Source organism: Dyadobacter sp. CECT 9275 (assembly GCF_907164905.1).
GTDB classification, from domain to species: domain Bacteria; phylum Bacteroidota; class Bacteroidia; order Cytophagales; family Spirosomataceae; genus Dyadobacter; species Dyadobacter helix.
Map to the genome: position 1 here is coordinate 3,547,501 of NZ_CAJRAF010000002.1, position 57,671 is coordinate 3,605,171.

The 57,671-nt window shown below is 45.3% G+C and carries 50 protein-coding genes (2 of these 50 only partly in view); 34 read left to right on the forward strand and 16 right to left on the reverse strand.

The features are described from left to right. Both KOE27_RS22425 and KOE27_RS22430 read left to right on the forward strand, forming a co-directional pair. Positions 1-1,612, forward strand: the 3' portion of a protein-coding gene (locus KOE27_RS22425; RefSeq protein WP_229252885.1) for an ATP-dependent helicase. Its footprint begins 683 nt before the window's first position; only the last 1,612 of its 2,295 coding nucleotides appear in the window; the start codon falls outside the window, past its left edge; its stop codon occupies positions 1,610-1,612. Between the two features lie 107 nt (positions 1,613-1,719). Then, positions 1,720-3,216: a DUF4301 family protein gene (locus KOE27_RS22430; protein ID WP_215241007.1), complete on the forward strand. Its 1,497-nt coding sequence runs from the start codon at positions 1,720-1,722 to the stop codon at positions 3,214-3,216. Positions 3,217-3,305: 89 nt separating this feature from the next. Here KOE27_RS22430 and KOE27_RS22435 read toward each other — a convergent pair whose 3' ends face one another. Together KOE27_RS22435 and fcl are read right to left on the reverse strand one after the other, a co-directional pair. After that, positions 3,306-3,779 (reverse strand): Lrp/AsnC family transcriptional regulator, encoded by a 474-nt coding sequence (locus KOE27_RS22435; protein WP_015813234.1) that lies wholly within the window; start codon positions 3,777-3,779, stop codon positions 3,306-3,308. 189 nt (positions 3,780-3,968) lie between these two features. Next, positions 3,969-4,910 (reverse strand): GDP-L-fucose synthase, encoded by a 942-nt coding sequence (gene fcl, locus KOE27_RS22440; RefSeq protein ID WP_215241008.1) that lies wholly within the window; start codon positions 4,908-4,910, stop codon positions 3,969-3,971. A 92-nt stretch (positions 4,911-5,002) separates the two neighbouring features. Here fcl and KOE27_RS22445 point away from each other — a divergent pair, with 92 nt between their 5' ends. Together KOE27_RS22445 and KOE27_RS22450 are read left to right on the forward strand one after the other, a co-directional pair. Beyond that, complete coding sequence (locus KOE27_RS22445; RefSeq protein WP_215241009.1) at positions 5,003-6,022, forward strand: toxin-antitoxin system YwqK family antitoxin; 1,020 nt, start codon at positions 5,003-5,005, stop codon at positions 6,020-6,022. A gap of 81 nt (positions 6,023-6,103) precedes the next feature. Beyond that, positions 6,104-7,807, forward strand: a complete 1,704-nt coding sequence (locus tag KOE27_RS22450; RefSeq protein WP_215241010.1) for a hypothetical protein — start codon at positions 6,104-6,106, stop codon at positions 7,805-7,807. Between the two features lie 9 nt (positions 7,808-7,816). On the opposite strand, the gene KOE27_RS22455 is transcribed toward KOE27_RS22450, so the two are convergent. Then, positions 7,817-9,091: a D-alanyl-D-alanine carboxypeptidase/D-alanyl-D-alanine-endopeptidase gene (locus KOE27_RS22455; protein WP_215241011.1), complete on the reverse strand. Its 1,275-nt coding sequence runs from the start codon at positions 9,089-9,091 to the stop codon at positions 7,817-7,819. Positions 9,092-9,128: 37 nt separating this feature from the next. Further along, positions 9,129-10,637, reverse strand: a complete 1,509-nt coding sequence (locus tag KOE27_RS22460) for an ArnT family glycosyltransferase (protein WP_215241012.1) — start codon at positions 10,635-10,637, stop codon at positions 9,129-9,131. Positions 10,638-10,809: 172 nt separating this feature from the next. Here KOE27_RS22460 and KOE27_RS22465 point away from each other — a divergent pair, with 172 nt between their 5' ends. Beyond that, complete coding sequence (locus KOE27_RS22465) at positions 10,810-12,720, forward strand: RecQ family ATP-dependent DNA helicase (RefSeq protein WP_215241013.1); 1,911 nt, start codon at positions 10,810-10,812, stop codon at positions 12,718-12,720. A 5-nt stretch (positions 12,721-12,725) separates the two neighbouring features. After that, positions 12,726-14,150: a DUF5723 family protein gene (locus KOE27_RS22470; RefSeq protein WP_229252886.1), complete on the forward strand. Its 1,425-nt coding sequence runs from the start codon at positions 12,726-12,728 to the stop codon at positions 14,148-14,150. Between the two features lie 24 nt (positions 14,151-14,174). On the opposite strand, the gene KOE27_RS22475 is transcribed toward KOE27_RS22470, so the two are convergent. From KOE27_RS22475 to KOE27_RS22505, 7 genes are all read right to left on the reverse strand, one after another. Further along, entirely contained in the window at positions 14,175-14,483 is a 309-nt protein-coding gene (locus tag KOE27_RS22475) for a DUF6787 family protein (RefSeq protein ID WP_215241014.1), read from the reverse strand. 7 nt (positions 14,484-14,490) lie between these two features. Next, positions 14,491-15,219, reverse strand: coding sequence for an RluA family pseudouridine synthase (locus KOE27_RS22480; protein ID WP_406566866.1), 729 nt, complete (start codon positions 15,217-15,219; stop codon positions 14,491-14,493). A 50-nt stretch (positions 15,220-15,269) separates the two neighbouring features. Next, entirely contained in the window at positions 15,270-16,088 is an 819-nt protein-coding gene (gene panB / locus KOE27_RS22485) for a 3-methyl-2-oxobutanoate hydroxymethyltransferase (RefSeq protein WP_215241015.1), read from the reverse strand. Positions 16,089-16,175: 87 nt separating this feature from the next. After that, the gene (locus tag KOE27_RS22490; protein WP_215241016.1) at positions 16,176-17,516 is read right to left on the reverse strand and encodes a murein hydrolase activator EnvC family protein; all 1,341 of its coding nucleotides are present in this window, start codon (positions 17,514-17,516) and stop codon (positions 16,176-16,178) included. Positions 17,517-17,611: 95 nt separating this feature from the next. After that, complete coding sequence (locus KOE27_RS22495) at positions 17,612-18,466, reverse strand: DUF4292 domain-containing protein (protein ID WP_215241017.1); 855 nt, start codon at positions 18,464-18,466, stop codon at positions 17,612-17,614. Then, a complete protein-coding gene (locus tag KOE27_RS22500; protein WP_215241018.1) occupies positions 18,456-20,207 on the reverse strand; it encodes a tetratricopeptide repeat protein in 1,752 nt (583 codons plus the stop codon). Before KOE27_RS22500 ends, KOE27_RS22495 begins: the two co-directional genes overlap by 11 nt. A gap of 136 nt (positions 20,208-20,343) precedes the next feature. Continuing rightward, complete coding sequence (locus tag KOE27_RS22505) at positions 20,344-22,767, reverse strand: TonB-dependent receptor (RefSeq protein WP_215241019.1); 2,424 nt, start codon at positions 22,765-22,767, stop codon at positions 20,344-20,346. A gap of 205 nt (positions 22,768-22,972) precedes the next feature. On the opposite strand from KOE27_RS22505, the gene KOE27_RS22510 reads away from it, so the two are divergent. The 5 genes from KOE27_RS22510 (at position 22,973) to KOE27_RS22530 (ending at position 27,054) form a co-directional block, all read left to right on the forward strand. After that, positions 22,973-24,085, forward strand: a complete 1,113-nt coding sequence (locus KOE27_RS22510) for a sensor histidine kinase (protein ID WP_215241020.1) — start codon at positions 22,973-22,975, stop codon at positions 24,083-24,085. Further along, positions 24,082-24,774, forward strand: a complete 693-nt coding sequence (locus KOE27_RS22515) for a LytR/AlgR family response regulator transcription factor (RefSeq protein ID WP_215241021.1) — start codon at positions 24,082-24,084, stop codon at positions 24,772-24,774. Before KOE27_RS22510 ends, KOE27_RS22515 begins: the two co-directional genes overlap by 4 nt. A 122-nt stretch (positions 24,775-24,896) precedes the next feature. Then, positions 24,897-25,634, forward strand: a complete 738-nt coding sequence (locus KOE27_RS22520) for a dioxygenase family protein (RefSeq protein ID WP_215241022.1) — start codon at positions 24,897-24,899, stop codon at positions 25,632-25,634. A gap of 153 nt (positions 25,635-25,787) precedes the next feature. After that, positions 25,788-26,342, forward strand: coding sequence for a hypothetical protein (locus KOE27_RS22525; protein ID WP_229252887.1), 555 nt, complete (start codon positions 25,788-25,790; stop codon positions 26,340-26,342). Between the two features lie 7 nt (positions 26,343-26,349). Further along, complete coding sequence (locus KOE27_RS22530) at positions 26,350-27,054, forward strand: pirin family protein (protein WP_215241023.1); 705 nt, start codon at positions 26,350-26,352, stop codon at positions 27,052-27,054. Here KOE27_RS22530 and KOE27_RS22535 read toward each other — a convergent pair. After that, positions 27,020-27,238 (reverse strand): hypothetical protein, encoded by a 219-nt coding sequence (locus tag KOE27_RS22535; RefSeq protein ID WP_215241024.1) that lies wholly within the window; start codon positions 27,236-27,238, stop codon positions 27,020-27,022. The genes KOE27_RS22530 and KOE27_RS22535 overlap by 35 nt on opposite strands. Positions 27,239-27,379: 141 nt before the next feature. Here KOE27_RS22535 and KOE27_RS22540 point away from each other — a divergent pair, with 141 nt between their 5' ends. The 4 genes from KOE27_RS22540 (at position 27,380) to KOE27_RS22555 (ending at position 30,886) form a co-directional block, all read left to right on the forward strand. Continuing rightward, positions 27,380-27,655 carry a hypothetical protein gene (locus KOE27_RS22540; protein WP_215241025.1) on the forward strand — a complete coding sequence of 92 codons (276 nt, stop codon included), beginning with the start codon at positions 27,380-27,382 and terminating at the stop codon, positions 27,653-27,655. 133 nt (positions 27,656-27,788) lie between these two features. Next, positions 27,789-29,126: a TIR domain-containing protein gene (locus KOE27_RS22545; RefSeq protein WP_215241026.1), complete on the forward strand. Its 1,338-nt coding sequence runs from the start codon at positions 27,789-27,791 to the stop codon at positions 29,124-29,126. Between the two features lie 17 nt (positions 29,127-29,143). Next, positions 29,144-30,580 carry an SIR2 family protein gene (locus tag KOE27_RS22550; protein WP_215241027.1) on the forward strand — a complete coding sequence of 479 codons (1,437 nt, stop codon included), beginning with the start codon at positions 29,144-29,146 and terminating at the stop codon, positions 30,578-30,580. 162 nt (positions 30,581-30,742) lie between these two features. After that, positions 30,743-30,886 carry a hypothetical protein gene (locus tag KOE27_RS22555; RefSeq protein WP_215241028.1) on the forward strand — a complete coding sequence of 48 codons (144 nt, stop codon included), beginning with the start codon at positions 30,743-30,745 and terminating at the stop codon, positions 30,884-30,886. 812 nt (positions 30,887-31,698) lie between these two features. Here the strand turns inward: KOE27_RS22555 and atpC are convergent. Beyond that, complete coding sequence (gene atpC, locus KOE27_RS22560) at positions 31,699-31,941, reverse strand: ATP synthase F1 subunit epsilon (RefSeq protein ID WP_215241029.1); 243 nt, start codon at positions 31,939-31,941, stop codon at positions 31,699-31,701. Positions 31,942-32,018: 77 nt separating this feature from the next. Further along, positions 32,019-33,542, reverse strand: coding sequence for a F0F1 ATP synthase subunit beta (gene atpD, locus KOE27_RS22565; RefSeq protein WP_215241030.1), 1,524 nt, complete (start codon positions 33,540-33,542; stop codon positions 32,019-32,021). 170 nt (positions 33,543-33,712) lie between these two features. Here atpD and KOE27_RS22570 point away from each other — a divergent pair, with 170 nt between their 5' ends. From KOE27_RS22570 to KOE27_RS22590, 5 genes are all read left to right on the forward strand, one after another. Then, positions 33,713-36,376, forward strand: coding sequence for a tetratricopeptide repeat protein (locus KOE27_RS22570; protein ID WP_215241031.1), 2,664 nt, complete (start codon positions 33,713-33,715; stop codon positions 36,374-36,376). 55 nt (positions 36,377-36,431) lie between these two features. Further along, a complete protein-coding gene (locus KOE27_RS22575; protein WP_215241032.1) occupies positions 36,432-36,884 on the forward strand; it encodes a hypothetical protein in 453 nt (150 codons plus the stop codon). Positions 36,885-36,931: 47 nt separating this feature from the next. Next, a complete protein-coding gene (locus tag KOE27_RS22580) occupies positions 36,932-37,642 on the forward strand; it encodes an ABC transporter ATP-binding protein (RefSeq protein ID WP_215241033.1) in 711 nt (236 codons plus the stop codon). A 158-nt stretch (positions 37,643-37,800) separates the two neighbouring features. Beyond that, a complete protein-coding gene (locus KOE27_RS22585; RefSeq protein WP_215241034.1) occupies positions 37,801-38,523 on the forward strand; it encodes an RluA family pseudouridine synthase in 723 nt (240 codons plus the stop codon). A 29-nt stretch (positions 38,524-38,552) separates the two neighbouring features. Then, entirely contained in the window at positions 38,553-39,305 is a 753-nt protein-coding gene (locus KOE27_RS22590) for a hypothetical protein (RefSeq protein ID WP_215241035.1), read from the forward strand. Between the two features lie 82 nt (positions 39,306-39,387). Here the strand turns inward: KOE27_RS22590 and KOE27_RS22595 are convergent, their stop codons facing one another. After that, positions 39,388-39,930, reverse strand: coding sequence for a hypothetical protein (locus tag KOE27_RS22595; RefSeq protein WP_215241036.1), 543 nt, complete (start codon positions 39,928-39,930; stop codon positions 39,388-39,390). A 141-nt stretch (positions 39,931-40,071) separates the two neighbouring features. Then, positions 40,072-40,659, reverse strand: coding sequence for a peptide-methionine (S)-S-oxide reductase MsrA (gene msrA, locus KOE27_RS22600; RefSeq protein WP_229252888.1), 588 nt, complete (start codon positions 40,657-40,659; stop codon positions 40,072-40,074). A 243-nt stretch (positions 40,660-40,902) separates the two neighbouring features. On the opposite strand from msrA, the gene KOE27_RS22605 reads away from it, so the two are divergent. The 14 genes from KOE27_RS22605 to KOE27_RS22670 all read left to right on the forward strand — a co-directional run. Continuing rightward, positions 40,903-41,454, forward strand: coding sequence for a CopD family protein (locus tag KOE27_RS22605; protein WP_215241038.1), 552 nt, complete (start codon positions 40,903-40,905; stop codon positions 41,452-41,454). Positions 41,455-41,873: 419 nt separating this feature from the next. Continuing rightward, positions 41,874-46,250, forward strand: a complete 4,377-nt coding sequence (locus KOE27_RS22610; RefSeq protein ID WP_215241039.1) for a PAS domain S-box protein — start codon at positions 41,874-41,876, stop codon at positions 46,248-46,250. Between the two features lie 363 nt (positions 46,251-46,613). Then, the gene (locus KOE27_RS22615) at positions 46,614-48,035 is read left to right on the forward strand and encodes an anthranilate synthase component I family protein (RefSeq protein ID WP_215241040.1); all 1,422 of its coding nucleotides are present in this window, start codon (positions 46,614-46,616) and stop codon (positions 48,033-48,035) included. A 44-nt stretch (positions 48,036-48,079) separates the two neighbouring features. Beyond that, complete coding sequence (locus KOE27_RS22620) at positions 48,080-48,469, forward strand: tautomerase family protein (protein WP_215241041.1); 390 nt, start codon at positions 48,080-48,082, stop codon at positions 48,467-48,469. Positions 48,470-48,565: 96 nt separating this feature from the next. Continuing rightward, entirely contained in the window at positions 48,566-49,132 is a 567-nt protein-coding gene (locus tag KOE27_RS22625) for an anthranilate synthase component II (protein WP_215241042.1), read from the forward strand. 68 nt (positions 49,133-49,200) lie between these two features. Then, positions 49,201-50,190 carry an anthranilate phosphoribosyltransferase gene (trpD, locus tag KOE27_RS22630; RefSeq protein WP_215241043.1) on the forward strand — a complete coding sequence of 330 codons (990 nt, stop codon included), beginning with the start codon at positions 49,201-49,203 and terminating at the stop codon, positions 50,188-50,190. Beyond that, positions 50,187-50,777 (forward strand): Uma2 family endonuclease, encoded by a 591-nt coding sequence (locus tag KOE27_RS22635; protein ID WP_215241044.1) that lies wholly within the window; start codon positions 50,187-50,189, stop codon positions 50,775-50,777. Before trpD ends, KOE27_RS22635 begins: the two co-directional genes overlap by 4 nt. Beyond that, the gene (trpC, locus tag KOE27_RS22640; RefSeq protein ID WP_215241045.1) at positions 50,778-51,596 is read left to right on the forward strand and encodes an indole-3-glycerol phosphate synthase TrpC; all 819 of its coding nucleotides are present in this window, start codon (positions 50,778-50,780) and stop codon (positions 51,594-51,596) included. Next, positions 51,593-52,243: a phosphoribosylanthranilate isomerase gene (locus KOE27_RS22645; protein ID WP_215241046.1), complete on the forward strand. Its 651-nt coding sequence runs from the start codon at positions 51,593-51,595 to the stop codon at positions 52,241-52,243. The genes trpC and KOE27_RS22645 overlap by 4 nt, the downstream gene beginning before the upstream one ends. 10 nt (positions 52,244-52,253) lie before the next feature. Then, complete coding sequence (trpB, locus tag KOE27_RS22650) at positions 52,254-53,453, forward strand: tryptophan synthase subunit beta (protein WP_215241047.1); 1,200 nt, start codon at positions 52,254-52,256, stop codon at positions 53,451-53,453. A 26-nt stretch (positions 53,454-53,479) separates the two neighbouring features. Further along, on the forward strand, positions 53,480-53,680 hold the full coding sequence (locus tag KOE27_RS22655) for a hypothetical protein (protein WP_215241048.1): 201 nt from the start codon (positions 53,480-53,482) through the stop codon (positions 53,678-53,680). A gap of 34 nt (positions 53,681-53,714) precedes the next feature. Next, positions 53,715-54,104, forward strand: a complete 390-nt coding sequence (locus tag KOE27_RS22660) for a Dabb family protein (RefSeq protein WP_215241049.1) — start codon at positions 53,715-53,717, stop codon at positions 54,102-54,104. After that, positions 54,101-54,904 carry a tryptophan synthase subunit alpha gene (trpA, locus tag KOE27_RS22665; protein WP_215241050.1) on the forward strand — a complete coding sequence of 268 codons (804 nt, stop codon included), beginning with the start codon at positions 54,101-54,103 and terminating at the stop codon, positions 54,902-54,904. The genes KOE27_RS22660 and trpA overlap by 4 nt, the downstream gene beginning before the upstream one ends. A gap of 259 nt (positions 54,905-55,163) precedes the next feature. Beyond that, a protein-coding gene (locus tag KOE27_RS22670; RefSeq protein WP_215241726.1) for a DUF4175 family protein crosses the window boundary here: on the forward strand, positions 55,164-57,671 show its 5' portion. Its footprint extends 813 nt past the window's final position; 2,508 of the gene's 3,321 nt are visible here — the first part of the coding sequence; its start codon is at positions 55,164-55,166; its stop codon lies beyond the right edge, outside the window.

Sequence of the window (57,671 nt, forward strand, 5' to 3'; positions counted from 1 at the left end):
CCAGCATGTGATGGTGGATGAGTTTCAGGATACCAACGTGTCACAATATCTGATTACCAGGAAGTTGTCGGCCGTGCACAGGAACATTTGTGTTGTGGGCGATGACGCGCAGAGCATTTATGCGTTCAGGGGCGCCAATATTGAGAACATCCTGAACTTCGAAAAAGATTTTCCGGATGTAAGGACGATCAAGCTGGAACAGAATTACCGGTCAACCGGTACGATTGTGAACGCGGCCAATTCGGTGATTGCCAGAAACAAATCCCAGCTAAAAAAAGAAACCTTCACCAAAAACGAAGAAGGAGTCCTGATTGACGTGATCAAGGCGGGTTCGGATAACGAGGAAGGCAGGCTGATTGCTACTGCGATTTTTGAGGAAAAAATGCAGAAGGCGCTTAGAAATGAGAATTTCGCGATCCTGTACCGGACCAACGCCCAGTCGCGTTCCTTTGAAGAGGCTTTAAGGAAGCTGGGTATCAAGTACCGGATCATTGGCGGGATGTCTTTTTATCAGCGGAAAGAAATAAAAGATCTGCTGGGATATCTGCGCTTTACCGTAAATCAACGGGATGAAGAAGCTTTCAAAAGGATCATTAATTTACCCAAAAGGGGTATCGGCGATGGTACTGTTGCCAAAATTGCGGTTACCGCCTCCGAACAGCAGATCGCAATCTGGGATGTGGTATCCAACTCCGGCTATTACATCGGCGGACGGCTGGCCGGTCCCATTGACCAGTTTGCAACGCTGATCAAATCCTTCAAACTACTGATAGAAGAAGGGAAAGATGCCTATGAAATTGCCGCGCATATCGCCAAAACATCCGGCATATTACGTGAATTATATGAAGACAAAACGGTGGAGGGCCTTTCGCGGTACGAAAACGTTCAGGAGCTTCTGAACGGGATCAAGGAATTTGTAGACAGCGATGCGAATGAAGATAAATCCCTGAGTGCATTCCTGCAGTCGGTATCATTACTCACCAATGCAGACGAGCCGGATGAAAACGAAGACCACGACCGCGTGACCATGATGACGATCCACTCCGCCAAAGGGCTGGAATTCAGGAATGTATTCGTGGTGGGCCTGGAAGAGGACCTGTTTCCAAGCCAGATGATGCTGGAGTCGCGGCAGGATCTGGAGGAGGAACGCCGTTTGTTTTACGTAGCCATTACCCGGGCTGAACAGAAATTATCCTTCAGCTACGCGGAGAGCCGCTACCAGTGGGGACGGTTGAAAATGTGTGAACCCAGCCGGTTTTTACTGGAAGTGGACCCCAAATTCCTGAATGTGACCAAAATGCTTCAGACCGGCCCGGAAAGGCCGGGTGCGGAAAGTTCCGGAACTTCTTTTGTGCGAAACCTCACACCCCGGAAACCGTCTGAACCAAGGAATATGGTAAGTGCAGCGGCCCACACACCTTCCTCTGATTTTTCCCCGAGTGATACCAGCAACCTGACAGAAGGGGATAAGGTGGAACATATGAAATTTGGCTTTGGAACCGTCATCAAAATGGATATTAACGGCACAGACAGAAAAGCAACCGTAAAATTTGATACCGTCGGAGACAAAACCTTGTTATTAAGTTTCGCTAAACTCAGAATTCTGAAGTAACAGAATTGTACAGTAAAGTGTGCACGCTGCTCCCTTTAGGTGTATGTATCCCGGAGAAAGAGAATCTTTCCAAAGAAGTCAACTTAGTTTTAAACAAAGATGTATATATGTTCAACGAAAACGATATTAAGCAGATCAGTGACCGGGGCAGCGATGCCGCAATTGTTCATGAACAGATAAAATATTTTATAGACGGGTTTCCCTTCCTTCAGTTGTCCAAAGCGGCTACTATCGGCGACGGTATCATAAGCCTTACCGCCGAACAGATTGAAGAAGTTGTGGCAGAATTTGATAAAAGCGCAAGCGACGGGGATATTGCCTTATTGAAATTTGTACCGGCCTCCGGGGCAGCAACGCGCATGTTCAAATCTCTTTTTAGTTTTTTGCAGGAAGGGAAACGCGACAAATCCGTTGATGAGTTTTTTGTCAAACTGAAAAATTTTGCCTTTTACGAAGATCTGAAAGCATCCTTATCTGCTGACGGGTACGATATTGAAACGGCGGAAGAAACGACTATCGTCTCTTATTTCCTCACCAATAAGGGTTTAGGATATGGAGAATTGCCAAAAGGCTTGCTGAAATTCCACAATTATCCCGACCGCTCACGTACACCCCTGGAAGAGCATCTTGTAGAAGGCGCCAAATACGCCAATGCGGGTAGTAATGTGCAAATTCACTTTACGGTGTCACCAGAGCACCGGGATAAATTTGAAAAGCTGGTGGTGGAGGTATTACCTGGCTATCAGAGCCAGTTTGGAGTCAAGTATTTCGTCTCTTTTTCGGAGCAAAAAGGTTCTACGGATACCATCGCTGTAAATCTGGATAATACCCCTTTCCGGGAAAAAGACGGCAGCCTGCTCTTCCGTCCCGCAGGCCACGGTGCATTACTGGAAAACCTGGGCCAGCTGGATGCAGATATCATTTTCATAAAAAATATTGATAACGTTGTTCCGGATAGTATTAAAGGAGACACGATTATCTACAAAAAGGCTTTGGCAGGTGTGGTACTGCAGTATCAGAAACGTATTTTTGACTATTTAAACCGCTTGTCCGTTTCGGCAGACGATTCGCTCATTCAGGAGATAGACTCCTTCTTCCGCAACGAACTTTGCGTCATACCACCTGCTGCCTTCGACACCTGGAACGCATCCGAAAAGAAGGAATATCTGCTTAAAAAACTGGATCGCCCGTTGAGAGCCTGTGGTATGGTCAAAAATCAGGGAGAACCGGGTGGAGGACCCTTCTGGGCCGAAAACTCTGACGGTTCGTTATCTCTTCAGGTGGTGGAATCGGCACAGGTGGATGTTGACAATCCTGATCAAAACGCCATATTTAAAAATTCGACTCACTTCAATCCTGTGGACCTGGTATGTGCCGTTAAGAATAAAACGGGGGAGTTATACGATTTAAAAAAATTCAGAGACCCCCTTACAGGGTTTATCACCGGGAAATCCAAGGACGGCAAGGAGCTGAAAGCACAGGAGTTACCCGGTTTGTGGAACGGCGCCATGGCCGACTGGAATACCCTTTTTGTGGAGGTACCGCTGATTACCTTCAACCCGGTAAAAACGGTAAATGATCTATTGAGAGAGCAACATCAGTAAATAATAGCTTATCAAACAAACAGGATACAAAAAAAGGATCGGAGCACGGGGCTCTGATCCTTTTTTTGTATCTGATATAATTTTCTGTATCAGGGTATTGGCAATACCTTACTTTCTTTGAAAGTCGACAGGATCACCATTGTCTGTGTACTCGCTACCTCTTCAATTTCATTGATTTTTTCAAGCATCAGTTTCTGATAGGTGCTGATGTCCTTAGAGATAACACGCAGCAGGAAATCTCCTGTACCTGTGATGTGATGACATTCGATCACTTCGGGAATTGCATGGATTTTTTCTACAAATGACTCCGTCACCGCTTTTCTGTGCCCTACCAGGGATATCTGCACAAAAGTACTTACGCCCAGGCCAACCTTTTCGGGTTCCAGCTGTGCATGATAACTTTTGATGATACCTGATTGTTCCAGTTTTTTAACGCGTTCCAGCGTAGGCGCCGGGGAAAGTCCTATTTCCTTTGATAACTGTGCGTTGGTGATTTTGGCATTGGTTTGAAGAATTTCCAGGACTTTTCTGTCGATCTGGTCTAACTTTATTATGGCAGACATTTTTCTATGACTATGGTTTTTGTATATGCCCTACTTCTTAAAGGCGCTGCAAAGCTATTAGTTTTCCCGAAGATTCTTGTAATTATATACTGGAAATTTGTTGAATGAAAGAATTTTCGTAGGCAAAATCGAAAAACGCTGTCAAAAAGTTAGGTTTGAGCGCATTATACATTCAAAAATACCGTTTGGTTATACCGCATATGTCTCAATTTTTTGCAGAAAATCCTGGTAGGTCATCCTGATTCCCTCTTCCAGCTCTATACTGTGTTTCCAGCCCAAAGCGTGAAGTTTGCTTACATCCATCAACTTCCGTGGGGTACCATCTGGCTTGTCAGTATTCCAGTGAATTGCACCCTCATAACCAACAATTTTTTGAATTAGCTCTGCCAGCTCCTTAATGGTCACATCACTTCCCACGCCGATGTTCAGAAAACCCGCCTCGCTATAATTCTGCATCAGAAAGTAACAGGCGGCAGCAAGGTCGTCGGCATGTAAAAACTCGCGCAGGGGAGAGCCCGTTCCCCACAGTTCCACCACTGGTTTGTTTTCTTCTTTTGCTTCATGAAACTTGCGGATCATTGCCGGCAGCACGTGTGACTTGTTGAGGTCATAGTTGTCGTTGGGGCCATAGAGGTTGGTAGGCATCACCGAAATAAAATCACAGCCATACTGACTGCGGTATGCTTCGCACATTTTTATCCCGGCAATTTTGGCAATGGCATAAGGCTCGTTGGTTGGTTCCAGCACACCGGTTAACAGGGAATCCTCATTGAGAGGCTGCGGAGCCAGTTTGGGATAAATACAGGACGAACCCAGGAACATCAGTTTTTTGACGCCGTTCCGGTACGCACTGTCTATGATGTTGTTTTGTATCTGCAGGTTGTCATAAAGAAATTCGGCCCGGTAAATATTATTGGCCATAATACCTCCCACCTTGGCTGCGGCCAGAAAAACAAACTCAGGCTTTTCAGCATCAAAAAATGTCCTCACAGATGCCTGATCCCGCAAGTCAAGTTCGGAAGACGTACGAACCACAAAATTGGTAAATCCCTCAGACTTCAGTTTTCTGAGAATTGCCGAACCAACCATTCCCCGGTGGCCGGCAATATAAATTTTAGCGTTTTTTTCCAATGTGTTAGTTAAATTTGTACTGAAAATCAATATAAAGGAGATCAAACCGTTACAAAGGTAACAATCTTCATTTGAAGAAAAATTCAATACACATGCAAAGAATATTAAGGATCGGGTGTTTGATCCTGGTTAGCTTCGCGGGCAAAAGTGTTGCTCAGACAGACAAATCCAAAACTTCCGACCCCTCCTGGTTACCTAAGGAAACCGTTAAAACAGATACTTCCAAAGGAAAGCACAGCAACGATCTGAAATCATTTATTTCAGGGCTGGATCCGGTTGTCAACGCCTCTGTACCAGGTGCGGGCAATAAGTCGTCGTCGTTATCCACCTTGCTGGGAGAAACCATTCCTGACCTGGGCCTGCGCGTAAAAGAATATAAGGGCCAGAAAGCAGACCGCAAACGGAAAAAAGAAAAGGCAAGGCTGGCCAAGGTACAGTACGAAGGTATCCCTATGCAGGCCATGTCCATAAAATACGGAAGCGGAGAGAAGGCAACCATCGAAATTTTTCATGTCCTGAAGGAATACAAGCCCATCAACCCCTACGTACTGGCCACGAACATCAGGTGGTATGATAAAAAATCCAGGCGTTTAAGCTCCTCCCTGATCAAGGACAAAGAACAGGCGCTTCCACTGCACGGCTCCTACAAGAAATTTTCCGGTGAAAATCTGATCGAAGAAGGATACTATTACATGGGTGTGAGACATGCGCGCTGGTTGAAATATGATGCCAAATATAACCTCATCGACAAATCCTACTGGGGGAAGGGCTTTCCTGCCGAGTCTCGCATCACTTACTATGACTCCACCCATACCCAGATCAAAGAAGTACTTCCTGTTAGTTACGGAAAAGTGGAGGGAGAATTCCTTCAGTTCTACAAGGAAGGACAGCTGATGGCCAGCGGGAAATATCAGAATGGTGAAAAAGTAGGCCGCTGGATCGAATATTACCAGTTCAGAAGGCAACGCAAAAAAGAGATTCAGTACCGCAAAACCTTCTGGGACGAGGGATTTGAACCCTTCATTTTAAGAGAATGGGATGAGAAGGGAAAACTCTTTTACGACTCTTCCAAAGATCCGCGGGCCTCTGTTGAAGAAGAGACGGAAAATTAATACTACCTGCGCCTCATGTAAATTGCCTGATGCATTGTTACTTCGCGTATTGTTTGCGTCATAGCACCTAATTTCTCGTTTATGCTCCGATCCCTCCAGGCTTCGGTCAGAAATAAAAACTGGCTGGCAGTGGTTCTTTGTTTTTTACCTGTTATTATTTACATACTGGTATTTCAATCCATAGCACTCAATGTTAATTACGTTGCCTTTGACGATATTCTGATCCTGGGCATTATCCCTGGCTTTGAAGATGCATCATGGCACGAGCGCTGGACCAGGCTCACCGAACTTTTCCCCGAGCACAGATTGGTTTTTTCACGTTCCGTCATCTTGCTGATCCACCGGCTGGCAGGCCGGGTTGACCTGGTATGGCTCATGTCAATTGCCAACATCTGCTGGATAGGCTGTATTTATATATTCTACCGGGCATTTAAAGGCTTACGCCTTTCTGTATGGTACTTTTTACCGGTGGTATGGCTTTGGTTTTCTATCCAATCCTACGAAAACATGTTTTGGGGGGTAAGTTCTCTCTGTAATTTTGGCGTGATCATGTTTGTTCTGGGGTCAATTTATGTAGCCATTTATCTCCCCGAAAAGCAGTATATCGCTTTATTACTCGCCGTTTTAGCAACATTTACTTATGGTAATGGTCTGATGGTTTTCCCGGTAATAGGTCTGGTTCAGCTTCTTACAGGCAAGAAAAGGGCCTTTGTCCTGAACATCATCATTGCTGGTGTGACAGCCGGTATTTATTTTATCAACTTCGTCCCGATCACGCAAAACCTCAACTTCAGCAACCCGGTACAAGTGAAGGAAGGCTTCCTGGGCCTTTTTGGATTCCTGGGTTCCATTGCCACCATAAAGGCCTACGGTATACCCCGGGAAATCCTGTACTTCGCATCTGGAGTGGGTATGCTCCTGGTTGTGATTGTGGCGATGCTGTACTGGAAGGAAATCGCCAGACTCTGGCAGGCCTTGTGGGGTACTCCGTCCTATACCAACAAACCGGCTCTTTTCGCTTTCTGTATTGTGCTGTTTGTCGGGATTACGGCCCTCGCACTGACCTACAAACGCATCCCTACAGACACTTACGACGGAATGTTCAAAGGCAGATACCGTATGTATTCTGTTTTGTTATGCATTGCTATATATTATGCCTTTCTGTCTCTTTCAAAACACCAGCTCCGCAGTACCCTGGCTCCGCTGATTCTGGCTGTAACGGTGGTTCTTAACCTGCTTATCCTGCATGGTAATTTTGGGGAGGCCGTCAACAACCGCAGGGCGGCTGTAGCGCAGGAGTTTAACGCCCGTTACAATGCCGACTGGCTCGGTTTGAAAATGTTTTCCATGAATCAAAAACATTTTGAGGACATCCGGTCTTACTACAAATCTGACGATCCGCTTGCCGAAGGATGGATGCCTCGCAGCGCGTCTTTACCCTCACAAATAACTTGCAACGCCCCATATACTGTTGAAAAACCTATAATGGTTGGAGATCATGTGACTGTGAACGCAACCATCCCGGGATTTAAGGCATCGAAAAATTTCACCGACGGTGTGTATATTATTTTAAAATCACCTTCTCACGTATACGTATCTCCACCAAACCAGCCATCTGTGCCCATTAAAACCACCCTGCGCCGGGGGATGTATTACTCCGATCATATCTTTGCCAGTTTCCATAAAGAAACGGTTGCGCCGGGCGTTTACCAGGTATTGCTTTTAGTGAGAAGAGATGGTCGGAACGAGTTGTTCTGTACAGGACAAATTTGGACAGAAAACTGATTATCCCATCTAAAATTTATCGTGAAGACCCGTCAGGATACGTTCCACTTCCTTACGAACCTCTGCACCCGTTTTTACAAAATTATTATTCATAAAACTGAAAACGAGTGTTTTACCTTTTTTCGTAACGAGGTACCCACTCAGATTGAAATTGTTGCTGAAGCTGCCGGTTTTGGCAAAAATAAAGGGCTCCTCTTCCTTGAAAAGATTCCGGAGCGTCCCCGAACGGCCTCCGGCCGGAAAGAGACGAAACAGTCTTTCTCTTGGTACCTTATCGTATATCTTCTGAAGCAAAGCAACGATACTCCTTGGGGTGAAAAGATTATACCGGCTCAGACCAGAGCCATCTTTCCAGACGGGTCGGTCGGGCAAATCATTTAAGTGGTTCTGAACAGCATGGTCAATGGCTTTCTGGGTATTCAAAGGAAGTCCGTTTTTCGACGCGTACAGAAGCATCAGCTGCTCTGCCAGCATATTGTCACTGACCTGCATCATTCTCATATAAAGTGAATCCGACGGAATACTGTAACAGGTCTGGAGTTCTATGGACAACGGAATATGGATCAGTTTTATCTCTTTTTTGAGAGTATCACTCAGCAACCTAACCAGGAGAGAATCCGACATGTGTACCGGTACATCCTGTATTAAACCGGCAGGTACGCCCAGTTTGCTGTGATGAAATTTATTCAGGAACTCTTCCCTTTCAATACCGGAAGCGCTGGTGTCAGGCACTAACGTTTTGTTCCAGTAGGAGGGTTGCGCCTGAAGCTTTCCCTGGCCGTTACTCGAGAAACGTGCTATATTGCCATAAATGGGCATAGGGGAGCGTTCCGGCTGATAATAGTCGTTGTAGTCGCTCCAGGCCCAGCCTGGTCCATAGCGCTTTTCTTCAAAGTTGGCAGGCGTAAAAAATATCTCCTCCCTCCGGTTTTTCAGGAAATCGTAAACCTTGCTGTGAGGCAGGTCAGGATGCAGCAAGGAGGGGTCTCCGGTACCTCTGATAATCAGTAATTCACCCCATTCCAGATATTCAAGCCCGGGAATGGAATCTCCCAGAGCAGTCAAACCGGCATAAAAACTGAATAGTTTGGTATTGGATGCCGGATTGAAATATTTATGATCCTGGTAGGAGGCAATTGCTTTCTTTTCATGCAACTCACTGACAGACAGGCCGGTATGTTGCTGATTCAAAACTGCAGAATTTTTGATTTCTCTCTTAATATAGTGTGAAACGGAACAACCCGATAAAAGCAGGGTGGCTGCTATGACGATAAGCGTGCGCATAAACTAAAGATAATTGTCGAAAACAAATATAGTATTTCTACGGCAGGGGATGAGTATCCTGCATACCGAATCCATTTTGTTTTTTAGAAAACCTCTGGCCTTTATTTTTTATAATCAAAAAGTAATTCCCTTCGAGCGGGATTTGCCTGGTATCAAGCTTGCTGAACTCGCCCAGGCAAGAAGAATCCGAAAGAGCATAACGTGCCGTGTCGATCCTCACGCTGAGGGAAAGCTGATGATAACGCTGAAAATAAGTATGAATATCAGCATTACTCATGAGCGAGGGGCATATCCCTAAGGTTGAGTTTTTGGGGACATAATGCATCATTTCCCTGATATTATTGGTCATTATGTCCGGCGCGGGGTGCCTTATTTTATTGATCATCACTCCCCAGCAAATGACAGTTGCGCTCACAATCATTAAGGTGCTGATTTTGTGGCTAAACTGCAACAGAACTTTCACCCTCCCGGCCGCCAGTCCCGCAAACATCAACGCCAGAAATGGTACAGCGGGAATCAGATAGTGATGGTACTGCTTAACACTCACCAGCATAGGCGCAATACCTGAGCATGCCACCATAAGGCAAACCAGCACCATATTTTTGGAATCAGAAGATAACGGTGCTTTTATCCTGGCTAAAAAAGTAAACAGATATAGGGCCGCTATCCCTGCCACGTGCGGGAGAATACTTATTTTAAGCTGCGTAAGCAGGTAAAAATGTGCAGTCCAGTCATTACTTGCCCTTTCCCTTTTCTGAAGCAGAGCCTGTACAATTTGCCCGTTAAAATATTTGGAAAGAAAAACACGGGCGGGGTCATAGGTCAGCAGCAATGCCAGCGGAACCGCAAAGGAGGCCAGGAGTATCGCCGTTGCGCTGATGAAAGTGGAAAAACTTTTCCTTGGTTGAAACAACAGATATATCCCCGAAAATGCCAGGGGATAGAGCCCCACCGGGCCCTTGGTTAAAACAGCAAGAAAAATACTGATACCCGCCAGCACCAGGAACAAATTTCTTGTACCGAACTTGACATCCTCCGAAAGAGCTTTCAGCTGAAAATAACAGGATAACAAACAAAATACTGCCATGGTACTGTCCAGGAAATGATTGGGTATTGCATACCATACAATCAGCATGGAATACCAGCAAAGAACCGGTAACCAGGATTGCGCCCGAATATCTTTGTCCGTAAAGAATTTTTTCCAGATAGCAGCGATCAGCACCACAGAGGCTATTAGTACCAGGAGATTGTAAATATTCTCAACTGCCGTACTATCTCCTAAAACCCTGAATAACAGAGATTCCAGACCGAATTGTAATGGCGGATGTCCATGGAAAAAGCCGTCGTTGTCGTATGGCAACCAGAAGGAATCCGCAAAATAGGGCTGCCAAAAACTCCCCTTTCCGATCGCCATGTTCCTGGCAATGGAGGCATAAGCCATTCCATCCATAAACATAGTGTCGTCCAGCGACCTCGGCAGAAAAGTAATAAGGATAAAACTAATGGTGAACGTCCATAACAAATAGGGGATACGTTTGATATCCATAGAGGTACAATGCTTACAGGGATGGGAGTGAGGCTATTATCAAAGTTGAAATTATATTAAATACTGCGGAACGTCACACCGTTTGATAGGTTTTCCCTTAAAGATATGTTTTCTTCCGATTACAAATGAAAGGATTTAACCCTTAATTTGCTTTGTCAACATCCAAACTCCTATGAGTAGCCCGGAGTATATCCTTAAGCAATACTGGAATCACGACTTTTTCAGGCCGGTACAGAAAGAAGCCATACTGTCTGTGCTGGATGGAAATGATACACTTTTGCTTTTACCAACCGGAGGGGGAAAATCAGTCTGTTTTCAGGTACCGGTTTTAATGATGGAGGGGGTATGCATTGTGGTAACACCGTTGGTCGCGCTTATGAAAGATCAGGTGGAACAGCTCAAACGCCGTCATATTTCCGCCGCAGCAATCCATTCCGGGATGAACAAGCATGAAATCGATATAACACTTGATAATTGCATTCACGGAAATACCCGCTTTTTATACGTTTCGCCGGAGCGCCTGCGTACGGACATTATGATCGAGCGCGTAAAACAAATGAACGTTTGCCTGCTGGCGGTGGACGAAGCACATTGCATTTCAGCATGGGGGTATGACTTCCGCCCGTCCTATCTGATGATCGCCGATTTCCGGCTGCTGATCCCCAAAGTACCCGTGATGGCTTTAACCGCAACCGCAACAGAGGCCGTCCGCAAGGATATTATTGACAAACTTCAGATGAAGTCCGTGCGGGTTTTTAAGCAGTCGTTTGCGCGGGCAAACCTGTCTTATTCCGTATTTGAGGAAGAAAACAAGGAACGAAAGCTGCTTCAGATTCTGAAAAATGTCCGGGGAACTTCCATCGTGTATGTAAAAACACGAAAACGGACCAAAGACCTCGCCCAGTGGCTGAGCAAACAAGGCGTAACTGCTCAGAACTACCATGCCGGGCTCACTTTCAAAGACCGGTCGGACAGGCAGAATGCCTGGATCAAAAATCAGGTACGCGTGGTGGTGGCTACCAATGCTTTCGGGATGGGAATTGATAAGCCCGATGTTCGCAGTGTAATCCATTTTGACCTCCCCGAAAGTCTGGAAGCATATTATCAGGAAGCTGGCAGAGCAGGCCGGGATATGAAAAAAGCTTATGCCGTTGCACTGTTTAATCAGATAGATCTGGAAGAATTGACAGCAAGTGTTGAAAGGAAATATCCGGCTACCGAATTTTTGAAACGGGTATATCAGGCATTGGCCAATTATTATAAAATTCCCACAGGAAGCGGAGAATTTGCGAGCTTTGACTTTGATATACAACAGTTTACCGGAACCTTTGGCCTACCTGTCAGTGATACACACCATGCTTTGAAACTGTTGGAAGAAGAGGGCTTTGTACAGTTAAGCGAAAATTTCAGCGACCCTTCCAAGCTGATGCTCCTGGTTGACAACCGGCAATTATACGACTTTCAGATACGTTATCCTGAGCTGGATACGTTTATCAAAGTGATTCTCAGAATATATGGCGGAGAACTTTTTTCAGAGTATGTCAGGATCTCGGAAAGTGAGCTGGCACAGATCTATTACGCACCATTGGCAGAAGTAATCAGCAAGCTGAATTTTTTGAAAGAACGTGAGATTGCGGACTATGAACCCCGCCGGGACAAACCGCAACTTACTTTTATGACACCGCGTTATGACGCAACCCTACTTCCGTTGAATATTCACGAAATAGACAAAAGAAAGGAAAGGGACAGGCAAAAGGCGCGGTCGGTAGTTCAATATGCTGCAAATGATAACCGCTGCCGCACTTTGATGCTGCTGGAGTATTTCAATGAGTTTGATGCCAGTGAATGCGGGGTCTGTGACAACTGCCTGAAAAAGAAAAAAGAAAAAATGGCCGTGCAAGATAGCCTCTCCGAAGAAATTCTTTTATTTCTGGCCCGGAACGGACCGCAGGATCCGCGGATACTAAGCCAAATGTTTGAGAGCATTACCGAACGGGTTTTCCTCCTGGCCCTCAGACCGTTAATTGAAAACGAGCGGATTACTTACAATGCAGAAGGAAATTTGACTTTAAACGAACGTTAGCCATTTTGAAAAACAGAATTTATCCTTTTTCCATTCTTTTTTTACTATTCGGCTGGTCGGCCGGGGCACAGCAAATCCCTGGGCTTCAGAGCAGCAATTACGGAGGGCTGTACCGGGCCACCTACAATCCCTCGGTACTGGGAGGTTCCAAATATAAATTTCAGGTCAATATTGGCGCGTTGGGCGGTAGTATCAACTACAGGTACTTCGTATTTCTGGGCAAGAATTCCCTGTTATATCCTCTGCTTGTCCCACACTCAACGAAGGAACTTTATGGACGCTCCAGAACCATGGGGTCACTGATTGAGCAGGATCCGGTATACCTGGTGAGTGAAATCAGGTGGCCGTCGGTTATGTTTTCTCTTGGCAAATACCAGGGACTGGCCATTCAGTTCCGTTCCAGGGGGATCGTGCAGGGGCACAACATTCCCGACCCCGTCCGCAATCTGTACTTCCGGAGGCTGGATACCGGCAGCACACCGGCCATATCCGGCAGCTGGGGAAATTTCAATCTTGTTCAGCAAAGTTTTTCAGAAATGAGTGTATCCTACGGGGTTCAGCTGCTGGACCTCGACAACCATAAATTGCGCGCAGGCGTGACTGCGAGGAGGGTTTTTGGAGCCCGAATATCCTATCTCAACGGTAACGCTGGTGATTTTGCCATCCGGGATAAGGCAGGTGCAGCGGAAACCAGTGAACTGGTCATAAACGATTTTGCTTATGAAAGTGGTTACAGCCAGGTACATCAGTCATTAAGTATTGGTAATTTATTCGATTCCGGACAATATGGTGCCGGCTGGGGGTATGACCTTGGTGCAACGTATGAATTCGGATCTTTCTGGGCCAATGAAAAAGAAAAATTTGATGATAACCCGCAATACATTTTGCGACTCGCGGCCTCTTTAACTGATATTGGTTCTATACATTATAAAACTGATAAAAGCAGGGTCATGACGGGAACATCCCCGGAGACGGTCATCGGCCAGCAGCAACTTGAACAAATCAGCGATAAAGGAGCGGAAGGTTTTATGGAGATTTTACCCGCACAAAATGAAGGTGTTTTCCAAAAGAAAGTCCACCTGCCACAAGCATTTCACCTCGAAGCTGACATTCAGCTCATAAAAGGTTTCTTTTTAAACCTGGCGCAAACCAAAAGACATCTGGCCCGGAAACAGGAATTTTTGGATGTATACCAGCCGGAATCCTTTACACTGACGCCCCGGTTTGAGGATGAAGATTCGGACTTTGCGTTTCCTATCTCATTCATAAAGGGCAACAAACGCCCCGTCATAGGAGCCATGGCGCATTTTGGTCCCGTTTTCTTGGGTTTCAGCAATCTCGGAGGGCTAATCAAGAAATCAGGAGCAAGAGGAAGTATGGTATATATTGGGGTTTCGGCCTGGAAATTGCAGCGCAAAGCCGATAAATAATTCTGTAATGTGTGGTGGCCTGGCTTATCGTTTTTTCCGTCTGAAAAGCCCTCCGATACGTTCCATCATTCTTTTTTCAAAAGCCCAAAAAAAAGAAAATTTACCCCAAACCCACCCCCAGGCCAGTAATATGGCCTGATACAAAGGAAGGATAATGAGGATGTTGACAGACCAGCGTAACCAGGAAGGGGAGGTTTCCGTAAGCCCGGCCAGCTGAAAAATCCCTCTTTTTACATACAGAACCGAAAAGCCGGTACAAGCAAAAACAATCAGAATGACCAACACATCCCAACCATTCCTCACTTGCCACCGCTCTTTGAGTCTTTCAATCATATAGGCCTTATTCGTGCAGAAAACCCATGTTTTCAATTTTGATCTCCTCGTCGTCCAGGGATAAAAATTCTTCCCAGAATGGATTGTCCGGAACCCCCGCCCTGCAGATCATTGGCTCCTTTTTTACAGGATGCTCAAAGAAAAGCCTCCTGGCATGCAGGTTAATGCTCCCATCCGGATTCCCCTTGGGGAAACCATATTTTACATCACCCCTGATCGGGCAGTTCATAGATGCCAGCTGAACGCGTATCTGATGCGGCCTCCCCGTAACCGGGGTAACTTCCAGCAGATGATGCTTGTTTATTTCACCTAACCATCTGTATGACAGCTCCGCCCGTTGAGAGCCCGCCACCTCGTAGTCGTAGGCTTTTGTCACATTGCGGGCTTCGTCTTTGACAAGCCAGTGAACAAGTTTTCCTTTTTTTTCTGCGGGCCTGTTTTTAACCACAGCCCAATAGGTTTTCTGTACATCCCGCTTCCGGAAAATTTCGTTCATGCGTTCCAGTGCTTTCGAGGTACGGGCAAATACGACAAGCCCGCTCACGGGGCGGTCAAGCCGGTGAACGGTACCCAGGAAAACGGCCCCAGGTTTATTATACTCCTCCTTGATATAATCTTTTACCATATCCAACAGACATTTATCGCCTGTTACATCGCCTTGCACCAGTATACCTGGCTCCTTATTGACGATGATCAAATGGTTGTCTTCGTAAACTACTCTGAATGGTCTGCCCATAATCTTGTTTTTTCGCCTTCGGCCTCTTGCCGGCGGAAGGGCTGAGGTGATCAGTAAGATTCCTGTTCGTTGGGAAAGGACTTACCTTTTACGTCTTTTATATAATTGGAAATGGCGTCGTTCATGATACCGTTAAGATCAGCATAACGACGCAAAAATCTAGGCTTGAAAGCCTTGTTGATACCCAGTAAATCGTGGATCACCAGTATCTGCCCGTCGGCGTGCGGGCCCGCCCCGATTCCCACCGTCGGGATACTGATACTCTCTGAAACTTTTTTGGTAAGCGCCGAAGGTATCTTTTCAAGAACAACGGAGAAACAGCCGACCTCTTCCAGCATCTTGGCGTCTTCCATGAGTTTTTGCGCCTCGGCCTCCTGCTTGGCTCTTACTGTGTAGGTACCAAACTTGTAGATCGACTGAGGCGTAAGGCCCAAATGCCCCATTACAGGTACTCCCGCGCTTAATATACGGGTAACCGAATCTTTGATTTCCAGTCCTCCTTCCAGTTTTACCGCATGAGCACCGGATTCCTTCATGATCCGGATCGCCGAGCTGAGCGCTTCTCTTGAATTTCCCTGATAGGAACCAAAAGGCAAATCCACCACTACCAGGGCGCGCTTCACTGCCCTTACCACGGACGTCGCATGATAAATCATCTGGTCAATGGTAATGGGTAAAGTAGTCTCATGACCCGCCATTACATTGGAGGCGGAATCTCCCACCAGAATGAGCTCTACACCGGCAGCATCCACGATACCCGCCATGGAATAATCATATGCAGTAAGACAGGAAATTTTCTCACCTCTGATTTTCATTTCCTGAATGGTGTGTGTGGTAATACGTCTAATATCAGCGCTATGTACAGACATGGTGGTTGGCAATTAGCTATTCTAAAATTATTAAAACTGCGGCATCAAACGGAAATATGCTATTAAATACCGGATCGGCCCGTTACATCACCTTCGGATCAGCCAGCTTTCCGGGTTAAGGCGTGAGGTGTTTTTCCATATCTGGAATTGTAATTCCGAAGTACCGTCGGTATCCGTTGCTACACGACCGATGGTTTCCCTTGCTTTCACTTTTTGCCCGGGTTTAACGGTAACTCCGTTCATTTTGGCATATACCGTCATGTAATTTCCGTGCTGTATCGCAATTACATCGCCCATTCCTGGCATTTCGGTAACATCCAGCACCACACCGTCGTACACGGACCTTACTGTTTCCCCGGCGGTGGTCTGGATATCCACGCCCAGGTTATCAATCATCACCCCCTTTAATACCGGGTGAGGTCGCTGCCCGAAATGGCCCGACACGAAACCTCTCACCGGCCAGGGCAAATGCGCCTGTGAAGCAGTAAACGAAGAAGCAAGGGTATTTTCTTCCTCATTCATTCCGCTGAAATCCACTACTGGTTCCTCCTCCTTCGGTGTTTCCTCTATTTTCGCTTCTCCCTTTTTCTCTCTTTCTGCATTTTCCCGTGCAATCCTTTCCCTTTCAGCACGCCTTTTGGCTTCTCTTTCCTCTCTTTCTTTCCTTTCCCTTTCCAGACGTTCGCGTCGTTCCCTTTCCGCAATACGTCTGATATTGGCCTCCAGCAAGTCGGTCGCTCTTTTGTTTTCAGCAATCTGTTTGCGAAGTTCGCTTTCCTTCTGGGACAATTCCTGGATAACCGTATTTTGCTTGACCTTCAGGTCTTCCAATTTAGTGTTTTCAGTCACCCTGGTTTCCAGTACGTTCTGCTGCTGTTTTTTCTTGGACGTGATCCGCTGCCGTTCCGCGCGCAGCTGTGCTTCCAGGATTTCCATTTCCTTCACCTGGCCCTGCCGGGCTTCGGTATATTGTTTAAGGTACTTATAGCGTAGCACGAACTGGTTAAAAGTGCCGGACGAAAAAAGGAATACCAATTGATTGAGATAGGTATTTCTTTTAGCAGCTTCATAAATCATGTGCCCATATTCCACTTTCAGCTTGCTGAGACTTTGGGCCAGTTCCTTTTGTTTCTTTTCTAAAACCGTTAATTCCTTATCCAGCAGGGAGAGGTCGTCAGAAAGCAGGTCTATCTGGCGTTTCTGGTTATTGATTTGCTGATTAAGCGCTTTTAATTGCCCGAGGTTAACATTCTTTTGAGTTGAAGTCTGTTTCAGAATGTTCTGAATTTCCCTCATTTTACTCTGGTTCTCGCTCTTTTCGCGTTCCAGCTGTTCACGGCTTTTCTGTGCCGATGCGTTCAATGCCGCACAACAGATAACTGTGATGATCAGGATGAAACTTCTGAAATACGATTTATAAAGGGGCATATTTATAATTCTTGCGACCAAAATACCTTAAATGGCTGGCAAAGTTACGCAGACTTAGCCTTTTTGCCCCTATTATCCGGCAGACAATCTGTATTTTACCTTTTCCGGGTATAACTTGAGGGTATAGTGAATGGAAATCCCGGGCTCTCTTTAGTTATTTCCACCTTATTATGTTTAATATTCACATTGGTCTGATAGAATTGCTGGTCCTTTTGAGATTTTACGTCCAGTTTCAAACTACTTACAAAAGGGAATATAAGATTATTTACCGATTTAAAATCCTCATAATCAAGCGAGAATGTATTATTTGTAGGAATTTCAACTGATCTGAGGCGTGTCAGTTTCAGGTTGTTTTCCGAGATGTAATTATCCGTTGTTATCCTTTCGCCCTGCTGTTTCAGCACAAAGAATTCGTTCTCTTTGGTCACCATATTTCCGGCTTCCTGCGGAAACGGAAGATTCCCGATAATAACCGACTGAAGCAAATCGAAATTCAGTTCGAAATTGTAACGCTTGCTCAGTTCACGATAGTCAAAAACAAAAAACTCTTTGTGAAATTTATCTACAAACGAAATGGAGTCACGCGTAATCAGCCCTCTGGCCACCTCAAATCCTACGCCGGTAACGGATATCCAGATCAGGCTGTCCTTCCGTATACGCATATTGACATTTACGTTATCCAGGTCCTGATTTTTAGTTTTCAACGAAAACCTGGATTTGGTGGTCAGGTAGTCAAAATCTACCTCAGCTATGTTCAAAGGGGTGTTTATGATCTCTGCTGAGTCAGGTGTAGCCGCAAGCGTATCTGTCTTCTCAGGAATATGCACTGCCGAAACCGAAACTGTATCCGTGCCCGTATCTGTGGTTTTCTTGGAAATACGCTGTTTGTGACAGGACGAAAGCCCCAATAACCCCATGGCCAGAAGCCATATCCATTGTTTATTGTTCATGTAATGTTCCGGTTGCGATTTTTTTGTCTAAAAGTTCGGTTGTTTCTCCCATCTTTCGGGCCCTTTTCCACTGGGCCATTGCATTTTCACGTTCACCTAACTTAAACAAAACATCACCATAGTGTTCAACAATCGTGCCACTGACGGCCGTGCTGTCTTTCATTGCCATTTCCAGATATTCTTTCGCTTTTTGATAGTCTTTACGGATGTATAAAACCCAGGCATAGGTATCCAGATATGTGGGATTATCTTTATGCTGACTGACCAGTTTTTGGGACATCGAAAGCGCCAGATCGAGTTTTTCCTTTCGGAGGGAAAGAAAATAACTGTAATTGTTGAGTACGTGATCGTTATCAGGATTGGCTTTCAGAGAAAGATCATAGGAAGCGTCGGACCGGGCGTGATCACCCAGGCCGTTGTATGCGTCACCGAGCTGCCCGTAAATAAAGGGTACCATTTCAGTTTTGTCACCAATCAGCTTCAGGCTTTCTTCCAGTGCCGAAATGGACTGCTGAAAGTGTTTTTTCATCAGATGTGCCGTTCCGTTTGAATACCACAGCAGTGCCTGATTGGGGAAAACCTCGAGGGCCTTTTCCGAATGCTCGATCAGGCTGTCGACCTGGTTCAGTTCACCGTCCAGCTGAAGAATAGCTTCCCAAACGGCAAAAACGGAGCCATCAAGCCGGGTAGCACGCACATAGCTATCCCTGGCTTCAGCTTTGTTTCCGGTGCGCATCAGCATATCTGCATAAATGACGTACACCTTCGATTCATTGGGGTGTGTTTCCATCAGCTGCCTGGCAAGGAGCAAGGCATCATTATTGTCCGCGGCGGTTTTCAGCATGGAGAGATATCCCGACAGCACCCTGATCTTCGGATCAGCATCCAGATTGGGATTGGCAAAAACGAGCTTGAGCTCTCTGTTACATTTTTCAATATCACCGTTTTTCCTGTAAATGTCCGCAAGCAAAACATGCGCCTGAGCCTCATCCGGATTAATTTTGAGGGCATCTTCCAAAGGAATCACTGCTTCGGCTGTACGGTCGTTTGCAATCAGCAGTTCGGCAAGTTCCAGCTGGTAGCTCACTTCACCTGGTTCTGAGGCAATTAACTTTTTTGCTTCCTGAAGCGCCTTATCCAGTTTGTTCTGCCTTAGATATAGCTGCTGCTTCTGGCGGGTGATTTCTTCTGTAATACCAATGGATTTTTCCAGCAGATCGTAGGTATTGATGGCCTTTTCAAACTGTTCATTAAAAACATAAACCGCGGCAAGTTCAATACCATACTGGATATTATCAGGACTTTTCTTCAATAGTGATTCATATATCTCGGCTGCCTCCTCATATTTTCTCTTTTTGGCATAGAGTTCTGCAAGCTGCTGAGCATAAAACACATTGTTTTTATCAATGTCATAAGCCTTTTTCGAAGCAGCCAGTGCTGGCTCGGGCTGGTCCAGCTTAATAAGCGCCATAGCCATCAGGTAGTGCCCTGCTGCATCAGAGGGGCTGTCTTTCGCCAGTTTTTCAAAAATGGGCAATGCACGTGCAGGCTCATCCTTCATCATAAACTTCATCCCTTCCGCCGTGAGTGACTCCTCCTCTAAACGGAAACTGGTTGACGGTGCCTTCCCTGCGCTTTGCTCTTTATTTTTATTTCGACGTTGAGCATTCGTAACCTGCGCCGCGCCGGAAATTATGAGAATGGATAAAAGCAGGGTTATTTTCAGAAATTCCGTGCGCATATTATATCAGATTGCCAAGCCAGCCGAATCAATGTAAAGATCAAAGTTATCAAAATTTTCAACGTTGTTGTCAGGCAGAACGTTTGAACAGGCATGATTAGTAACGAGAAAACCGACTTTATCTTGTTCGAATACCTCAATGAACCGAATAAACAGCAATTCCCGTACCTGACGCACCTTGCGCACTAAACACCTCTGCACGGATATTGATGCTGGTCTGCGCGCTGGTATTAAAATACCTGATCCTGGCCCTGCCATCCTTGCCCGTCCGCAGCATGGGAGCCCAGTACACCGTAGAGCGAAAGTCAGGACGGTTATTCAGCTGCATGTTAACTCCATATCTGGGAGCATAAAATTCCCTGGGGGCATCCAGGCCCGGTATTTTGGTGACCAGTACGCCGGGGACAACATCCTGTGAATAATCATAATTCTCATTTCCGCGTTTGGTCAAAACGGAAATAACACCACTTCCTCCCTGGCTCCCGTAAATGGCCGCCGAGGCCCCCTTCAGCACATCTATGGATTCTACATCGTTAACGTTCAGATTCAAAACCGTAGACTTGTCAACCGGTATTCCGTCCAATACAAACTGCGGCTCCCTCTGGCTGCCCCTGATACTTACCGTTGCATTCATACCATAACCGGACACCTGAACACCCGCCACCCGGCCAGCCAGAAGATCCAGCACACTCATGGCTCCTCCTGCAAGCTGAGGTGTTACCTTGACGGATGCATCTGCACGGTTATAAAGTTTACGGCTGTCGCGTTCAACTTCTTTTTTACCCTTGATCGTCACCTCATTCAGCAGCCGTTCGCGGTTCTCCCGTATTTTTCTTTCAATTTCCTGGTACTCACTGGCCTTTGTCAGAAATTCTTTCATCTGTGCTGCTTCCACCGTTACAGGGTAAAACGGTACTTTCAGCAATGTTACCCTTGGCGCGGTAAAAGGAAAAAGATTAAACGACAAATTTTGGCGCCCCCTCTTACTCGTTCCCTGGATACGTACCTGAAGGGAATCGGTGAAGACCAGATTGTAAACCGCAAATTTGCCAGTCTTATCACTTCCCGTGGTCATGAAAGTGTTAAGGCTGTCGTTGGTCAGATAAAATGACAGAGGTATTTCTTCATTTACTTTCCTGTTATTTTTCAGTACTTCACCCTGCAGGGTAAGGCCACGCTCTACAAACCGCTCAGTAGTTGTCAGGGAATCTTTTAGAACGTCTGTCCATTTAAACCGGCTCCATCCGTTAACCATCATTACGTAATCCAGGTAAATCCTCCTTTCCGTATGGCTGGTATCAAAGTAATAAGCAGGTTGTTCAACGGACCCTTTCAGGTCAGAAGAAAGCAGCAGATAAGAGGTTATTGTCTCCCCGTATGGAGGTATCAATATCTGGGCTGCGTCGGTTACCGATACTGACACACTGGCTTCAACCGGCCTGCCCTCACTATCCGTTACCGCAATTTCCACAGCTGTTTCGCTTTTGGGTATGTATGAGGCCCTTTCCGGCGTTATTTTTACGCGAAGGCTTTTGTTGTGGTCTATGAAAACGAGTCTTTCGCAGAGCGGCAATTTATGCTCATCAAAAAGCGTAATGTGCGTGATACCCTCCGGTAGGTCCAGCGTGGGTAAATTCATGATCAGCCCTTTTGAACTGACTTTCCCCTTTGCCGAAAAAACAACGACTCCACGGGAATGACCAACCAGAAACACCTGTTTATCAACCGGTTGCTGTGCCTTGTGATACACCAGAATCCGCATTTTCCCTGTAAAAGTAGTGTTATCAACAATCATTGTGTATCCCGTTTTTTCTACCTCGGGAAAGCTGTAACGCTGATAATCACCGGTGCCCGTCTTTGCGACAACGGTATACCTCACAGAGGCGTCGGGTGTAAAGGAAAACTGTCCCATACCCAAATGGCTGCTTTTAAAGGCCGAAACCGTATCCTTGTTAGCAAGGATAAATCCACTGATGCCTGCGCCCAGGCCATTGGGGCTCGTAGCTTTGAAGGCGACCCTCGTACCTGTTCCATCCACCAGGCGCCCTCCTTCCGGAAAAAACTGAAGATCAACCGGTTGAGCCGCTGCCACGGCGGGTTGCTCCTGGTTATTAAAAAGATAGATATCTTTCTGAAAAAAGAAATCTTCCGAAAAATTCCGCATCCAGTTGGTATAGGCACGCACCGTGTAGGCCCCTGCATTCAGCTTGTCGTTCAGGACAAAGTCGCCGTGGCCGGTTCCTCCAAGAAGCGGTACGCGCCTAAGGCCTACGTTTTTTCCCGTCTGTTGTTCGATCAGATCCACGTACAGCACCTGGCTGGCACTGTCTGCCAGGTGCACGGCTCCCTCTGCCAGATACGCCTTAAACCACAGGGTATCTCCCGAAGCATAGTACGGCTTGTCCAGATGCAGGTATGCCTTTTCCTGGGGATAGGCCATGCGGTACCGAAACAATTTGTCGCTTATCCATTGGCTGAAGTCCTCCTCTGCCATGGTAAAAGCAAGCATGACCATCCCTGTGAAAATGACCAGCAAACGACGCGTCTTTGAAAATAACATAAGTCCTATCCTGAATAACTCTTGTGCAATTTATACTTTTTGACGAAAGATCAAAATTCGGTTACTTGACCAGGATCCACTTAAAGACTGGTAGCAGATTCTCAAACTTGGCAGGGTAGGGCGGTAGTTTTCCAAAATAGCGAAACTTCCTATTTGTCCCTTATATTCGTAACGTTTTCAACATCTGAAAGACGAACACGGTTTTATGTTTCGAATCAGAAATACTTGGATCTTTCATCTTGCGGGCTGGTTGCTGTTTATGAGCCTCCCGCTGACTGTAATGTCCCGTGAGCCCGACGCCCTGGTAAATTTCAGGATACTGACCTCTCCGTGGTTCTGGTTATTTGTTGCCGTTTATGCAGTAATTTTTTACGGAAATACCTTTCTGCTGCTTCCCTATTGTTTTCGGAAACGCCGGTACGAAGTGTATTGCCTGGCTTTTGTTACGCTGTTTGGTCTGATGTTTTACCTGCAACCCTTTGAAAAACTGATATTTGACAAGTTTCATCCGCGCAACGCTATGGAGGAGCAGACAGATAGCCACATACCTCCGCCTCCTACCGGGAACGCGGAATTTTCAGGGAGATTTCCGGAACGCCCGATGCCTCATCCGCACGAGTCCCGGCCCGGTGTGGATTTTGTGAGCCTGGTTCTGTTTCTGATCGTTTGGGTAGCGGCACTTACCATAAAGATATCAGAGCGATGGGCCTTATCCGAAAAGCAGGTGATCTTGTCTGAAGCGGAGAAAGCACAGGCAGAGCTGTCGTTTTTTAAGGCGCAGATCAACCCTCATTTTCTTTTTAATACCCTCAACAATATCTATTCCATGGCCGTAAGCAAGGATGAACTTACAGCACCGAGCATCCTGAAGCTATCACAGCTGATGCGGTATATTACCGAAGAGGCCACGGAAAATTTTGTTGCGCTGGAAGATGAAATAGCCTCTCTGCAAAATTATATTGACCTTCAAAAACTCCGTTTGAATGCCCGGACAAAAGTTGAATTCATAATGACGGGAAGTATGGCCGGCAAAAAAATCGCTCCTTTGATCTTTATGACCTTTGTTGAAAATGCATTCAAATACGGGGTCAGCGGAAACCGGGAAACGGTCATCAAAGTACGGATTGAGAACAAAACCGGGGAGATTTACTTTTTTTGCCAGAATACAGTTTTTAACCGGCAGATGGACCCGGAACGCGCGGGCATCGGCATTGCCAATACCCGCAAACGGCTGGACTATCATTATCCGGGGAAATATTCACTGCTCCTAGACGAAAACGACAATTTGTTCACCGTTCAACTACACCTGATTATATGAATTGTGTCGCCATAGATGATGAGCCACTCGCGCTGGATGTGATCCGGAAATATGTTTCGGAAGTGGAGGGTGTAACGCTCACTGCTACTTTCGACGATGCCATCAGCGGAGCCACATACCTGAAAACAGAGAAAACAGACCTCCTCTTTGTCGATATCAATATGCCGGATATTTCCGGGCTGCAACTTGTGGCAGCCCTTGAAAATAAGCCCATGGTCATTTTTACAACGGCACATAAAAAATACGCTTTTGACGGCTTTGAGCTGGAAGCTGTGGATTATTTATTGAAACCCATTGCTTTTGAACGATTTAAAAAGGCAGTTCAAAAGGCAGAAGCCCTTTATGATCTCAGAAATGAACCGGTTAAAACTGCGGAACCTATCATAGTCCGGTCGGAGTATAAAATGGTCAAGATTAATCCTGAGGATATTGAGTACATAGAAGGCATGGAAGATTATATTAAAATCCATCTTCGGAATACCCATCAGCCCATACTCACCCTGATGTCCCTCAAAGGTTTTCTGGAAAAATTACCAGATGGAGATTTCAGCCGGATACACCGGAGTTACATCGTTCCTAACGCGGGGGTCAGGTCTATATCCAATAAGAAAGTTTTCCTCCAAAACGGGAAAGAGCTGACTATCAGCGACAGCTACCTCGACTTTATCGAAAAGTGGAAAGCTAAATAGAATTCACCCGCCGTTCACCGACACAAACTTCCGGTTCACCGATACATTGGACATGCTCTGCAACAAACCGGCGATTCATTTCGATAGTGTATGTACAAATGCACAATTGAACTGTATATCACATGGAACGCAAAGAATTTTTAAAGAGAGGTTTTTCAGCATTGGGCATCGCAGCGATGGTACCAATCATCGGTTGCTCCAAGGATACTGTGGAGCCGGTAGATACCACAGACACTACCTCCGGCACAACCGGAACAACAACGGGCACAACGACTGGAACCTGCACATCTACGGTTTCGGAAACCGAGGGACCCTTCCCGACCAAATCCCCCGCAAGTTATGTGCTAAACGACATTACGTCGGACCGGCAGGGCAATAAACTCGTGGTCAAGATCACCATCCAGAATAAGACCAACAGCTGCGCGGCATTGGCCGGTGCGCTCGTCGATATCTGGCATTGTGATGCCGCAGGAAACTATTCCGAGTATGGCGGAACCGGCATGCAGGCAACCAACTATACAAACGTACACTTCCTGCGCGGGCGGCAGACAACCGATGCAAACGGGCTGGTCACTTTCACAACGATCTATCCGGGCTGGTACTCGGGCCGCGCGCCGCACATACACGTTCACATTTACAATTCGGCCGGAAAATCTTTGCTGGTTACGCAGATCGCCTTTCCGGAGGCTACCAGTGCGCTGGTGTACGCACAGGGGGTGTATGCATCGCATGGACAAGCAGATACCAAAAATGCAAACGACAATGTTTTTGGCGATGGTGTAAGTACCGAACTTGCCTCCGTAACAGGAACGGTATCTACATCATTCGAACTGACGCATACAATTGTGGTGACTGCGTAGAGGGGTGATGGCTGTTAGCTATCAGCTATTGGCTTTTAGTAACAAATAACCATCTATTCAGAACCAGTTCGGAGGGTTATTTGCCAACGATTCTAGGATACAAGTGACAAAATAACTGTTCCATTCAGACACGACCATATCAACCAACGGCTTATGGCTAACACCCATAAGCCAACAGCAAAAATGCCACGCATCATCCGCCTTTGTTACCGTAAGATCATTGACATTGATTCCAGAAAACCCTGGGACCAGGCGGTGTTCAATGATACACATCTTGAGTTTTATATGCAGGCCCAGCGGTTGGATCAGGAGGGCAGGTTTAAAACATTTCGGGAACTGATTGACAATGTGCCCGATTCTCAACACCTGCATTACCTGACCAGCACGGAAGCAATCGGGTATATCAGGCAATTGAACGACATAGTGCCGGATATTGCCAATGTCAGCGGCAAACTGTGTTTACCTTTCCAGAATTTCAGGTTTGAGATTCTGGATTCGCATACGGAGCAAAAGGAACGCCATAAAATTTCCATCTGGTTTTACAGTGATCCGGTCACCTGGATCGACACCATCGGCGACAAGCTGCTGATCGCATACGGTGACCGGACGCAGGCCCTGGACTCCGGTCAGGAAGTGGAAACAGACCTGATTCCGCTCGTTCCCTACCTGACCATTTCTCATTACACACAAAATAACGGCCAAAGCTGATTCACTTATGCTGACACAAACCGAAGCTCAGATTTACCTTGCAGATCTGCGTGGCGTCACGCGATGGGACGGGGTTCGCAGCCTGCATACGTTCAATTTTAACGGCTATCAATCCGAGGGCAGAGATCCCTTCGGGCAACTGCTCGCTTTTAATGAAGAGACTATCGAAGCCGGAAAATGCCTGGGTATATCCACAGAAAAACCAGTCGACATCCTTCTGATTCCAACGGTGGGCGGCCTGGAACTGACAGACAGCGCTGGGGAGTCGGTATTTGTCGGCGCGGGAGAGACTTTCAGCTTCCTGGCGTTTCCGGAGAGCAATCTGACGGTACATAACCCATACCCATCAGAAACCATTCAGTACCTGCAGATCCGTCTCAGGCCACAGTTTTCTGAAAACGATCTGAACGAACCTCCGTTGAAGTCATTTTCCTTAGCCCAGGAAAACGTGCTGGTTCCGGTATATGACCACTCAGCCGGGAATGCATCCGGTTACATAGGACGATATGGTGGAAGACAGGAAGATGTATTTATGCTAAAGAATTCGGAAACAGGTCTGTTCTGTTATATTATCCAGGGTGCGTTTGAAGTGCAAAACCGGCTATTGGAGAAAGGCGATGCATTATCGCTGAAAAATACTGAGGAAGTGGGGTTTGAGGCGCTGAGTAATGAGGCGATTATTCTCTTGATCGAGGTTGGTCAAGGTTCATAAAGGACGAAGGTAAGTTCAGGGATTTTGTCAAAATGCCTGTCGTATACCCTGACAGGTACCAATGGTCAACGTTACGCACCCTGTCGGGCTTAAATCCCAGCTCCAGCAAATAGTCGACGATGTCCAACTCTTTAATCTGGGCTAATGTCACAAACCCATCATTCCCCCACGCTCTTTCTCTCATGTCCCTTTTGTTTGGTTCGTGACAGCGAAATTAGAGCACTTGAAAATCCGCTACCTATCCTGTGTAATTTCTCCTTAGGATCGTCTGACCACCATTGGCTAGTTTTGAAGTATCAAATTTTCAACCCAAAACGATACGACTATGAACGCGAAAGACCTGGCCAGTGTGTATGATACTATCATGAGTATCCCCGGCATGAATGAGCAAGTGAAAGTAGATTTGAAGATCAGCCGGAAGAATGCATTGCTACTTCACCAGGCAATTCGCCGCGCCGTCAACCAACCTGCCACTGACAGCAATCCTGATCTGATCGACATTGCTACCGCCGAGTCAAAACAGGAGCTTATGAAGATATCTGAAGAATTCTTGCAGCGGACCAACCTAATGGAACTGAATGAGAAGATTTTGAGACTCTAGAATTGTATGTTACACATTCCTCAAAAAAATATCCTAACAAACACCGAGATTCTAATCACCCTAGGTAGTCTTTTCATGAAAATCCCAGTCAATTACTTTGTAACTTACCAAAAAGTTACCAACATCGACGTCAATGAAACCACCTCCTCTAAAGATCTTTGTATCCTATTCAAAGAACGACGATCAAATTCTTTCGTTACTCATTACTTACCTAAATCCCCTGGTCACTAACCAAACTCTCGAAATTTGGTATGATCGGCATGTGAACGGAGGTGATGTATGGCACGAAACTATCGAAAAAGAACTTAACGCAGCTCAGATAATAATATTCATATTAAGTCCTGACCTTTTGAACTCTGCCTATATAAACCAATATGAAATCACTCCTAGCTTCGCACGCTTCAGAAAAAACGAATGTCGGATAGTCCCAATTGTTGCTAGAGAATGTACTATTTCAGGTTCAGTTTTTGACGGTCTTCAGTGTATACCTAGAGGAATGGAGCCGTTAACTTCTTCTCAAAAATCTTTCGATGAACAATTCCGTCAAGTGACAGTCGAACTAGAAAAGACGATTAAAATTGAACAAAAAAGAAATATCTCTTTATTAGAAGAAGAAGTATTATGGCAAACAGCTAGAAAAAAAAATTCAGCAAGAGGGTATAAAGCATATCTTAGAAAATCTCTATTAAAGTATCATATTGACGACGCAATCCGAAATGTTCAGATGACTGAAAAGCGAGATTACGCATTTGAACTCGAGCTATTGCGAGAAAAATCTTCAATCCTTCAAAACGACATCAAATTTCTCAAACAAGAGATACATGACAACATTGGCGGATCTCTGGCCGCACTAAACTGGTATCTTTATGGTATAAATTTCAATGATGCAACTAAAGAGGAGATAAATAATTTGATAAAAAATTTTCATGAAAGTATAAAGGCATTATATGTAGAGGTCAGGAATCTCAGCATGGAAAAACCTGTAATTATAAATATGTTAGACTCAGACTTTAACATTCTAGAGTCAATTGATGAGATTAAAAATCAGCTTAGATTTTCCCACATTGATTTCACCTTCTTAGTTACTGGCGAGGAGCATGTAAGACGTCAAGATATCAGCAAATTCGTCATCCGTTCTATACAAAATCTTGTCATTAATGTCGAACGGCATTCTGGCGCAAAAAAATGCACCGTTACTATCACAGGAAAAAAGAATTTAGTTCAATTACGAGTTGCCGATAATGGAACATCTGGAGAAATAAATAATAAAAATGGTTTTGGCATAAACAGTCTTATTCAGCGAACTCACGCACTAGGAGGAGAAATCGACATACGTTCACAATTGGGACAAGGCAGCGAAGTATTTATTACAATACCCTTCAAAAGTAAAGCACTGCAATCGTTATGGGATAATATTACTTCACGAAGTGTAAAAATCCTTTCCAAAATTTTTAAAGACTACACTTACTAATATCACCACATAAATTCATGAACGCAAGCATAATACGCTTTATAGACACATTCGCAAAAGCAATAAAAGACGATCATGCAGCCGTCTTTGCTGGCGCTGGATTGTCGATTCCAGCGGGATTTGTAAACTGGAGAGAACTTCTGAGGGAAATTGCAGAAGAGCTCAACTTAGATATCAAACGTGAGCACGACTTGGTAGCTATCGCCCAATATCATTTGAATGAGCGAGGGAACAATAGGAGCCGATTAAACCAACTACTTCTCGAAGAGTTTACACACAATGCCGACATTACCAACAATCACAAGATTCTAGCCTCACTTCCAATTCCATGTTTCTGGACCACAAACTATGATAAACTTATTGAACGAGCACTGACCGAAGCAGACAAAATTCCTGATGTCAAAATTACCCAAGATAGTCTATCTACAAACTTAAGAAGAAGAGATGCGGTGGTTTACAAAATGCATGGCGACATATCTATGCCCGAGCACGCTGTAATTACTAAAGATGATTACGAGACTTACAATGAAAAAAGAATGCTTTTTTCAACAGCACTTCAAGGAGACCTTGTTTCCAAAACATTTTTATTTGTTGGTTTCAGCTTTGACGATCCAAATCTAGAATATGTTCTTTCTCGTATACGAGTATTACTTGGAACTAATCAACGAGAGCACTTCTGTTTTTTCAAGAAAGTGTCAAGAGATGATTTCGATACCGACATTGACTATTATTACGCTTGCGTCAAACAGGACCTAAAAGTTAAGGACCTGAGACGATATTCAATTCATGCCTTACTAGTAGACTCTTACTCCTCAATTACGCAAATCTTGGCTGCCATTCAGACAAAGGTCTACCGATCTAACATCTTCATCTCGGGAACGGCGAGTAATTTTAGTCCCAGAGATTTTGACGAATCGATGGACTTCACAAGACATTTATCGCAATCATTAGCTACCCACGGATTTAAGATAATATCTGGCTTTGGACAAAACGTCGGAAGTGCAGTTATTGATGGTGTACTTCAAACAATTTTCTTGGACAAACGACGTCGTATGGATGACAGTTTGACATTGCGTCCTTTTCCGCAAATAGATACCAAAAATAAAGAAGTTACATATAAAAAATACAGAGCGGAAATGGTTAAGCAATCAGGTATTGCCATTTTCATTTTTGGGAATAAAAAACATGGTGACATTACAGTACCTGCAGAAGGAATGCTTGAAGAGTTTGAGGCCGCGCTACTGAATAACGTCATTCCCATTCCAGTAGGCGCCACTGGTTGGGTTAGTGAAGATCTTTGGAATCGTGTCACGCAAAATTTTACTGACTTCTACCCTGATAACCCTGAACTGAGAGAAATCGTATTAACCCTGGGTGAACATGAAGGAGACCTCAAAAAAATGGTTCCAAGAATTCTACGAGCTGTTGAGCTGCTACAAAAACTATTCTTCTAACCGACTCTAGCTAAACTAATTCGCGAGCCAATGGCACTCCACAATCCGAGGGTTTTCACAGCTTCTACGCATAGGATCAATTTCCAAGCTCAGAAACATTGTTTCACAAATTGCTTCACTCTTTAGTTGTTGTCCTGATTCTGTGGATTCTACGTTTTACCTATGAGCGCGAAAGACTTAGCCAGTGTGTATGATACCATCATGAGTATCCCCGGCGTAAACGAGCAAGTGAAAGTAGATTTGAAGATCAGCGGCAAAAGTGCACTACTACTACTTCATCAGGCGATACGCCGTGCTGTTAATTAAGCATCTACAGATGGCAATCCCGATCTAATTGATATCGCTTCGGTTGAAGCTAAACAGGATCTCATGAATATCTCAGAGGAATTCCCGCAACGGACAAATTTGATGGAATTGAATGAGAAAATTAGCCAAACTATCGTACAACTATAACCTATCTACACAAAAATGATCACATAAACCACATTTGTTGAAACGCAGGTCTTTCCAATTCCCTGATTTTATTTTCAAGCCTTTTCAGATCTGAGAATAGTGTATCAAAATTAGATTGTAGCGTGACGAATTTGTCATTAAGACTATTCTTACTACTGTTGAGCATCAATATTATAATGATGATGCCTAAAATCAGGATAACTTCCATTTAGGTTTTAAATTAGTAGAGGTGGTAACAACTGAGCGTAAGCATAGACCTAAAAAGAACTTGATGGACTTGAATTTCCTTATTTTCCAACTGCGCCGGCTCAGTTAGACTTTGCATTAAGATGTTATTTAAGAACGTTAAAATTAGAGGAGAAATAAGATAGACCTCAATTTTTACAACTTCCAGAAACGTCCTTTGTGTAGATTTTCAGGTTGTAAAAATAGAAAGATTATCTCTTACAATTGTATCTTCTGTATAATTATATCTTTAGGTAAGTCGGATGAATTGGGCTCAAAATTGGATCAGGGTATCTGGTGATGATTTGCCGGGCGAGACATTCCCTTTTTGTTTAAGAGAGCTCCTCTTGTGAGGCAAATTATATCAGGTGGGATTTCCGGCCACAAAAAAAGCAGAGACCATTTTCACAGTCTCTGCTTTAAAATAATTGCTGTGTTACCTACAAAACAGCCTCAGCAAGTACAAGTACCTTGTTATTAAGCACTTCCACAACACCACCATCAATGATGAAGGTTTGTTTGGCTGCTCCGGTATCCACCACTACATTGCCTTTCCCTAGCGTGCTGACCAAGGGTGCATGACGGTTCAGTACCTGAAACTGTCCTTCGGTACCCGGTAAGGTAACGGAGGTTGCCTCGCCGTTGTATATCTTTTTGTCGGGTGTTATGATATCTAAATGCATATTCGTTAGCTTTTAGCTGTCACCCAATAGCAGCCGGCTGTGGGGCCAACTCTTACTGTCAACAGTTTACTTTAAACTTATGAACGGTTACTGGCTTCGGAAAGCATTTTCTCTCCTTTTGCCTGCGCATCTTCAATCGTGCCCACCAGGTTGAACGCCATTTCGGGAAGGTGATCGTAAGCACCGTCCATGATCAGGTTAAAACCTTTGATGGTATCATTGATATCTACCAATACCCCTTTCAAACCTGTGAATTGCTCTGCAACAAAGAAAGGTTGTGACAGGAAACGTTCCACACGACGGGCACGTGATACGACGAGCTTGTCTTCTTCTGAAAGCTCTTCCATACCAAGGATCGCGATGATATCCTGTAATTCTTTGTAACGCTGAAGAATATTTTTTACGCGCTGTGCACAGTCGTAATGAGCGCTTCCCAAAGTTTCTGCATTCAGAATCCGGGAAACGGAATCCAAAGGATCCACCGCAGGATAAATACCTTTTTCAGCAACCTTACGGCTAAGTGTCGTAGTGGCGTCAAGGTGGGTAAATGTGGTGGCAGGAGCAGGGTCAGTCAAGTCATCCGCAGGCACGTAAACCGCTTGTACAGAGGTGATAGAGCCCCGTTTGGTAGAGGTGATACGTTCCTGCATCTGGCCCATTTCAGTAGCCAGTGTGGGCTGGTAACCTACCGCCGAAGGCATACGACCCAAAAGGGCGGATACCTCTGAACCTGCTTGTGTAAAGCGGAAAATGTTATCGATAAAGAAAAGGATATCACGTCCCTGGCCTTCACCGTCTCCGTCGCGGAAATATTCAGCAACGGTAAGTCCTGTTAAAGCCACACGTGCACGCGCGCCAGGAGGTTCGTTCATTTGTCCGAAAACGAATGTTGCCTGCGAGTCTTTCAAAGTTTCATAGTCCACTTTGGAAATATCCCAGCCACCTTCTTCCATGCTGTGTTTAAAAGCATCACCATATTTAATGATACCTGCTTCGATCATTTCACGCATCAGGTCATTTCCTTCACGGGTCCGCTCTCCGACACCGGCAAATACAGAAAGACCTGCATAGGCTTTTGCGATGTTGTTGATCAGTTCCTGGATCAATACCGTTTTTCCAACACCGGCACCACCGAACAACCCGATTTTACCTCCTTTTACATAAGGAGCGAGCAAGTCAATTACCTTGATCCCTGTGAAAAGTACTTCGGTAGCGGTTGCCAGTTCTTCGAATTTTGGAGCGGAGCGGTGAATGGATAAGCCGTTTTCGCTTTTATCAACTGGTGCCAGACCGTCGATGGCTTCTCCGATCACATTGAACAAGCGTCCTTTGATTGCTTCTCCGGTTGGTATTTTAATAGGTGAACCAAGCGGAGTCACTTCCAGGCCGCGGTACATACCTTCGGTACTGTCCATCGCGATGGTACGAACTCTGTCCTCGCCCAAGTGCTGCTGACACTCAAGAACTACTCTTTGACCGTTTGATTTGATGACCTCTAATGCATCAAGAATAGCCGGGATGCGCTCGCTGTCTTCAAATGATACGTCTACAACCGGGCCAATTACCTGGGTAATTTTTCCTATGTTTGTCGCGTTTGCCATTATATAATTTTGAATATTTTCAATGAGGTTTTTTTCAGACCGCAAAAGTATGAGATAATTTGGTCTGTACCAATAGTATCTCGCATCATTTATAGGATATTTTTTAGAAAATCACCGGGTTTTTGGAAAATGGGTATAGAAATTTTCAGAACTCGGTTCAAATTTGATTTATGAAGGAACTTTTTTTCTGGAAAGTATGGTCGCCATCGGAAAGGCGGCTGGCAATAACAGTACTGATTATTATCTTACTTTCTTTACTGTTTTTACTTTTAAAAAGTATCAATCCGCTTTCCAATGTCATTCAATGGAATGTACTGAGCGAGTTATCTGAGGTAAGCGCTGTGCCCGACGGCCTTCGGCTTGGCGCCTGGCAGTATGGTGTTTCTGTGCCTGTCCAACTGGTGTCAGAACAATTCATTGCATCGGTAATGCACACCGATCCGTTAACCGTTGATCTCTTTCTGGTGCTGGCGTTGACGGGCCTGTCCCTTGTCCTGGCCGCGTTAACAGCTGTCCCGCGGTTTTGGTACCTGGCCGGTATAATCCTGTTCATCCTTCTTCTGACAGCCTGCCGCCTCGAAATGCTGCATGTATTCGGAGAGGGAAACCGCACCTTTTTCATCATCAGTATACTGTTATACGGAGGCCTGAGCTACTACTTTCACGCCTTCCGGCCCGATTACGGCATGGCGGCCCGGGTGTGGGGCATGCTCGGCGTTTCGGCCATCCTGACCATCACCGCGGCTCTGGGTGCTCAGGCTCCTATGCCCGCCCTTGCGGCCGTTACCTATTCCTTTCCGCTCTGGCTAATCCTCGCTACGCTTTTCCTGCTCATGGTATCTACTGAAATAATGGCAGGGCTGGTATGGTTAAGTTCCAGTGAATCCGTTGGGAAGGGGAGGGGCGGTCTTATGAATTTCATTGTGATCAGCGTTTTATACCTTTTATATCTGCTGTTGTTCTATCTGAAAAACACACGCCGGATCGACTGGGACCTGACCCTCCTCAATCCGGTGTACTTTATGATCGTCGGTGCGGTTACAGGCCTGTGGGGCTTTCGCCGCCGGGCAGACTCTACCGAAGGGGTATTGCCATTCAGGTCGTCGGGTTTCTGGCTTTACAGCGGCCTGATGATCATCACCGCTGCATTCGCCGGACTATCCATGGGCATGGCCAATGATCCCCTGCTGGAGGTACTGGAAGATGTGACCGTGCAAGGCCAGCTTGCCATGAGTGTCCTGTTTTTCTTTTATGTGCTGGTCAACTTCTATCCCCTTTTCAAACAAGGGCTTGCGGTACACAAGGTATTGTACAAACCCTTACGTTTCGGACTTACCCAAACCCGCCTTTTCGGCTTCGCCGGGGTTGTAATCCTATTCTCCATTCAAAGGCTGTTTCCGTTTTACCAGGGAATGGCGGGGTATTTCAACGGGCTGGGCGATTTACATACACAAACCCGGGAGCTTACCCTGGCCGAGCAATATTATAAACTGGCGCTGCAGCAGGAATTCCAGAACCACAAATCCAACTATGCACTGGCGTCGCTGGCACTGCAGCAGGGCGACCGCAACGCCGCTGCGTTTTATTTCCGCCAGGCCCTGCTTAAAAATCCCTCCCCACAGGCCTATGCCGGGCTGAGTACCGTACTGATCGATGAAAATCTGTTTTTTGATGCCATATTTAGTTTGAAAGAAGGTATCAGTAAATTTCCGGAAAGCGGGGAACTGCTGAATAATCTGGGCATGCTGTATTCTAAAACCAATGTGGCAGATTCCGCCTATTATTTCCTCGAAAAAGCTGAAAAAGAAACCTCAAGAACCGATGTTCCTGCCACCAACCTTCTTTTTGTTCTGGCCAAAAGTGCTGATTCCGCGCTGCTTGATTCTCTTTCCCGAGACAACAAAACATTCAACTCCATTTCATGGCAGGCCAATTCACTGGCTGTCAGAAATCTGAGACAGGATTTCTCTGCTTCTGCTTTTGACGCTACATCCATACCGCACGACTCCCTGCTGAGTGCTTCATCCTTCGCATACCTGGTCAATTATGCAATCAACCAAGCCCGGAACGACAGCATGCCCGCCACGCTGTTGCCAAAGCTTTCTGTAACCAATCCCGTTTTGTCGCAGGACCTTACTCTTGCCGGGTTATATTCCGGTTTCTACAGCGGGGATAAACTCAAGGCATTGGAAACCCTGCAGGCCTGGGCAGAAGAGGAAGGTCCCAGGCAACAGTTATATAGGAAAATACTCGGCCACTGGTTTTTACAGCTCGGTTTGTACGACAAGGCAATAGAACAGCTTTCTGATGTGGAAGGTATCGAAGGAACCATCGGGATGGCCGTTGCCAACGCGTTGTCCGGTAACCAGGCCGTGGCGACTGTACTGCTGGATAAAATGCTGGAATCGGAAAAAAATCCTGCTGTACAGCTGCTTAAAGAAACTCTTGCGACGGGAGCCCGTCCCAGGTCTCCTTTGGATTCACTACTGGCAGCCGCAGAAAAATCCCCGTCTGAGCGGAATTATATAAAAGCCGTGAAGGCGAACCCGTTTGATGAAACCGTTGTCGCCAAAACCTCGGAATGGTACCGGCAAAAAAAACAAACTGCCAAAGCCTATCAGATTGTTGTGAATGCGCTCCGGCTCAAGGAATATGCACCGCTCATCTGGGAACAATATGCACTTTTGAGCTTGGAACAGGGGCTTTTGACGCAGGCTTCGGAAGCGGAAGCAAAAGTGAAACAACTGGCGGAGCCCGCCGTATATCAGCAATTTATGAGCCGCTATCAGCCTATGCGTGCTCTCATCGAAAAACAAAGGGCAGAGTTTCAATGATTTTTTATTTTCGGGTGTGTTTTCCTGAATACCTTTAAACAAACCACGCAACGAAATGAATGTAATCTGGAAAACCGGAACCTGGCCACAAGAATACCGGATATTCCGGGATAAGGTGATCACCGGGATACTCAAAAAGAATACCTGGAAGGCGCAGGCTTATGGCGAGTTCAATGGCGCAATGTTACGTTTCAGATCCGAAGGTTTCTGGAAAAACAAGACCATCATATCCGACATTGAGGGCACAAAGGACCTTGGTAACATTGAATATGACAGCTGGAAAGCATCCGGAAAGGTAACATTCATGGACGAAACCTATGAATGGAAATATGACTCCTGGAAAGGCAATAAATGGAGCATCGGCAATAAAAACGGTTCGGCAAATTATACCGTAACCAATTTCTGGAAAGGAGAGGGAACCATCGAATTTGAGGATATTCCGCCAGCCGTGGTACTAACCGGATTATTTATTGACGACCACTTTAGAGCCTTAAGCGCAGCAGTATAAAAGTAAATTCATAGAAGCTGTATTTAAGTTTTAGAAATCTATTACCCATGAAGATTATTGAAACAACCGATATATCCAAGCGTTATGTAATGGGTTCCGAAGTGATTCAGGCACTCAAGTCGGTGACGATATCCGTCAATAAAGGAGAATACGTTGCCTTTATGGGGCCGTCCGGTTCGGGAAAATCCACACTGATGAACATTATCGGATGTCTGGATACACCCACCAACGGCCGGTATATCCTTAATAATAAAGATGTAAGCGACATGACAGAAAGCGAACTGGCCGAGATCCGGAACAAGGAAATCGGTTTTGTTTTTCAGACCTTCAACTTACTTCCCCGCATGTCTTCCCTGGATAATGTAGCGCTACCCCTGATATACGCAGGGCTCAATAAAGCCGACAGGACCGAAAAAGCAATGCTTTCGCTAAAAAATGTGGGTCTTGAAAACCGTGCCGGACATAAGCCCAACGAACTTTCGGGCGGTCAGCGGCAGCGTGTTGCCATTGCCCGGGCACTGGTAAACGATCCGAGCATACTCCTTGCGGATGAGCCCACCGGTAATCTTGACAGCAAAACATCCTACGAAATCATGGACCTCTTTGACCAGCTTTACAGCAAGGGAAATACCATTGTGATGGTTACGCACGAAGAGGACATTGCACATTATGCCCACCGCATTGTTCGGCTAAGGGACGGGCTGGTTGAATCGGACACGATTAACCCTAACCCTACCAAGGTCACCGCGATGGTGTAGTACAACATCCTTTTTTTAAATTTATTAACCAAAACAAATAACCTTCTACCTTTGTTATGACAAACTAATCAGGCACCAAAATATTCATGATAGATTAGGATCCGGATGAATTAGCTGATAAACAGTAATTTATTCGGATTATTTTTAGTTAATACCTTATGAAAATCGATTTTAAAGACATCATATTATTCGAAAACGAGGACTTTCTACTCGTTAACAAACCGCCGCACCTCGCCACGCTTGACGAACGTACCGCCGACCGCGGAGGAAGCTTACTGCGCCTTGCAAAAGAATTCAACCCCGAACTGCAAGCCGCACACCGGCTCGACAAAGAGACTTCCGGTGTACTGGCATTTGCCAAAAATCCGGCCGCATACCGGCATCTGGCCATGCAGTTTGAGCATAGGGAGGTAACCAAGCGTTACCATGCCGTTGCCACGGGTATACATGATCTGGATGGTATTTCAGTGTATCTGCCCATACTTCCCCTCAAAAACGGAACAGCTGTGAAGATAGACCGGGCCGAAGGAAAGGTCGCAGAAACGATTTTTAATACGATAAAAGTTTATCGGGGCTACACCTTGGTGGAATGCATCCCGGTAACAGGCAGAATGCACCAGATCAGAATACACTTGTCGTGCCTGAAAGCACCCATTGTTTGTGATCCCCAGTATGGCGGCGAACCGATTTATTTATCCAGCCTGAAAAAGAAATTCAATCTTAAAAAAGATACCGAGGAGCAGCCGTTGATACAGCGTGTTGCACTTCATGCACATTCGCTTTCGTTTTCGCTCATGGATGAGGAAAAAGTACGCATTGTTGCGCCTTACCCTAAAGATTTTGAGGTTTTGGTTAAACAGCTTGATAAATTTGGTGTATAAACACAAAAAACATAATCATTAGCCTTACCATGAAAACAGTATTATCCTCCCTGCTTTTGCTGATCCTCTGTTCACAGCTGTTATTTGCGCAGGACGTCCGCAAGCCCGACGTCATTCTGCTGCGGGATAACACCAAACTTGAGGTAATCATCCAGGAAGTGGATGACCAGAAAATCAAGTATAAAAAACTGAGTAATCCCGACGGTCCCGTTTTCACGATAAAAAAATCGGATATCACGTCTATTATGTACAGCAACGGAGAAACCGAGATCATGGAGGCGACCATAGAAGTGCCCAATTATTATTCTCCATCGGCCCAAACCCCGCACAAGAACGAAAGATACGAGGCAAGAGCACCCAGGAACCAGTTTGAGCAGGAGATACAAACAGCTGATGCTGAAAGGCTTCGTATGATGTTTACACATTACAAGTCCAAGTCCAGGCAGGGGCTGACGTTAGCCATTGGCGGGATGTCTGCCGGGATCATTGCCATGGGAATAGGCGTCGGTATTATCGCAAATGCGGTTGATTCGCAGGGTTACTACAAGAGTCAACAGGACGAGCAAAGGGCAAAAACAGGAGCTTATCTGGTACTTGGCGGGTTTGCCGGAGCTGCCACATTTGGCACCATTGGTTTTGTGCGGGCCGGGAAAAACAACTCAAAGGCTGGCAAGGCAAAACGGGAACTTACCCGAAGAAACGAGCCCCTCAAGGTGTCCTTTTCGCCTGGTTTCGACTTGCAGCATAAAGCCGGTTACATCGGGCTGAGCATGTCCTTTTAAAATGTTGTCTGGTAAAAAGGCATATAAAAAACCCCGCCGAGTGTGCCTCAGCGGGGTTTTTTACTTTGTTCCAAACTATTTTTTAGAACTTGAAGGTTATACCCACTTTAAGTGGTACAAATGATCTGTTTCCTCCACCAAGTTCAGCAAATACGGCTGTGGTTGGTTTGAAATAATAACGGGCACCTGCAAAAACCCCTACTGTAACACCGCTACCGTAATTGTTTTCGTAGATACCGCTGTAACCACCGGGAGCACTGTAGTTGGCAATGGTATATCCCAATACCGGGCCAGCATAAAGATCCAGCTTGTCCATTGTCAAAAAATGTTTCCCAAAATGATATGATCCACGGGCAGCAACTGTGAAGAAATTATATCTCCAATTGTACCCAAAATATCCGTATTTCCAAGTCACGAAATCCGCCTGGGCACCCACGCTGATAAAATCGTGAATTCCTTGTTCATATGACGCTCCTAGACCAATACCTCCACCGAAACCATCGCCACCGCCGAGGTTAAGGCCAACATTTACCAATTTGTCTCCTTTTTCAAACTGAGCAAAAGCTTTTCCGGAAGTAAACCCAAGAATAGCAGCTACAAAAAGCATTAAGAAAATCTTTTTCATCGTAATAGACTGTTTATTGTTTAGATATGGCACAAAATAAGTGTTTTATTCAATTGCTTCAAAACCCTTGCCAGCAGAACTTATCCAATGGAAAAAAAAGCCGGACGATTTGCCTTTCCTATCTATCATCCGCCTTTTTTCCTAGATACCTGCCTTAAGTTTGTCCTTAAAAACTTTCTTAAATTTATCCAGTTTGGGGGCTATCACAAACGCACAATACCCCTGGTCAGGATTCTTGGCGAAATAATTCTGGTGATAGTCTTCCGCTGGGTAAAACGTAGGAGCCTTGGTAATTTCTGTAACAATAGGTTTTGCATAGGCCCCGGATTTATCCAGTTCGGCCTTCGCAGTTTCGGCGAAATTCTTCTGCTCATCATTGTAGTAATAAATTACAGAGCGGTACTGCGTCCCTACATCGTTACCCTGGCGGTTCAGGGAGGTGGGGTCGTGGCTGCGGAAAAATGCTTCCAGTAGATCGGCATAACTGATTACTTTGGGGTCGTAGGTGATCTGCGCACATTCTGCATGCCCGGTATTTCCGGTACATACTTCTTTATACGTAGGATTTGGATTCTGCCCTCCGGCATACCCGGAAACCACTTTTTTCACCCCGTTGAGGGATTCAAAAACGGCTTCAGTGCACCAGAAACACCCCGTCCCGAAGGTAGCCACCTCGGTATTGGCCGTGTCAACATTGGTTTCGTCCATCACAGCGGTTTCTTTGTTCATCTTTTTTGTCCTTTTTTTATCAGATTGAGCACAGGATATGGCAACGATACCGCACAATAAAATGAATGTGAAGAATGGAATGGTTGTTCTCAGCATAATGACAGGATTACGGTACTAGCTTTTCAAACATACGAATCAGAAAGAAAGTTTATTCTCTAATATCATTGAATATTTACGAAATTTGACCTTGAAAAGATTTAAAATCCATTGAGAAAATCTCTGAAAGGCAGATAACGGCTCCACATGACATACCTTCATTTCAAAGCACTTCATATCATTTTTGTAGTAAGCTGGTTTGCAGGGCTTTTCTACATGCCCAGGTTATTTGTGTATCATACCGAAGCGCGGGAAAAACCTTCGCCCGAGAAAGAGATACTTTTTGCCCAGTTTATCAAAATGGAGAAGTTGCTCTGGAATGCCATCATGACCCCCGCCTGCTGGCTTGCGCTGATCTTTGGCTCAGTGATGTTATACCTTTCTCCCGCCTGGCTTGAGCAGGATTGGATGCGCCTGAAATTACTTTTCGTATTGGGCTTGCTGGCTTATCATTCTTATACCCGGAAAATACTGCTGGAAATAAGGCAGGAAAAATTCAGGTATACCTCGGCTCAGCTAAGGCTCTACAACGAAATTGCTACCATTTTTTTGTTCTCGATCGTATTTCTGGTTGTACTCAAAAACACGGTTGATTGGTTATGGGGTGTTCTTGGACTGGTTATTTTTGCTATTGTCATCATGGCAGCGGTACGGGTTGTGAAAGGTTTGAGAGAGAAAACAAAAGACAACAGCGTATAACTTTCTGATTGTAAACCGTGTCTGTAAATTAAATTTCAAAAAAAAGCTATAAAGATAATTCTATTACGTCCTCCTGGCTGGTGGCTGCTGGTTGAGTACTACCGTGAAGCGATTGGATTGTTCATACCCCCATTTTTCCCTTTCAAGGTATTTGTCCATTAACCAGCAAATACTTCTAGTTACTGAAAATCAACGAATTAAACAACATAATACCATATTAACCGGTACCCTGGTATTTATACAGCTCCAGGCACGTTTATTTTCCATCTGTTTCAGTACTGAAAAACCCTGATAACCCACCCCCGGTAAAGTATAAAAATAACGCCCCAAAATGATATGTGTGGGCGCTGATGGTATTTACATATTCCAAAAAAATAGTGAGATTAGGGTAATCATATAAAATTTATTCGTAGCGAGAAATGAGTTTTCTTCCTGTTCCAGACAATGAAGCTGAAAGAATTAGAGCGCTGAGGAGTTATCAGATACTTGATACCCAAAGCGAAGAGGAGTTTGACAGGCTCACGGAACTTGCATCTCTGATATGCGACGTGCCCATCTCACTGGTCACTTTTATTGATAACGACCGGCAGTGGATCAAGTCCAGACGAGGCCTTGACATCTCGGAAACAACCCGGGAAGTCTCCTTTTGTCAGTATGCCATTATGGATAAAACCATTTTTGAAATACCGGACACTACCACGGATGAAAGATTCAAAGAAAATGTATTCGTAACCCAAAGTCCGTACATCCGATTTTACGCCGGTTTCCCGCTTATTGACCCCAACGGATACCCCCTGGGTACGCTTTGCGTGCTGGATAATCATGCAAAAAAGCTGAATGAAAGCCAGAAAAAGGCGTTGACATTACTGGCAGATCAGGTAACAAAGCTCATAGTCGATCAAAGAAAAAGGCAGGAACTCCGAAATTTTGACAAACTCTTTCAATTATCAGGCGACCTCATCTGCATTGCGGGAACAAATGGTTATTTCCAGGAGATAAATCCGGCCTTCGGCCAGTTGCTGGGATGGGATGAATCCTTTCTTCTGGAAACATCTTTTTTTGATCTGACTCACCCAGACGATCTTGCAAAAACACGTGCTGAAATAGCCAAACTTACTTCTGGAGAAGCTACCGCCAGCTTTGTGCACCGGTTCAGGAAAAAAGACGGAGGCTATCTGTTTTTGCAATGGACGGCTACCCCGGAATCTGTGACGGGGAATATATTTGCCGTTGCGCGGGATATTACGGCAGAGAAAGAAAAAGAAGAAAAGATAAGGGCCAGTGAGGATAATTTCAGATCGTTTTTCGAGAACTCCCAGGGTCTGATGTGTACCCACGACCTTGAGGGGAAATTCCTGACAGTGAATGCTGCCGGCGCCGAACTGCTGGGTTATTCTGTCCCGGAGGTTTTGCAACTAAGTTTGTACGATCTCATTCCTGTAAAGCACCACCCGATGCTGAAACGCTATCTCGAGGAAATAAAGAAAACTGGCAGATCCAACGGATTGATGACAACACGGCATAAACAGGGGGGGTACCTGATCTGGAGCTATCACAATATTCTTGTGAAGAATCAGGATGGGGTAGATTATGTTGTCGGCAATTCCATTGATGTGACAGAAAGCCATCAGATGGCTAAAAATCTGCAACGGATACAGGAAATGCTGCTGCAGACCAATCGCATGGCGCGTGTGGGCGGCTGGGAATATGATCTGACCAAGGACAAGGTATACTGGTCGGAAGTGACGCGGGAGATCCATCAGGTGAGCCCCGATTATGAGCCCGGTGTTGCAGATAGTTTCAGCTTTTATAAAGAAGGTGAAAGCCAGAATAAACTGGCCAAGGCCTCTCAAAAAGCCATGACTGATGGCACAAGTTATGACCTCGAACTGGAACTCACCACCGCACAAGGAAATGAACTGTGGGTACGTGCAATAGGCTATGCTGAATTTGAAAATGGAAGTTGTAAAAGGTTATACGGTGCCATTCAGGATATTGATGAAAAGAAAAGGGCGGAACTTGAAATTGTCAATTCCAGAAAACTGCTCGATGATGTACTGAATGCTGCATATGAAGTAAGTATCATTGCAACGGATGTGAATGGAATAATTACCGTTTTTAATAAAGGTGCCGAAAAATTACTGGGGTACTCGGGCAAAGAACTGATAGGAAAATATACTCCCATTATTATCCATCTGGAACAAGAGTTGCTGGCCGTAGAAAATGAATTAACGAAGGAATACGGCGTCCCGATCCGCGGCTTCCAGACTTTTGTATATAGGGCAGAGCTGGAAGGTTCTGATGTACGGGAATGGACGTATAAAACAAAAGCAGGATCATTTATCCCTGTTTCCCTCCTAGTTACTACCATCCGAGACTATCAGAATCAAATCATAGGGTACCTGGGCGTAGCAACAGATTTGTCGGCCAGAAAAAAAGCGGAGCGCGAATTATTCATGGAGAGAGCCCGGCTGCTGGCATTTGTGGAACATGCCCCGGCCGCGGTTGCCATGTTCGACAGAGATATCAGATACCTTGCCGTGAGCCATAAATGGCTGGAAGAGTACCGGCTAACTGACAGAAATATCATTGGAATGACCCATTACGAAGTATTCCCCAACATAGGTCAGGAGTGGAAAGATATCCACCAGCAATGCCTGCAAGGGGCCATCCTGATGCGGGAAGAGGAGCGCTGGCGTCCTCCAGGATGGAACCACGACCAGTTTCTGAAATGGGAGGTAAGGCCGTGGTATCAGTTTGATGGTACCGTAGGAGGAATCATGATGTTTACGCAGGATGTTACCGAAATCGTCGTCAGCCGCGAAGAGTTAAAACAAGCCAAAATCCTGTCGGAACAAGCCAGTATGGCAAAGTCTGAGTTTCTGGCAAATATGAGCCACGAAATAAGAACGCCACTGAACGGGATAATAGGATTCACAGACCTTGTTCTGAAGACAAAAATGACCGATACCCAGAAGCAGTATCTGGGCATTGTGAACCAGTCTGCCAATGCACTGCTGAGTATTATTAACGATATCCTTGACTTTTCCAAAATTGAGGCGGGTAAACTGGAACTGGAAATAGATAAAAGCGACATCTACGAGATCGCATCTCAGTCGTCGGATATCATTTCATTCCCTATACAGAGCAAAGGTTTAGAAATGCTTTTGAATATCCCGGTAGACCTGCCCCGCTTTGTGTGGGTAGATGAAATCCGGCTCAAACAGGTATTGATCAATTTGCTCAGCAATGCCTCCAAGTTTACCGAAACGGGTGAAATTGAGCTGAAAATAGAAGTACTTAAATACGATCCATCAGCAAGTGATGACATTACCTGCCGCTTCGAGGTCCGGGATACGGGCATTGGTATAAGAGAAGAAAAACAGGCCAAGATTTTCGAAGCATTTTTGCAGGAGGATAGCTCCACAACCAAAAAATACGGAGGAACAGGATTGGGACTTACAATCTCTAATAAGCTGTTAGGAATGATGGGGAGCCACCTGCAGCTGATCAGCACGCAGGGAGTAGGCAGTACTTTCTTTTTTGATCTTACGATGCGATCGGAGCCCGGAGAACCGATTGTCTGGGAAAATGCGGAGGCCGTTAAGAAGGTGCTTATTGTTGACGACAACGATAACAACAGGATGATTCTTGAAAAGATGCTTCAGCTATTGAAAATAGAATCCGATCAATCCAAAAATGGTTTTGAAGCCCTCAATGCCCTGGTTTCGGGTGCAAAATATGACGCCATCCTGATTGATTATCACATGCCGTTTATGGATGGCCTGGAGACCATCCGGCAAATACGAGAGAGTTTTACATTAGGGCCGGAGCAACTTCCTATCGTACTACTGAATAGTTCGGCAGACGATTCGCGGGTTTTGAAAGCTTGTGAAGAATTTAAGGTGAATTACAGGCTTATGAAGCCTGTAAAACTTACTGATATTTCTTTGTGTCTTACCAGGCTTGCCCAGAAAGAAAAGGAAGAAGGAGACAACGAAACACTCCTGGCACTTGATAACCACGGAGTAAATGCGGAAAGGATTACTGTGCTCATTGCAGAGGACAACCCGGTCAATATGTTTCTTGCCAAAACCATTATCGGAAAAATTGCGCCTAATGCTGTCATATTGGAAGCAGAAAATGGGGTGGAAGCTGCTGAGTTTTGCAGGAAACAATTACCCGATATCATTTTTATGGACGTGCAAATGCCAGAAATGAATGGTTATGAGGCAACCGCTGCCATCAGAAATCTGGCGGGAGCGGAACAGATTCCGGTGATTGCGCTGACCGCCGGAAATGTAAAAGGAGAAAGGGACAAGTGCCTGGAGGCTGGTATGAATGATTTCATTTCCAAGCCTTTTGTTGAGGAGGCCATTTGGCAGGTTTTCAATAAATTTCCTGGCCTGCTGAAAACAACCTCACCGCAGGATAAAACTTTCACCCAAAGTCCGTTGACCGATATGCACATAGACGTGGACAGGCTGAAAGATACCTACATGAACGACGAAGAATTTATTACCGAATTTCTGGCTCTGACCAGAGAAACGCTTTACAAGAGTATGTCGGAATTGAAAGCGTATCATCAACAGAAAGACCTTAAAAATATCAAAGCAACAGGGCACAAACTGAAAGGCGCTGCATCTGCAGCCTTCTTGTCGGAGGTAACACGTATTGCAGACAAGCTGGAACATCTGGATTTTTTAGATCAGCCATATATTACCTTGCTGCTCAGTGACCTGGAAAATGAAATAACTTATCTGCTTCCGGCTCTCCATTCTCCCAGGTTGAAATAACCCGGGACGCCCCCAGGACAATATTCCCGCTGGTGTTCCTTGTTGCCACAGATCCGTCTTCTTTTTTGCCAAACGGTTTTTGCTCTGGAGTATCCGCTGAAAATTCCGCTAAACTTAATTTACTTTTGATTTGATTTTCTAAAATGCATTTTCCTATATTTGTAACATCGTACATCGGTTATTATTCTCCGAGCAAAAAATGACTTATTCCTTAAATACTATATGGTGGTGGCGTGCACGTCTTAGCAAGATGGACGAGTAAGCTATTGCATGGTATAAATAAAATATACTTTCCAAACGGCTCGCTGTTCATCTGACAGCGAGCCGTTTTTTGTTTTTAACATCATTCATTCCAGAATTAAAATGAGTATTCCGACGCACAATTATTCTATAACAACTGCTTACAAGAAGTTACTTGCTGATACGCTGACGCCCGTTTCCATCTATTTAAAGCTTCGGGACCGCTTTGTCAATACCATCCTTCTCGAAAGTTCTGATTATCATGGAAATGAAAACTCTTTTACCTATATCTGCTGTGATCCGGTTGCTTATTTCAAATTAAACAACAGCCAGGTAACAGAGCTGTTTCCCGACGGAAACCAGGAAACCTATCATTTACCCAACCCAAAAGATGCCGTCAAGGCTCTTTACCGGTTTGCCGGTAGTTTTTCTTCCGAAAAAAGTACTTTTCCGTTTATTACAAACGGCTTGTTCGGGCACATGACCTATGACGCCGTAACCTACTTTGAAGACATTACCATTCAGCCAGCCAGCCCGGAAACCGAAATTGACCAGATTTTTTACCAGGTATACCGTTATGTGATCGCGATCAACCATTTTAAAAATGAGCTGTATATTTTTGAGCATCAGTATGGTGACTCACCTCGTGAAAGCGGGCTGGAACAAATTGAAATACTGATCAAAAACCGCAATTTCCCTCAATATGATTTTAAAATAACGTCCGAGGAAACCTCTAACGTTACCGATGATGAAATGCGGAAAGTGATCAGGCAGGGTATTGATCATTGCCTGCGCGGGGATGTTTTCCAGATCGTTCCATCACGCCGTTTCAGCAGGAATTTTCAAGGGGATGAGTTCAACGTATACCGTGCACTGAGGTCCATTAATCCTTCCCCCTATCTGTTTTATTTCGATTACGGCAATTACAAGATCTTTGGCTCTTCTCCTGAAAAACAAATATTTATCAAGGACGGCCAGGCCGAAATCCACCCGATTGCAGGAACATTCCGCAGAACAGGTGATGACCAGGCGGATGCCATAGCGGCACAAAACCTGTTGAATGATCCAAAGGAAACCGCCGAACATGTCATGCTCGTAGACCTGGCCCGTAACGACCTCAGCAGAAGCTGTGACGCCGTGAAGGTGACCAATTATAAGGAGGTACAATACTATTCACACGTTATACACCTGGTTTCCAAGGTAGTAGGTAAAATGAATGAAGGTGTTAACCCACTGCAACTGGTTGCCGACACCTTCCCGGCAGGAACACTTTCGGGCGCACCCAAGCACAACGCAATGAAATTGATTGATCAGATGGAAAACAGCAACCGGAGCATTTATGGCGGCGCAATCGGATTCATGGATTTTAACGGGGACTTTAACCATGCCATTGCCATACGTACTTTTCTGAGCAAGGACAACACCTTGTTTTACCGCGCCGGAATGGGTGTGGTGGCCAAATCAGTCGTAGAAAGCGAGCTTCAGGAAATAAACAGCAAACTGGCCGCATTGAGAAAAGCACTTGACTTTGCCGAAGAAATCTAGTACGTAGCAACAATGGGTACTCTGCCGCATCGAACAAAGAAATTATGTCACAAATAAAAATATACGGGCTTAAAACACATCTGAAACCTAAACGGGAGCACCTCTCAGAAGTGCTGCATGCGTGTGTCGTAGAGGCGTTTGTATATCCCCGGAACAAACGTGCGCATCGCTTTTTTTATCTTGATAAGAACGATTTTTTCTATCCAGAAGGCAGAAGCAGCCAATACACCATTATAGAAATCTCATTGTTTGAAGGCCGGTCCATAGAATCAAAAAAGCATTTATACCGTTTGGTTTTTGAACGGTTTGAAAAGGAGCTGGGTATTTCACCCAATGATATCGAAATAACCCTGACAGAAACCCCATTGCATCATTGGGGCATACGTGGGAAACCTGCTGATGAACTGGTCCTGGATTACAAAGTTGATATCTAGATTTTCCCATAAAATTATTGCCATAAAAACCTATTCATTAAATCACTTCAAAACGGCCAAAAGCTTGTACCGACAGAAGCCCATCGTTATATCATTATGAAAATTCTTGTTCTGGACAATTACGATTCCTTCACTTACAATCTGGTTTATATCCTGCGTGAACTGCACGGGCAGGTGGATATTTTCCGCAATGATAAAATTGCCCTGGAAGAGGTGGGTAGGTACGATAAAATTTTGCTCTCACCGGGTCCGGGAATTCCTTCCGAGGCAGGCATCATGCATGCGGTGATAAAAGAGTACGGTCCATCCAAAAGCATACTGGGTGTTTGCCTGGGACATCAGGGTATCGGAGAAGTATTTGGTGCATCTCTTGAAAACATGACGGATGTGCTTCATGGTATCAGCGACACGGCCTTTATTACCGACCCTACAGACAGGCTCTTCAAAAATATCCCGGGACAGATAAAGGTAGGGCGCTACCATTCCTGGACGGTCGTGCCTGAGTCCTTTCCGGATCATTTAAAAATTACAGCTGTTGATGAACAACAGAGAGTCATGGCGCTTTCCCATGCTTCCTACGACGTAAAAGGGGTGCAGTTTCACCCGGAGTCGGTACTGACGGAGTACGGTAAAGAAATGCTGGAGAACTGGCTGAGTATTTAAGACCGCATACCGTGTTATTTTCCACCCTAACGCTCGTCTCATAATTTCAGAATAAGCAATATCACACCATGAAAAAAATACTGAATGAGCTTTTCGAATACAAAATTTTAAGCAAAGCTCAGGCAAAAGAAATTCTGATTGGCATAAGTACCGGCATGTACAGTAATTCGGAAATTGCAGCATTTCTGACCATCTATGCCATGCGCAGCATTACGGTTGAAGAACTGGAGGGTTTCAGGGACGGCTTGCTGGAACTCTGTCTGAAGGTTGATTTATCCGCCTATGACCCCATTGATGTGTGCGGTACCGGAGGAGACGGAAAAGATACTTTCAACATATCAACCTTATCCTGCTTCGTCATAGCAGGTGCCGGTCAGCGGGTAGCCAAGCATGGCAACCATGGGGTATCTTCCCATTGCGGCTCTTCCACTGTTCTGGAATACCTGGGAGCGCGGTTCACAAATGATAAAAATGTCCTGGAAAGACAGATAGCCGAAGCGGGTGTTTGTTTCCTGCATGCCCCGTTGTTTCACCCGGCCATGAAAAATGTTGCACCCGTCCGTAAGGAGTTAGGCGTCAAAACTTTCTTCAACATGCTGGGCCCAATGGTGAATCCGACCTCTCCCAAAAAACAGCTGGTGGGTGTTTTCAGTCTTGAATTAGCCCGCCTTTTTGCTTATCTTTACCAACAAACAGACAAGCAGTTTTTAGTTCTTCACGCATTAGACGGCTATGACGAAGTGTCACTAACAGGTTCTTTTAAAGTCATCTCCGCTCATAGCGAGCAGGTTTTGTCTCCATCTGATCTGGGATTATCCACCCTACATGCCCGCGATTTAAGCGGAGGGGTAACGGTTGAAGATTCTGCCCGGATTTTCATGAATGTGCTGAACGACGAAGCCACACCAGCCCAAAAACAAGCCGTGCTGGCCAATGCAGCCATGGCTTTGTATTGTGCCAACCCAGGTCTATCCCTTCCGGATGCGGTGGCTATGGCGCGGGAATCCATAGAAAGTAAAAAGGCGCTGAAAAGTTTTAAAAAACTCCTGGAAGTATGATAACAAGCCTGGATCAGCTGGATATGAACAAGACCTACAGCTACGCAGACTATCTGAAGTGGGCGTTTGAAGAGCGTGTGGAGCTCATCAAGGGCAGGCTGTTCAGAATGTCACCTGCACCAGCCCGGCGGCACCAGCGTATTTCCAGCGTTTTTCAAGGTGAGTTATATAAATTTCTGGACAACCAGGCCTGCCAGGTGTATTCTGCTCCTTTCGACGTCAGGCTCACACCCCGGAAAAATGACACCACCAGTAATATTTACACAGTGGTGCAGCCCGATATATGCGTGATATGTGATCCTGCCAAACTGGACGACCGGGGTTGTATAGGCGCCCCGGACTGGATCATTGAGATACTTTCTCCCGGGAATTCCCAGACAGAAATGAAAAACAAATTTGAGGCTTACGAGGAGAACGGTGTGAAAGAGTATTGGCTCGCCGACCCGGCCAATGAGATTATTTTGGTTTATATACGCAATGAGCAAGGGAAATATATAGGATTACAGCCTTTTACGCTTGAAGACAGCATTTCAAGTTATGTTTTTCCTGACTTCAATTTAAATGTTGCTGATATTTTTAAGGATTAAATGAACATACTGGAAAAAATAGTTGTCCGGAAACACGAAGAAATTGCGGAGTCCAAAAAACTCAGAAGCATCTCTGACCTGGAAAAAGAAGCGTTATTTTTACGCAGGAACCTTTCTCTCTCTTCCGTCTTGCGGGAAGCCGAAACCCCTCAGATTATCTCTGAATTCAAACGGAAATCCCCTTCGAAAGGTATCATCAACGCCCGGGTAGAGCCGGAAATTGTAACTGCGGACTATGTGAAGGAAGGAGCAGCCGCGCTCTCTGTGCTCACGGATACTGATTTTTTCGGCGGCTCATTTGATGATTTTTTAAGAGCCCGCTTGGCTAATCCGCAAATACCCATGCTCCGGAAAGATTTTATCGTAGACGAGTACCAGCTCTACGAAGCTAAATCCATCGGAGCAGATATTATTTTGCTCATTGCGGCCTGCCTAAGTCCCGAACAAGTGCAAACGCTGGCCAGACAAGCCCACGCGCTGGGGCTTGAAGTTTTACTGGAAGTACACAGTACCGAAGAATTACAACAGACATTATGTGATGATGTTGATATGGTGGGTGTTAACAATCGGAACCTGAAAACTTTCGAAACCTCAACGGAGACGTCTCTTATCATAAGTGAACATATTCCTGATTCTTTTGTTAAAATATCCGAGAGCGGCCTCCAGGATCCGCAGACCATCCTGGAGTTGTTCCGTGCCGGTTATAAAGGATTTTTAATCGGAGAAACATTCATGAAAACGACAGATCCGGGAGCCGCACTTGCCGATCTGCAGGTACAATTGTCAAAGGCCAGTAATTCAAATCTTTTGCTCCTATGAAAATAAAAGTTTGCGGAATGCGCCAGCAAAGCAACATTGAAGAAGTGGTAATGTTGCAGCCCAATTTTATCGGATTTATTTTTTATGAAAAATCACCCCGTTATGTGGGAGAGGACTTAAGTGAGGAATATGTGAAATCTATACCCAAGAGTATCAAGAAGGTAGGGGTCTTTGTAAATGCCAATCCGGGCCATATTCTTAATATGGTCAAAAAATACGATTTACAATATGCCCAGCTGCATGGAAATGAAATGCCCGACCTGTGCCGGAGCCTTCGCCAGAAAGGGGTAAATATCATCAAGGCATTTTCTATTGACCAGAGCTTCAATTTTGCAATGCTCAACAATTATAAGTCGTTCTGTGACCTGTTTTTATTCGATACCAAGGGCGATCTGCCCGGAGGTAACGGAAAACCTTTTGACTGGAAACTATTGAGCAGATACGACAACGAAAAGCCTTTTTTCCTGAGCGGAGGTATAGGACTGGAAAATATAGAGGATATCATTGCCCTGTCCAAAACAATGCCCATATACGGAATTGACGTAAACAGTATGTTCGAAACGGAACCCGGTGTAAAAGACGTTAAAAAACTGGAACAGCTTTTTGGACTGGTCCGGATCAAACAGCAGGAAGAGGCGGAAGCATAATCATATCATCATGGAAGCAACAGTAGAAAAAACATCTTACCACGTTAGCAACGACGGCTATTACGGAACATTCGGCGGAGCATTCATCCCTGAAATGTTATATCCGAATGTTGAGGAATTACGCGATAACTATCTAAAAATCATCCAGGAGCCCGATTTTCTGGATGAGTACAACGATCTGCTTCGTAACTATGTGGGCCGACCCACTCCGCTCTACCATGCCAAACGGCTTTCGGAAAAATACAATACCAATGTTTACCTGAAAAGAGAGGATCTGTGCCACACCGGTGCACATAAAGTGAACAATACCATCGGGCAGATTCTCCTGGCCAAGCGGCTTGGTAAAAAACGCATCGTAGCAGAAACAGGTGCTGGACAGCATGGGGTGGCCACGGCAACCGTTTGTGCCCTCATGAACCTTGAATGTGTGGTGTATATGGGTGCACTGGACATAGAACGCCAGGCCCCGAATGTTGCCCGAATGAAGATGCTGGGTGCTGAAGTACGTTCTGCTACCTGCGGTTCCCAAACTTTAAAAGATGCCACCAATGAGGCTATGCGCCATTGGATCAACAATCCGGTTGATACGCATTACATCATCGGGTCTGTTGTGGGACCTCATCCCTATCCCGACATGGTTGCAAGATTTCAGTCCATCATATCCGAAGAGATACGCTGGCAACTGAAAGAGCAGACCGGCCACGAAAATCCTGATTATGTAGTAGCCTGTGTGGGCGGCGGAAGTAATGCCGCTGGTGCTTTTTATCATTTTCTGGATCAGGAAAGTGTAAAACTTGTGGCCGTGGAGGCGGCAGGGCAGGGGGTTGGTACCGGCCACTCAGCTGCAACCACCGCGTTGGGCAAGCCTGGTGTCCTGCATGGCAGCCGAACCATTCTAATGCAGACCGAGGACGGCCAGGTGGTGGAACCCTATTCCATTTCCGCAGGCCTGGATTATCCCGGCATTGGCCCGCAGCATGCCTATCTATTCGACAGCGGCAGGGGTACATTCCTGTCTGCTACCGACGAAGAAGCCATACAAGCCGCCTTTGAACTGACCCGCCTGGAAGGTATCATTCCTGCCCTGGAATCATCTCATGCACTTGCTGTTTTAGGCCGCCTGGGCGCTTCCATTTCTGATACGGTGGTTGTTAACCTTTCAGGGAGAGGTGATAAGGACATGGCTACTTATATGAAATACATTGATTGATACATTGATTTAAACCAACAATACGTATGGCTACATTAACATTACCGGAGGTCTTTGACCTGAGACTGAAGATACAGGAACTGGAAACCAAAGTAAATTCAGGTACCCTTTCTCTTTTTGAGAGATGCGATCTCGAAGACGAAATTCTTGAACTGAAAGAAAAACTGGGCGAGTTTGACCGCATGAAGTTCAGCGACGAAGGAGAATGTCTGAATTGCTCGGCGTAAATACTCATTTTTCATCCACCTATATCCATCCAAAATGAACATCAAATTACTGCTTCTGGCCGGCCTTCTGATCTTCGGTTCTACGGCATTTGTTTCACCCGAAAAACCCGCACCCAAGAAAATGCTCCGCCATGTCGTTCTTTTTAAGTTTAAGGACTCTTCCACTCCCGCCCAGATAAAAGAAGTTGAAGATGCCTTTCGCAAGCTTCCTTCCAAAATAAAAGAGATTAAAGCTTTGGAATGGGGTACAAACAATAGCCCGGAAAACCTAAACCAGGGTTTTACGCATTTGTTCTTTGTTTCTTTCGAGAGCGAAGCCGCCCGTGCTATATATCTTCCGCATCCAGCGCACGATGCATTCGTAAAAGTGCTAAAGCCTCATCTTGACAAAGTATTGGTATTAGACTACTGGACACAGGAATGAACCGGATTACAACACTATTTCAAAATCATCAGGAGAATACCGGGTTGCTGAATGTTTATTTCACCGCAGGCTTTCCCGAACTTCATGATACAGTACGAGTATTAAAAGCACTGCAGGACGGGGGGGCCGATCTGGTTGAAATAGGTATGCCCTACTCAGACCCCGTGGCCGATGGCGAGACCATTCAGAAGAGCAATGACCAGGCTCTCGAGAATGGCATGACGGTACGTGTGTTATTTGAGCAGCTCAAGGACATGCGGAAAACCATTACTGTTCCGGTGTTACTGATGGGGTACGTCAACCCGGTTCTGCAGTATGGTATAGAAGCTTTTTGTAAAAAGTGTGCCGAAATAGGTGTGGATGGCCTCATATTGCCCGACATGCCGATGGACGTATACCTGAATGAATACAAAGCCATTTTTGATTCTTACGGTATCCTTAACATTTTCCTGGTAACTCCGCAAACGTCCGAATCACGCATCAGACAGATTGATGCCGTCAGTGAGGGATTCATTTACACCGTTTCTTCTGCGAGCGTCACAGGTTCTAAATCGGGCGTAAGCGACGACATGGAGGCATACTTCGACCGTCTGAATGCCATGAACCTTAAAAATCCGCGTCTGATCGGTTTTGGTATTAAAGACAACGCCACCTTTACCAAGGCTTCCGAATATGCTGCAGGTGCAATCATCGGCAGTGCCTTTATAAGAGTATTAATGGAGAGCCGTGACCTTGAAAATGATATTAAAAGTTTTGTTCGGGCCGTAAAAAACAGTTCTTCCGAGCCTGTGGGCGTTTAGTTTCCTGTTGAACTTATTGCTTTATATCAAAAAACAACCTTTCTACAGATTGTTTTTTGCTTTTAACCGTTGCCGGTTCTACCTTGTAAAACCGGCAACGGTCGGCAATTCTACAGTATTTTCATTGACGCCCTGCTAAAAATTCATTAAATTACTTCGTTTTGCTGCATAGGATACCAAATCGTACTTTTTCGGCGCGCAGCACGTTATCATAAGCTAATAATTTTACTGAAAATATATGGCTGCTTTCAATCCGGTAATGGAAGGACTTTTGCTGCGGATACAGGAATACCGGCAGAAGTACTATCAGAACAGATTACTGAAAGGGATCATTTTCACTGCGGCCTTACTGCTGACCGTATTCCTTTTCTTCAATACCCTGGAATATTTCGGCCGGTTCAGCTCCGCAGTAAGGGGAATGCTTTTCTTTGGTTTTCTGGGTGTCCTGGCCTTTTCTTTTTTCCAATGGGTAATTCAGCCACTCATCGATTTATCAGGCCTCAGAAAGCCTTTATCGGACGAAGAAGCCGCTTTGCAGATAGGGGAATACTTCCCGGAGATAGGGGACAAGCTTTTGAATACCCTTCAGCTCAGAAATCTGAGCGGAACGCAGTCCGACCTTATCGACGCGAGTATACGTCAGAAATCGGGCCAGTTGCTCATTGTCAGGTTTTCGGATGCCATCCGATTTAACGAAAATAAAAAATGGCTGAAATACGCCGTTTACCCCTTAGCCGCCATTACCGCGATCCTGCTTTTCAACCCGTCTTTTTTCTCGTCGAGTTCAGAGCGCATCATTCATTTCCAGAAAAATTACACGTACGCTCCTTTTTCCTTTTTCATCCAGAATAAAGACCTCAAAGCATATAAAAATGAAGATTTTACTTTAAAACTTGCTTTAAAAGGACAGGCATTGCCGCAGGCCGTTTACCTGGTACAAAACGGCTCCAGATTTAAATTAGACCAGGAAGATGGGCAGCATTATTCCTACCTCTTCAAAAATCTCCAGCGCGGCGTAACTTTTTCCTTCGAGGCTGCGGGATACTCCTCCTCTGAATATAAGATCAGTGTGGTTGAAAGGCCTTCCCTGCTGTCCTTTGACGTCAACCTTCATTACCCCGGGTACCTGAACAAACCCTCTGAAACACTGACAAATGTAGGGAATCTCTCGGTACCCGAAGGAACCACCATCGAGTGGAATTTCAATACCTCTTCCACCCGTTCGCTTGGTATCCGCTTTGACAGTGATTCAGCACTCATGGAGGCAAAAGAAAAGGATTCCGATCATTTTGCGATCAGGAGAGCTGCCAGGAAGTCTGCCCAGTATCAGGTTTTACTTAAAAATAATGAAACCTCCAATGCGGATAAAATAGGCTACTATATCCATGTAATTCCGGACAAACACCCGGTCATGACCCTGGAAAATTTCCAGGATACAACCTTGTACAACTATTTCGTGCTGGGCGGTTCCATTGCCGACGACTACGGTTTTTCCCAGCTTAAATTGTTTTATACCATTCAGCGCCAAAGCGAAAAATCGCCCTCGGCTCCCAAGGGTATACCTATACCATTTAACAAAACGGTGAATACCCAGAGTTTTTTCTTTCAGTGGTATGTTGACAGCCTTCAGCTCGTACCCGGTGACAAGATTGAGTACTATGCACAGGTATGGGATAACGACGGCGTAAACGGCCCGAAAAGCTCCCGGTCGAGGTCTGTTCTATTTACGGTTCCGTCCAAAGATCAGCTTGAAGCCGAGATCAGAAAGTCGGAGCAGGAAACCGAGAACCAGATACAATCCGCTCTTAAAAAAGCCCAGAGTCTGGAAAAAGACCTTAATACGTTGGACAATCGCCTGAAAACCAACAAGGAACTGGATTTCAAGGAGCAAAAGCAAATCGAAGAAATTTTAAAAAAGCGTGAAGAACTCATGAAGGAGCTTCAGGCACTGCAGGAGAAACATCAGAATTCAAACGAAAAATCCAGACAGTTCAATCAGCAAAGTCCTGAATTACAGGATAAGATTGACAAACTTCAAAAGCTGATGAATGAACTGATGGACAAGGATACCGAGAAACTTTATAAAGAACTCCAGAAACTTCTGGAACAAAAACAAAGCGAACGCATGTCCAGTATGATGGAAAAGCTTCGTAACAAGGAACGCAATCTGGAAAAGGAACTGGAACGTACCATGAAACTTTTCAAGCAAATGCAGATGGAACAGAAAATGGAAAATCTGGTAAACAAACTGGATGATCTCGCTGAAAAGGAGGAAAAACTGGCGGAAAAATCCCAGGAGAATGATAAAAACAAAAACAGCGAAGACAAAAAGAGCAAAAATGAAGAATTGAAAGAGGAGCAGCAGAAAATCCAGGACGAATTTGAAAAGGCAAAGGAAAATATTCAGGAAATTGAAAAGCTCGGGGAGGAAATTGAAAAGCCGGTAGACCCTAAAAAAGAGGAACAAAAAGAGGCCTCAGAGCAAATGAATGATAGCAAGCAGCAGCTAACCAGGCAACAGAACCCAAAAGCCGCTGAGGCCCAGAAAAAGGCCGCTAAAACAATGAAAAAAATGTCCAAGGAAATGTCCGAAGCCATGGAATCTGCCGAAATGGAACAGATGCAGGAAAACATGGATGATCTGCGGGATATCCTGGAAAACCTGATCACCCTGTCGTTTGACCAGGAGACATTGATGAAAGATTTCCGCGGAGTGAGCCTTCAGGACCCTCGGTTTATCAAACTGGGTCAGCAGCAGTTGAAGCTG

What these genes read in the sequence shown, in the direction of transcription:
- trpD (WP_215241043.1), top strand. Translation starts at nt 49,201, where the DNA reads ATGAAAAAAATACTGAATGAGCTTTTCGAATACAAAATTTTAAGCAAA.
- KOE27_RS22550 (WP_215241027.1), top strand. Translation starts at nt 29,144, where the DNA reads ATGAACGCAAGCATAATACGCTTTATAGACACATTCGCAAAAGCAATA.
- KOE27_RS22445 (WP_215241009.1), top strand. Translation starts at nt 5,003, where the DNA reads ATGCAAAGAATATTAAGGATCGGGTGTTTGATCCTGGTTAGCTTCGCG.
- KOE27_RS22495 (WP_215241017.1), bottom strand. Translation starts at nt 18,466, where the DNA reads ATGAACAATAAACAATGGATATGGCTTCTGGCCATGGGGTTATTGGGG.
- KOE27_RS22465 (WP_215241013.1), top strand. Translation starts at nt 10,810, where the DNA reads ATGAGTAGCCCGGAGTATATCCTTAAGCAATACTGGAATCACGACTTT.
- KOE27_RS22545 (WP_215241026.1), top strand. Translation starts at nt 27,789, where the DNA reads ATGAAACCACCTCCTCTAAAGATCTTTGTATCCTATTCAAAGAACGAC.
- KOE27_RS22575 (WP_215241032.1), top strand. Translation starts at nt 36,432, where the DNA reads ATGAATGTAATCTGGAAAACCGGAACCTGGCCACAAGAATACCGGATA.
- KOE27_RS22655 (WP_215241048.1), top strand. Translation starts at nt 53,480, where the DNA reads ATGGCTACATTAACATTACCGGAGGTCTTTGACCTGAGACTGAAGATA.
- KOE27_RS22625 (WP_215241042.1), top strand. Translation starts at nt 48,566, where the DNA reads ATGAAAATTCTTGTTCTGGACAATTACGATTCCTTCACTTACAATCTG.
- KOE27_RS22460 (WP_215241012.1), bottom strand. Translation starts at nt 10,637, where the DNA reads ATGGATATCAAACGTATCCCCTATTTGTTATGGACGTTCACCATTAGT.
- KOE27_RS22535 (WP_215241024.1), bottom strand. Translation starts at nt 27,238, where the DNA reads ATGAGAGAAAGAGCGTGGGGGAATGATGGGTTTGTGACATTAGCCCAG.
- KOE27_RS22490 (WP_215241016.1), bottom strand. Translation starts at nt 17,516, where the DNA reads ATGCCCCTTTATAAATCGTATTTCAGAAGTTTCATCCTGATCATCACA.
- trpC (WP_215241045.1), top strand. Translation starts at nt 50,778, where the DNA reads ATGAACATACTGGAAAAAATAGTTGTCCGGAAACACGAAGAAATTGCG.
- panB (WP_215241015.1), bottom strand. Translation starts at nt 16,088, where the DNA reads ATGTCTGTACATAGCGCTGATATTAGACGTATTACCACACACACCATT.
- KOE27_RS22635 (WP_215241044.1), top strand. Translation starts at nt 50,187, where the DNA reads ATGATAACAAGCCTGGATCAGCTGGATATGAACAAGACCTACAGCTAC.
- KOE27_RS22505 (WP_215241019.1), bottom strand. Translation starts at nt 22,767, where the DNA reads ATGTTATTTTCAAAGACGCGTCGTTTGCTGGTCATTTTCACAGGGATG.
- KOE27_RS22500 (WP_215241018.1), bottom strand. Translation starts at nt 20,207, where the DNA reads ATGCGCACGGAATTTCTGAAAATAACCCTGCTTTTATCCATTCTCATA.
- KOE27_RS22525 (WP_229252887.1), top strand. Translation starts at nt 25,788, where the DNA reads ATGGCTAACACCCATAAGCCAACAGCAAAAATGCCACGCATCATCCGC.
- KOE27_RS22605 (WP_215241038.1), top strand. Translation starts at nt 40,903, where the DNA reads ATGACATACCTTCATTTCAAAGCACTTCATATCATTTTTGTAGTAAGC.
- KOE27_RS22620 (WP_215241041.1), top strand. Translation starts at nt 48,080, where the DNA reads ATGTCACAAATAAAAATATACGGGCTTAAAACACATCTGAAACCTAAA.
- KOE27_RS22515 (WP_215241021.1), top strand. Translation starts at nt 24,082, where the DNA reads ATGAATTGTGTCGCCATAGATGATGAGCCACTCGCGCTGGATGTGATC.
- KOE27_RS22530 (WP_215241023.1), top strand. Translation starts at nt 26,350, where the DNA reads ATGCTGACACAAACCGAAGCTCAGATTTACCTTGCAGATCTGCGTGGC.
- KOE27_RS22475 (WP_215241014.1), bottom strand. Translation starts at nt 14,483, where the DNA reads ATGATTGAAAGACTCAAAGAGCGGTGGCAAGTGAGGAATGGTTGGGAT.
- trpB (WP_215241047.1), top strand. Translation starts at nt 52,254, where the DNA reads ATGGAAGCAACAGTAGAAAAAACATCTTACCACGTTAGCAACGACGGC.
- KOE27_RS22430 (WP_215241007.1), top strand. Translation starts at nt 1,720, where the DNA reads ATGTTCAACGAAAACGATATTAAGCAGATCAGTGACCGGGGCAGCGAT.
- KOE27_RS22510 (WP_215241020.1), top strand. Translation starts at nt 22,973, where the DNA reads ATGTTTCGAATCAGAAATACTTGGATCTTTCATCTTGCGGGCTGGTTG.
- KOE27_RS22610 (WP_215241039.1), top strand. Translation starts at nt 41,874, where the DNA reads ATGAGTTTTCTTCCTGTTCCAGACAATGAAGCTGAAAGAATTAGAGCG.
- atpD (WP_215241030.1), bottom strand. Translation starts at nt 33,542, where the DNA reads ATGGCAAACGCGACAAACATAGGAAAAATTACCCAGGTAATTGGCCCG.
- KOE27_RS22455 (WP_215241011.1), bottom strand. Translation starts at nt 9,091, where the DNA reads ATGCGCACGCTTATCGTCATAGCAGCCACCCTGCTTTTATCGGGTTGT.
- atpC (WP_215241029.1), bottom strand. Translation starts at nt 31,941, where the DNA reads ATGCATTTAGATATCATAACACCCGACAAAAAGATATACAACGGCGAG.
- KOE27_RS22615 (WP_215241040.1), top strand. Translation starts at nt 46,614, where the DNA reads ATGAGTATTCCGACGCACAATTATTCTATAACAACTGCTTACAAGAAG.
- KOE27_RS22480 (WP_406566866.1), bottom strand. Translation starts at nt 15,219, where the DNA reads ATGGGCAGACCATTCAGAGTAGTTTACGAAGACAACCATTTGATCATC.
- KOE27_RS22590 (WP_215241035.1), top strand. Translation starts at nt 38,553, where the DNA reads ATGAAAACAGTATTATCCTCCCTGCTTTTGCTGATCCTCTGTTCACAG.
- KOE27_RS22540 (WP_215241025.1), top strand. Translation starts at nt 27,380, where the DNA reads ATGAACGCGAAAGACCTGGCCAGTGTGTATGATACTATCATGAGTATC.
- KOE27_RS22435 (WP_015813234.1), bottom strand. Translation starts at nt 3,779, where the DNA reads ATGTCTGCCATAATAAAGTTAGACCAGATCGACAGAAAAGTCCTGGAA.
- KOE27_RS22585 (WP_215241034.1), top strand. Translation starts at nt 37,801, where the DNA reads ATGAAAATCGATTTTAAAGACATCATATTATTCGAAAACGAGGACTTT.
- KOE27_RS22450 (WP_215241010.1), top strand. Translation starts at nt 6,104, where the DNA reads ATGCTCCGATCCCTCCAGGCTTCGGTCAGAAATAAAAACTGGCTGGCA.
- KOE27_RS22555 (WP_215241028.1), top strand. Translation starts at nt 30,743, where the DNA reads ATGAGCGCGAAAGACTTAGCCAGTGTGTATGATACCATCATGAGTATC.
- KOE27_RS22520 (WP_215241022.1), top strand. Translation starts at nt 24,897, where the DNA reads ATGGAACGCAAAGAATTTTTAAAGAGAGGTTTTTCAGCATTGGGCATC.
- KOE27_RS22580 (WP_215241033.1), top strand. Translation starts at nt 36,932, where the DNA reads ATGAAGATTATTGAAACAACCGATATATCCAAGCGTTATGTAATGGGT.
- KOE27_RS22660 (WP_215241049.1), top strand. Translation starts at nt 53,715, where the DNA reads ATGAACATCAAATTACTGCTTCTGGCCGGCCTTCTGATCTTCGGTTCT.
- msrA (WP_229252888.1), bottom strand. Translation starts at nt 40,659, where the DNA reads ATGAACAAAGAAACCGCTGTGATGGACGAAACCAATGTTGACACGGCC.
- KOE27_RS22570 (WP_215241031.1), top strand. Translation starts at nt 33,713, where the DNA reads ATGAAGGAACTTTTTTTCTGGAAAGTATGGTCGCCATCGGAAAGGCGG.
- trpA (WP_215241050.1), top strand. Translation starts at nt 54,101, where the DNA reads ATGAACCGGATTACAACACTATTTCAAAATCATCAGGAGAATACCGGG.
- KOE27_RS22595 (WP_215241036.1), bottom strand. Translation starts at nt 39,930, where the DNA reads ATGAAAAAGATTTTCTTAATGCTTTTTGTAGCTGCTATTCTTGGGTTT.
- KOE27_RS22645 (WP_215241046.1), top strand. Translation starts at nt 51,593, where the DNA reads ATGAAAATAAAAGTTTGCGGAATGCGCCAGCAAAGCAACATTGAAGAA.